Raw genomic sequence first — 57671 nt, 5'->3', positions numbered from 1 at the left:
TGATACTTTTTTACATGATGTAATTCTGGGCACAAAAGATGAAATAAATGGGTATATTGATACTGTAGTTAAGTATATGATTGCTGACAGAGCAACAAATAGAGAGGTTGAGGAAGCCATTAACAAAACGCTGACATTAAGTAACAGTGTTGCAATGATACTGGATGCAGTTGAAGCAATTGATCTATATGCAAAAAATACCATGATAATTTCCATTAAAGCGGGAGAAGAGGGCTCCACACTGACAACTATTGCAGTGGAGATGTCACATTTAGCTGATATGGTAAATGATGTTTCATCTGAATTTCAGGAAATAATAGATTATTTACACCAGTTGAGAATAAAATTTAACAATACGTGTCAGACAGTTGATGCTATTGTTGAGAACTATCTCACGCATTTACAGATCAAACTTAATAATTCAATACAGGACATTATAAGCCATCAGAAATCGTTGTCACACAATGTTGAATCTATTGTGAGCTTTGCTGATCAGTTAAATAGTGGAATAAGTGGATTGTTGCAGGAGTTTCAGGTTGAAGATATTGTACGACAGGATATTGAAAAAATATTATTTGCACTTGAGGCTCTTGAGGAATTTGGCATCAGCGAAGATCACGCTGATATTATTTTGTGGGGAATGTATCAAAAGGTACTGTCGCTTCAAAATGATTTTGTCCATTTGTATACAAGTGCACATGATGGAATTTCCACAATGAAGAACAGTGTTGAGGCGATAGCTCATGAATATACAAAAACATATGAATCAGTATTTGATGGAACCGAGTTTAACATTGATAAAGTGTATAATTCATTGGATGTGTTGCAGCAAGAAACGGTAAGGTATCTTGAAGAAATATTGGAAAAGAAAGCTTTTTTGCTTGGTGTGTCTGGTGATGTGCTGGCTCAACTTCGTAAATTTCAGGATTTTTTTAATAAAATACAAGATGTTGTGAGAAAGTTTGATGTGGTAAACATGTTAACGCGTATTGAGCTTGCTCGCCATAGAGAGTTGCAGAAGACTATTGCAAGTTCCCTTTCAGATATAAGCATCATGCCAAAGAAAATAAAGAAAATTGTTGAGGAATCAGAAAATCTATACAAAGATGTTATTGGCACTATGGAATCCACGTACAAGTTGTATGAACAGGCCATGTCAGTACAGGATACCATTTTACAGAATTGTGTTGCAAATTTGAAAAAGGTTTCATTAAAACTGTATGAATCAAAAAAATATTACATTGATATTTCACAGCAGATTGAACGGAATGTGAATGCATTACAACAATTTTTGAGTGAAAAGTTAGAGCAGGTGGATGCCTTCAGGAATATTGAAGATAATCTTAAAACATTATGTCAAGTGCTTGATGATGCAGGAGCTTCTAGGGAATTATTTGATGCAAAGCAGCTTGATAAAACTATAGAGACAATTGAAGCACTCTATGCCAATGAATACAAAGGACAGATGCTGGTTTCTCTTTTAAAAGAGTATTCAACAAGGAAAACTGAAGATCGCGTCATTGTATTTTAGGAGGTTGCCATGTATATAATTGAAATTGATGAATTTGTAAATGTAAAACACATAAAACAGTTTGCTGATGAAGTGGCTGCAATTTTAAGAGCTGAAAAGGACATAGTGCTGGATTTTACAAAATCCAAGCGACTGGATTTGTCAGTTGTGCAGGTGATTTTATCTCTTTTAAAAACAGCTAAGCAACAAAATAAAACAGTTAAATTTAAAGGGGTAAACGATACAATAAAGAAGCAGTTAAAATTGTGTGGTGTTATACGATGAATTATTTGTATATGCAGTCTTAATGTTATATATTTGTACAAGAGGGGACTAGAGTATGAAACATATAGTGATTATTGATGATTCACCAACTATACGTACAAGTGTGGAATTTACATTAAAGGATTTAGGGTATGGAATGGTTCATGCTGAAAATGGGCAGGATGCATTGAACAAGATTAAAGATTTAACAGATAAAGGTGAAGAAATAGCAATGTGTATTGTTGATATTAATATGCCACAGATGGATGGAATAACATTCATAAAAAAATTCAGGGAAAATGATAAATTTACACCTGTTATAGTGCTCACAACTGAAGCTGAGGAAGAAAAGATTCAAGAAGGCAAAAAATCCGGTGCGTCAGGCTGGATGATTAAGCCATTTAAGCCTGAACAGCTTAAATCAGTTGTTCATAAATTTTTACGATAGGGGGCAAAGTATGAATATTGAAAATACAACGATAGAAAAGGCAGATACCGCTATGGCTGAGCAATTTGTAACCTTTGTTATTGGAAATGAAACCTATGGTATTGAAGTATTGAAGGTGCAAGAAATTATTGGTATGACTCATATCACTCATGTTCCAAACACGCTTCCTTTTATGAAAGGGGTGATAAACTTGCGTGGTTCGGTGGTACCGGTTATTGACATGCGCAAAAAAATAGGGATGGAAGAAATGGAGTATAATGCATTTACGGTTATCATCATTACTGAAGTGAAAGGTAAGCTGATTGGGATGATAGTTGATTCAGTTCAGGATGTTGTCACTATACCGGTCAATAAAATTCAGGATACCATACACTTTACCGCACATATTTCCACTGATTATATTAAAGGGATAGGGCAGATAGACGATAACCTGGTAATTATTCTTGATGTTGATAAACTTTTAACTTCAGAGGAACTGGCTAATATTAAGACAGCTTAATATAATGCTACTGTGAGATAGCAATGCTATGATACATGTAATTGATGCTACGTTAAAAAAACCTGTGAACATATTAGTTCCGGGAGAGTATCATGCAGCAGCAGACTTGATACTTTCGACTATTGTAGGGAGTTGTTTTGTGGTGTGTTTGCATGACCCAATAAAGAAAATTGGTGGAATGGGGCATTGTTTGCTTCCAGTATTATCAGCATTACAGATGAAGAAAGATGAGATATATAGTTACAACATAAACTTTATGGAACATATCATTGGTGAAATGGTTAAATTAGGTGCTGATCGTAAAAATTTTGTTGTTAAAGTGTTTGGTGGTATTGGTACATCCTATAATCAAAAATATACAACTGATTTTATCACTGAATATTGCAATAATGAAAATATGTCGCTGGAAGCTATTGATATTGGAGGCAACTATCGCCGCAAAATATATTTCTTTTGCGATACAGGGAAAGTGCATCGCTATCTAGTTGAAGCAAATGACACCATATCAGAATTTATAAAAATGGAAAAAGAGTTTATTGATAAAGTATTGAATGACAAAGTTCAATACGGTAATGTAATCCTATTTGAATAATGTATGAATACTACTTTTTATCAACAGTTAAGTCAGCAGGATTTTGATTATATCAGAAATATTGTATATAAAGAATCAGGGATAAAGCTTTCTGAAATGAAACGTGCGCTGGTGCAATCGCGCCTACTTCGCAGAATGCGTGAGTTGGGCATGCACCGCTATGAAGAGTATTGCGATTACCTTAGAGACAATTATGATGATGAAATTGAAAACTTAATAAATTGTATCACCACTAACAAAACAGAATTCTTCAGGGAACGTGAACATTTTTCTATATTGCAGCGGATTGTTGAACAGGAGCTATCGCATAAAAATATTGTTATCTGGAGCGCAGGTTGCTCAACTGGCGAAGAAGCCTACAGCATTGCCATTGTGTTATATGAGAGCAATTTCAAAAAACAATTTACTATTATTGCCACTGACATTGACACTAAAGTGCTTCACACCGCACAAAACGGCATTTACCCACTTGAAGCTGTACAAACACTTGATGTTAGTCTTTTAAAAAAATATTTTTTAAAAGGAAAAGATCAGTATACTGGATATGCAAAAGTCAAAAACTTTCTTAAAGAAAAAATTTCTTTTCAGCACCTGAATTTGCTTGATGAGAGCTATCGCCTTAAAGGGCATTTTGATATAATTTTTTGCCGAAATGTCATGATTTATTTTGATAAAGATGTACAATCAAAAGTATTAAAAAAATTTTATGATTATTTACCAAAAGGTGGCTATCTTTTCTTAGGGTATGCTGAAGCGATAGTAAGCGCCAATCTTCCTTTCCATTATGTAGCCCATTCAGTATATCAAAAACGATAACATATAGACACATTGCTGATGTTTCAAGAGGTAGTCCATGTATATACGAAATTCGCATAAATTAAAGAAGCCCTTAAAAGTGCTGTATCCCGGTGACTGTTATGTTAGCAATAAAGATGAATATATAGGGACATTGCTTGGTTCGTGTGTGGCTGTATGCCTGTACGATCCTGTTAACAAGGTAGGAGGTATGAATCACTTTGTATTGCCAGGTAAAGTGGTGCAGAAACATACAAAGCATAAAATGACTGTTGATGACGATGAACAGAAAGAACTACTGAAATATGGCACAAGGGCAATTGAAAATCTTATTGCCCAGATGGAGCAGTATGGCCAGAGAAAAAATATAGTTGCTAAGATATTTGGTGGCGGGAAAGTTCTGGATTATCAAACTACGCAGTATGGGATCTGTAATATGAATGTAAGAATTGCAAAGATATTACTGGAAATGGCCGATATTCCTATTGTAAGTGAAGATGTGGGTGGAACAGTTGCCCGTAAAGTGGTCTTTGACGTTGAATCGGGAAGGGTTTATTGTAAACAATTAACCAAGGTTGACGAAAAAGATACAACTTTTACAACGGAGTTATCAATAGTTGGATAAAATAAAGGTATTAGTGGTTGATGATTCTGCGGTAATGCGCAAAACATTAACCGATATTCTTAACGCATCAAATAAAATTGAAGTTGTTGGAACCGCTTTAGACCCCTATATTGCTGTAAATAAAATTAAGCAGCTTGCTCCTGATGTATTGACGCTTGATATTGAAATGCCACGCATGGATGGTTTAACGTTTTTGCGAAAGCTCATGATAGCAAACCCCATGCCGGTAATAATGGTGAGCGCATTCACTGATAAAGGTGCAGTACAAACCATAAAAGCATTGGAATACGGTGCGGTTGATTTTATTTTAAAACCACGTTCTGATGATACGCAGGAATGGGAACGCTTTGCAACTGAGTTGCGGGATAAAGTCATAACTGCAGCGGAAATAAAATCGGATCGGTTTACTGCGCACAGCAGGGAAAAAGCAATTGAAATTGAAGAAAAGTTCAGTGCAGATATAATATTGCCAAAAACAGTTTCCAAGGTGCGAACTACTCATAGTGATGTCATCATAGCCCTAGGTGCTTCCACAGGTGGTACTGAAGTCATTGCAAAAATTTTAGGTAGCCTTCATGAAAATGTACCGGCAATCGCCATAGTGCAGCATATGCCAGAAAAATTTACCGAAGCATTTGCAAATAGAGTAAACAATAATTCAAAGCTATATGTAAAAGAAGCGCAGAATGGTGACAGGCTGTACAGAGGCACAGCACTCATTGCACCGGGGAATCGCCATATGCTGGTGCGTGCAGATTCCAACGGCTACTTTGTGGAAATAAATGATGGGCCTCCAGTCAACAGGCATAAACCCTCTGTGGACGTACTATTCCGCTCGGTAGCGCAGGTAGTAAGCAAAAGTGTAGGTATTTTATGCACAGGAATGGGCGCTGATGGCGCTGAAGGGTTGGGTGAAATACTACAAGCAGGTGGTGTGACAATTGCACAGGATGAGGCTTCATCAGTTGTGTTTGGTATGCCACGCGAAGCTATTAAGCGCGGTGCGGCACAAAAAGTAATGAATATTGAACAAATGATTGCATATATAAATAATTTATAAATAATACCTTTAGTAACAAAGTCAATTCTTAACATGGTAGTCTACAGATAGAATGCTTAGCTTTTGCCTGGCAAAATGCCTTTAAAAATAATACATGGTAATAATTAACGAAAAGTATTGATTTTCTTTTCGACAGTTACTATTAGAGTTACTATTTTAGTAATCAAATACTATAAAAGAAGCATAGCGATATTTATGGAAAGAAGTGTAATTTGATGGAAAAGAATGAAATTCGTATAAACAGATTAGAAACAGCTTTTGAAGAATTTACACGTACAGTTGGCCTTGAGTTTAGCAAGGTATACAATCTTTTTATGCTAAGCCATGTTGAGAATGATCATATTTCAAATGATGTGAATAAACTTAAAAGAACAATTGCAATAGTTACTGAACAGGTAAAGACATTTTTAGATGAATCAAAACAGTTAAGAAAAGACGATAGAGAAAATTCAATATGTTGGTTAATGAAATGAAAGATTTCAAAGATGAGATGAAAGAATTTAAAATGAAATGAAGCAGGAACGCCGCCAAATGAACAAACAATGGGATGAACTTGCAAATTAAATGGGCACTATTGTTAAAAATATAATCTACCCTGCAACGCGCCCGGTGATAGAAAATTATTTTAAATGCGAATTAATGACAACAATGATGAATATTACACGAAAAAAAGACGGGGTAAAGGATGAATTTGATGTAATAGCGGTAAGCAATCATGAAGTATTCCTTATTGAAGTGAAAACTACTATGCGCAAGCATAGTGTAGATGACTTCAAGCAAAACAATCTATCAAGGTTTAAATTTCTTTTTGAAGAATATAATGATAAAAATCTTATTCCAATTTTTGCAACGCTGCAGTATGAAGAAAGCATGCTTTACTATGTGACTAATCAAAATATATACGCAATGGCATACCGTAAGTGGGATTACATGGATATTTTTAAACTTGATGAATTTAAATTATAAATAAATTATTTTATTCCAAAAAAATCAAGTAGGCGCATATCCTCAAATACTTTTTTTAATGAAGCGCTCATGGATATTATCTGAATATCTTTGCCCTGTTTTTGGAGTTCCTGCTTTTTCCACATCAAATACCCCATAAGCGTAGATGGCAGGTAGATAGTTTTTGATAAATCAAAATAGATAACAGTAGCACCAGCGCGTAGTAACCGCTCCACAGCATATTCTACTTCCATCTTGTCATCAGGAGTGGCTTTTTCGCAGTGTATGATGATAGTGTTGTTTTCTACTGTTACCATAGAGTGTTATTGTACCAGGTATGCTTTTAGTGAGGTAAAGCTTAAAGTTTTCCCTACATCTACAGTAATGTCATCTATATCTATTGTGTAACAATTATTGCTATCTGGACCAGAAATGCTTGAGATATTGATAGTTGCTGAAGAGTTAGTGTACTTTACACCATTTTCAATTACTGTTACTGTTCCAGAATATGTTGTTGTTGGTGGTGGAAATGATGATGGAAAATAAATAAAAACCTTAAAGCTTCTATTTGATTTTGGATTTGTTCCAAATGCAATACCCACATTTCCTGTAGAGTTGACATTTGATATAATAATGGCATAATCATCAGAGGTTGAAGGGTTATAGGTATTAGCACCAAAAGTAACATTAAAACTTGTTCCTTTTCCCGTCAAAGTTGTAGTAAAGGTGTTTACATCGCCTGGTTGTATCTTGAAGGCACTGCTTGAAGAACTGGAAGACTGATCACCACAAGAGATAGCGGTTGCTATCGCCAATATGCATATAAATAGTGCAACAGTATTTTTCATAAGGAATACTCCGTGATTATAGTATCGGTTGTAATAGTTGTAACATTTACAAATAAAATGTAATAGTACATTTTGAGTTACACTTGCAAATACTAATAATGGCCACACTAGGTATAATCGTTAAAAATATGTTATTGAGACTAAAAATGCAACTTCATAATAGAACTACTCACCACCTATTATCACCATAACAGAATCCATGGTATAGCGTCAATATTTTTATGTCGCCTGTATTGTATTTGAAGTGTGATTAAATTTTTTGTTACAATCGGAATATGCTTGCAAAAATGATTAAATTGTTAATTTATATGTAAAAAAATACTTTGGGAGTATAGTATGACTATAGAAACCACTACGTGTATTTCGCGCAATCATCTGGATGTACTGAAAAAGCATGCACAACGCAATAAGCTATCGCTTCACACTTTTATTGTTAATTTTATAAACTATGTCATATCGTATAAAACCATGCCTGTAAAAGGGTATACGCGATTGAGGTATAGGCAAAGGCATCAGGATGTGTGGAAACGTGTCCATTTGTTCTTGTATGAGCATGAGTATGAATTTTTAATGGATGTGAGGAAGGTTACCAAGATGTCCCTGGCACGAGTTATTGCATATTGTGTTGATAATTATCTTTTTGATTTTTTAGATGCACTTAGTAAAGATGATAATACCGATAACTATCGTTGTAGTGGTTATACTTTTGGGTTTTTTCTAGAAGATGGGATACCCTGTTGCCATTTTTACTGGGGACCACCGCCCCAAATACTACAAAAAACACCCCAGTAGCCCCCAAACAACCTAAAAATAAAATTTTATTGACATACACAACTCAATACTGGTACAATAAGCGCGATGTACCAAAGGATGGTGTTTATCTAAAGAAAAGGAGGTCTTCCCCTTATGAATGGCGATGTGCTTATCCAGAACATAATTAATCTTTTTGTCATGGCAATTATCCTTGAAGCAGCTGTAATGGCTATTTTCTCCATGTCAGCCTTCCGTGATGTGAAAATGACACGTGCTGTTGAAGCCACCCGAGATGTCATAATATTACTTGCTGCATTTTTCCTATGCTACAAAGTTGATGTGTTACATGTATTCAGGGGCACTGGATTAAAAATACCGGTTCTTTTTGATATTATTATCAGTACGTTGGTGTTGACACGTATGACCAATTTTGTACGGCAGGTATTCAATCGCTTACGGCAGGATTAATAATATATAGAATTTCTGCATGATTAGATCCATGGCAATAGTGTAGTATATGAGCTATCGCTTATAAAAATTACAATGAGTAACTTTTTTAAACCCACCTAAACACAAAACACCGCACTCTGTATAGTGTGGTTGCAACTTCACGGTTTCCGAAGGGGGCTACTTACTATGCTTTCTTGATCTTGTTCTCAACTGAGTAGCTGGTATTCATCACTTCGTTATATTTGTCAATTATTGCGTGCGTGATCATGTCCCGCGCTTCCTGAGTAATAGGAAAAAACAGGTCAATGTACTCACCATTTTTGCGCTTGTTGGAAGGCATGCCAATAAAAATGCCTTTGTCGCCTTTCACTATACGCAAATTTTTAACAACAAATTTGTCTAACAAAGTGATGTTGGCAAACCCCAGAGTTTTCCCCAAATTGTCCTTGGGAAACACCCTAACTTCGGTAATAATGTCGTTCATGTGATCACCACCATACCGTATGTATAATTTTGTAAATTATACAATATGACAGTATTACACGTCAAGCAAATTATTTTTTAGGGAAAAACTGGAATACATGTATGCACTTTAAAGCTATGAATAAAATAGGCGATAGTTACTGGCAAAGGTTATGTTTTATATAAATAGAGCTTTTTTATAATCAGTCCACTTACACCTAAAACTGTAAAAATAGCTATAACTGGTAGTAGAATACACAACGCCGTGTTGAATGCAATTGCTCGTATGATGTAAGCTGAAATATGTGAAAGTGATTCCGAAGGGTTAATTGCGTATAATGGCAGCACTATGCCCAATAGTGCAATAATGACTAATATAATAGATGGGTAAACTAAGATTCGAGTTAGCCATATGCGTTTTGTAATCTTTTCTGCTGGTGAGAATGCCATATAGAATACATATACAATTAGGAGGGCGATAGTTATATACACTAAATATTTTGCATATGATAGAATCTTTATGATGGTAATTGCCGTTTCTGCAGTACTACCAGATAGCACAATATTGTGTTTATATATAACACCATTGTCAATCCATACTCCTACCTTTGTAAGATAGCCCTGGCCAAACAACTCCCCTATTGTAGTGTCTGCTAATGAAAGTGCAGTGGTAAGGAATATTCTGTTTTTTATACCCGGCGCTTTTTTAATTTCCTGTACTAGTATGTCGCTTAGTATGTGTTTTTTTATACCATTTTCCTGTGTCCATAGGCTAATAGTAATATCGGGCAATAAAATCTGAGTAACCTTTTTGGGATGTAATGGATCAGCGCTATCGATCAGTTCTAATATGTATCTGGATTTGATTGAATCATACGAAGTAAAGAATGTAATATATTTCTCAATAAGTGGTATAATGTTCTCATCAATGAGCTTTTCATTGATTATTTTTGTGAGTATAGGCTTAATTATATCAAGATCATCATTGAGTTGAGCAGCAAAGGTATTGCGATGTTTTTGGATAATATCGTTTGCTTCTTGCTGTTTATCATTATATTCTTCCTGAGCATCCTCAAATTTTTCTTCTAATTCTTCAAGTTTATTTTCTGCGGCTTCAATATCACTTTTATGTTCATCCCTGTATAGTTTAATTAATTCAATCTGATTTTTAATCTTTTGTAATTCTGCTTCTTTATTTTTCTTAAATGTGTCTTCATCCTTATAAATCCCTTTTACATCTTGATATGCAATTTTTTTCACCTCGTCATACTGTTTGGTAAGGCTTTCGTATTCAGAAGTTTTATTAATTATGTCATAAGCTTTTTTTGCTTCTTCATATTGATTTTTTATTGCTTGATATGTAAGCACATATGAGGCCAGTCCAACCTGATTATCAATTTCTTTTTGAATAGATTGAGTTATTTCAAAATTTTTAGCTTGAATGAACACAGTAACAATGTCTGTACGTTTAAGAATTGTTGAGTATAAAAATGGTGAGGTAATTAATACATAGATTACAGAAAATACTATCAACAAAGGAAGAATAATTATGGCAATACTGTTTATGAATGTGAATATAATATTTTTACTGCTTTTCATTAGTAATTCCTTTATAACTATGAAATTTCAATGAATACAAACACTGATTTTTATTTTGATAGTGCTTGGAATCTATCAATGTCAATTATTTTATTTTAACAATGTATTTTTTAACTAAATGAGTTTTAGTTACCATGCAGCGCACGTCCTAGTACATCTAGGTGTTTCGATATAAAAACAATATTGTTGATTTAAATGCTTGACCTAAAAAAGGTAAACTAATACATTCATGTATGTATCCCAGAACTAAATACAAGGTTATTCTATGAAACGAATATTCCTGTTATTTCTATTTTTTAGCTTTACCTCTGCTATTACATTTGGCCAATCTGCAAAAGAGATAATTGAGAAGTCAGAAAAAGCAATTCGTGGCAATACTTCTACATCCACAGTAGCTATCACCATAAAAACTCGACGTTTTGAGCGTACGTTAAAGCTTGTATCATACGATAATAGGTTACAACGAATGTCATTTGCGGAAATTCTGGCACCAAAAAAAGATGCTGGCAACCGCTTTCTGTTACAACATAACAACATGTGGCATTATGTGCCCAAGCTACAGCAGACTATAAAAATTGCACCATCCATGATGTTGCAGTCATGGATGGGTTCAGATTTTACCAATGATGATATTGTGAAACAGTCAAGTCTTATTGATGATTATACCCATACACTTGATGGCAAAGAGGTAGTTGATGGTGTTGAATGCTATAAAGTAGTACTTATCCCAAAACCTAATGCTGCAGTAGTGTGGGGTAAGATTGTATATTATGTGAGTGTTTACAAATTGCTTCCTGTGAGGCAGGAATTTTATGATGAACATAATCAAATTACAAAAGTGTTAACTTGCAGTGATATAAAAACTATAGGTGGAAGAGAAATCCCAACAGTGTATATAATGAAAACGATAGCTCAGCCAGATCGATTTACAAAAATGGAAATACTGGATATTCAGTTTGACAATGAAATTCCACAATCAATATTTTCGTTTCAAAATTTACAGCGAAAGTGAAGGTTGTATTCTTTACATATATGCACCAACATAAGTCATCCTGAACTTGATTCAGTATCTATATTTCTGAAATGATGTGTAAAAACTTATTCTTGAATAATAAAGATTTATTATATAATTTCTAAACGAATAAATGTGAAAAGAGATGTAGCAATTATAAGCACGTTAGCATGGCGTAATGTGTGGCGCAACAAACGTCGTACCATACTCACGCTTTTAACTGTTATTGTGGGTTGTGCCATGATTATTTTGCTCAACGCATTTGCAAAGGGTGGGCATGACCGGATGATAGAAGATGCTACCGGAATGGTAATGGGACACATACATATACATGAAAATGGCTACTGGGAAAATAAAACTATAGACTACGCTTTTTTCAGTGATACAAAGATTAAAACAGTGCTTAATACTATTCCTATTATTCAGGCATATTGTACACGCATCATGTGCGATGCGCTCATTGCAAAAGGTGCAACTACCAAAGGTGTTATGATTCAGGGTGTTGAGCCTTCATCTGAAATAAAGGTATCACAACTTCATACAACGATTGTACATGGCCGCTATTTGAACGATAGTGATACTACACACGCAGTGATTGGTGCAACACTTGCAGAAAATCTTAAAGTCAATATTGGCGATACTGTTGCAATTATTTCGCAGGGTTTTGATGGCTCAATTGCAGCCGAACACCTTGTAGTTGTTGGTATATTCAAAAGTGGCAATCCTGAATATGATAAATTTTTACTTCAAATGCCCATGAAGCAGGCTGATGAAACATTTAGTATGATGGGATACGTGCACGCGATTGTTATCCGTGCCACAACAATTGATGCTGTTGATGATATTGTTGAGGCCCTTTCCAATAAACTTGGAATTCAGTTTGAAGTTCTTGGGTGGGAAAAACTCATGCCAGAGCTAGTGCAATTTATTGTCATGGACGATGTCAGCGGTTTCCTTTTTGACCTGATGCTCTTTTTAGTTGTGGCATTTGGAATATTGAATACTATCCAGATGTCAGTTTATGAGCGAACACGTGAGCTTGGCATAATGAAAGCAGTGGGTACTACTCCGCAGCAAATTATTGCGCTAATACTTACCGAGACTTTTTACATTACAGTGATTGGTGTTGTACTGGGTGTTGCACTGGGTGTTTCCATTTCGTATTACTTCACTGTGCATCCAATTGATTACTCACAGTTTGCAGATGAGATTGCAGTGTGGGGTATTTCCACAACCATATTTCCTGCCACAGTAACTATCGCCAATATTATAACTACTTCGATCATTACGCTTGGGGTGTCATTGTTTTTTTGTATTTTTCCTGCACGGCGTGCGGCAAAGCTTCATCCTGTGGAAGCAATACGTCATATATAAGTGAGTTATAGGATTATGAATACTATGCAGAATATAAAAACGATTATTCTTATTAGCTGGCGTAATGTATTCAGAAATAAGCGCCGATCTGCGATAGTTGCCTCTTCCATTGTTGTGGGTCTTGTAGTGATGATGTTTTCGATGGCAATCATGAACGGATTTAACCGGCAGATGCTAGAAAATACAATTAACACTTCGCTTGGTCATGTGGCAGTGCATAAAAAAGGATTTTTTAATGATATGAATCTATTGCTTTCGTTTGTTCCCGATGGGACTATTGGCAAAATTAATACCATACCAGGCGTGCGCTGCACTGCACTTAGAGTGAAATTTGAGGCAATGGTACAATCAAGCCGAAGCAGTCAGGGTGTACTGGTGCTGGGAATTGAACCTGAAAAAGAAAAATGTGTTTCCAATATTTATGAATACGCGGGAAAAAATCTAAGTAACTATATTGGCGATAGCTCAACAAATGAAATACTCATATCGCGCTCACTTGCGCAAAAGTTGGGGCTAAACGTTGGCGATAAGTGTGTGCTGATGCTACAGGATAAGAGTGGTGTTCTTGCAGGTCATGCCTTTATTGTGAAGGGTTTGTTTCAGTCGCCAATTGAAAGTTTTGACAAATATGTAGTGTACATTGGTATACGTACTGCACAGATCATAACAGGCCTGGGCAATGCAGTATCAGAAATAACAGTGCGCTGCACTGATAAAGAGTATGCACAAAGTGTAGCTTATGCATTACATGCACCCAGGAATGACAGCCTTGAAGTGCTTACTTGGAAACAGATGGCACCAAACATTGTACGAGCTATTAAGCTTTTTGACACTATGATGTATGTGTTTCTTGCAATCATATTCATATCAATAATTTTCACTATTGCCAACACAATGATTATGGCAATTATGGAACGCTATCGGGAAATCGGAATAATGAAATCAATTGGTACTTCTCCATTATGGGTGGCAAGTTTTGTGATATTTGAGGCATGCTGCATTGGTGCTATTGGTATATGTGCAGGCTTGCTTATCACTCTACTTCTGGTAGGATTAACCGGGACAACAGGTTTAAACTTTGCATTCTATAGCCAGTCAATGCGGGTGTGGGGTACGGGCACTGTGATCTATCCGTTTATCACTATGACAAATGTTGTAGTAGCTACAATCATTGTATTTGGCAATACAATTCTTGCATCAGTATATCCGGCATATAAGGCAGCAAACATTAAACCTATTGATGCATTGCATTTTATGTAATACAAGGATAGCACCATGAATGATAAGGAAATAATTAAGGTTGAACATTGTATAAAAGATTATCACCTAGATGGGCAGGTGGTGCATGCTCTGCGTGGAGTTAATCTTACTTTGCACAAAGGTGAATTTGCTGCAATTGCCGGGCCTTCGGGTTCGGGTAAAACCACTTTGCTCAACTGCATTGGTGGATTGGATTATCCAACCAAGGGGAGTGTGCATATTGAAGGGACTGATATTTCAAAGCTTTCGTCTAAGGAGCTATCGCGCTTGCGCCTATTTAAGATTGGCTTTATATTTCAGGCGTATAATCTTATACCGGTGCTGACTGTGCGTGAAAATGTTGAGTACATTCTTTTGCTACAGGGTATGGGCGATAGTTACCAGAAAGAAAAAGCGGCTGAAGTGCTAACACTTGTAGGCTTGCAAAATGAAATGCACCGTTTTCCACACGAGCTTTCTGGTGGGCAGCAACAGCGAGTGGCAATTGCTCGCGCAATTGTGGCAAACCCGGCGATAGTTCTGGCAGATGAACCCACTGCCAATGTAGATCAGAAAACAGCTGCTTCGCTGCTTGACGTAATGGAACATTTGAATAAAGAAAAGCAAATTACTTTTCTTTTTTCTACTCATGATCCAATGGTGATGAAGCGTGCCAGAAGGCTAATACAAATAGCTGATGGTGTAATAGTGAAGGATAGAATGATAAAGAAAAAAAATAAAATTTGAAATATAATCATGCCAATTGTATTGCATCTTTGAGCATATCACTATACATAAACTTTTCTTCAGGGCGGATAACAAGTACATCGCAGGCAAGGTGGAGACAATTAGCAAAAAAAACGTAATACGGCTTTATGCGATCAATAGGATTTGTAATGGCGGTGTCAGCTATTACCAGAATATCAATATCGCTTAAACCTGTAGCTTGTCCTTTGGCAAAGGAACCAAAAAGCCAGATCTCTTCAATTTCGGGGAAATTGAGCTTTGCTTTTTTGCTTACCTGAGCCACAGTGTTAATCACCTCATTACTGTTTATTGAAAATACTTTGACAGAATCTGATGATACTATCTGCCGCATTTAATGCCTCCTGTGCATGCTTTTTTGTAAAGTAATCTGATGGTTTACCAGCTGCAAATCCATTAGGATAGCGAGTGGGTATATAATAAATATCTAATAGCTTGGCGTTTTCTTTTATTTCTTCAGGTATTTCTATTTTTTTTGATAGTACATTAATTATTTCATTGAGAGCATGTCCCCAAACAGTAAGGCCGTGGTGTAATGCTAGTGCTTTTAAAACTTTTTCTGAAGCTTGTTGGCAGCTAAAACATGCCCATTCATAATAATCATAGTCAAAGTCAAGCTTTGCTTTCTTTAAATCTCTTAGACCCTGTTGGTACCAATCATTCCATCTATTCATAGGATATCCTTGGAGCAGATTGATTTTTTTTATATTTGTATTGTTACTTGATAAACAAATGGTAATATACTAAATTTTTCCATTGTAATCAAGCAATAATTTCTTTATATATTGACAACTACATAAAACACAGATGTTATAGATTGCAAAATCCAATAGAGGAATAATAGTGGCCAGGCAAGGATATAGTATTTTTTTCACAATTATCATTTTTTGTTCTGCAATTCTTTTACTTGGATTTCATTCATCATTGTGTGCAAAGACCAACGATCAAAATGATGATAAAGCGTTTACACTCAATGGCTATTACAAAAATCTTTTCATTGGGTATAAAACAAGTGAGTATTATACAAAGGATTATTTAAGGAAAGAAAAGCTGTTATTGACGGATGTTAATAGGTTTCGCCTGTCTCCAGATATTGATATCACTAACAATATTCTGTTACATGCTGATATCGATAATGAATGTATTATTTCTAACTATACACATAGCCCAAACTTTACCACAATGTGGATTGGATACTCATATAATCAATTATACACAGAACATTATGATTACAGCAATGACAGCTTGTACTATCGCCTCAAACTTCATCGGGCGTTTGTAAAAATAATTTCAGGTAAATCTACTGTAACTATTGGCAGACAACTTGTACGATTTGGCAGTGGTAAAATCTGGAATCCACTTGATATTGTTAATCCTATTTCGCCGCTGGCATTTGAGGGAGCCGAAGAAGCAAAAGGAGTGGATGCAATGCGTTTTGAACTATATCCAGCTCCTTTTTTTGAAGTTAGTTTTGTATATGTGCCTCAGCGAAAAAATGATGATTTATCCAGTGAAAGTTTTTCAAATTCTGTATATCTTTTGCGCAATAAGATAGTTATCGGTGGTACAGACGTTGCGGTTTTGTGTGGAAAAATTATGCAAAGAATTGTTAGTGGTGTGGATGTGTCAACTGTCCTTTATGATGGATTGCTTAAAGGAAGTATTCTTGGTACAAAGGATGGCAATACCATGTACTTTATTGCAGGAGCAGGGTATGAGTATTCATTTGAATGTGGAATAAATTTTTTGGCTGAGTATTTTTATAATGGCAATTGTCTTTCAAAAAATCCTGAATTACAAAATGCGTATTATGAAAGTTTGTTATTTGGTATGAATGAAGAGCGTTATAAAAACCTTGCATATAATTTTTTAACGTATAATGCTCATTATGCTGGTGTTTCAACAGGTTTTTCAGGTGCATCACTTTTTAGCGGGAGTGTAACAACTATTATTGATGTCCAGGGGCATGGAATTATGATTATTCCTAATATAGTATATAATATCATAGAAAATTGTGATATTACATTGTATGTATTGTATGCGATAGTTACTGGAAAGGGCTCCACTGATTTCAATTCATTTGATAATAAATCTCTAATTGCAGGTGAACTGAAATATTACTTTTAGTGATTGAAGTGATATACAGATGTAGACTATTGCAATCTTGCTATGTTGCAAGTACATGCTGCGTAAGTAGTAGGTATTCAGTTTATGTTTCCTACAATAAGGAATAGAAAAGAATATTTTGTAAAATTATGAAAATAATAAATATAAATTAATATTGAAAATTTCCAGGATGTATTGTACATCCACTATTGTATGGCATATAAATTGAAATGCTTTGCAGCAAGTGTATCTACATGTTGGTATGGTGTGGTGTGCATACTAACGGTATTATTTATCACAACTTGTTCTTGGGAAAATAATAATTCTTTATACCTTACTCCTGAAGAAAAACAATACATATCTTTATTACAAAAACCAATTATTGCAGCTCCTTGCCCCGACTACCCGCCAATTGATTTTACCGATCATGATGGCAATTTTATTGGGTTGAGTCATGATTATTTAAAAGAGATAGCTACAAAAACAGCACTAAAGTTTACAATTGCCAATATTGGGTCATGGGCTGAAGTTTTGCAAGCAGCCAAAGAACGAAATGTTGATATGGTATTGTCAATACAGGATGTCCCGGAGCGCCACTTGTACTTGCGCTTCACAAAACCGTATGTGCGTATTCCTAATGTGATAGTTACACGAAAATCCGATACAAGAGTACTTGCCTTAAAAGATTTGACCGGACTTCATGTAACCGCAGTGAAAGGGTATGCTGTTGTAGATTACATTTTGAAGAAGAATCCCCAGATAAAATTTGATCTTGTAAAAAATGAAACTGAAGGATTAATGAAACTGGCTTTTGGTGAATTTGATGCAATGGTAATATCTCTGTCAACGGTTTCATATTTGATTGATACATACAGCATTACTAATTTACGTGTTGCTGGCTATGTGGGGTATGACTGGAATTTGTGCATTGGAGTTCGTAATGATAACCCCATGCTTTTCTCTATAATTTCCAAAGCTCTTGATTCTATTCCTGAGTCTAAAAGAAGTATTATTTACAGAAAATGGATTTCACTTGCTCCAAAGCCCGTGTATTATGAAAAAGAATTTTGGTATGTTATAGCAGCCTTGCTAGCTGGTGGTTTATTTATTATTATAGGCATCGTTGCTTGGAATGCGTTATTACGCAGGCAGGTTAAGATTAAAACTGAGCAGTTGAACAATGAGTTGTACTGGCATAAAAAAACTCAGGAACAATTGGTACTTGAAAAAGAAAGGTTACTTATAACAATTCAATCAATTGGTGATGCATTTATAAGCACAGATACAGAAGGTAATATTATACTTTCAAATAAGCAGGCAGATATTTTGTTTGAAAATACAATATCATTGGGTAAAGATATTAGTTCTTTGATTACTTTTTCTGAAATATCAACTCATAAACAGGTGCATCCTTGCAGTGAAGCTGTACAGTTAAAAAGGGTTGTTACTTATTATCATCTTAAATGCAAATGTAAAAATAAGGAATTCGACGTTTCCGTTGTTTCATCTCCCATCATGATAGAAAATACTGTTATTGGTGTTGTTACTGTCATAAGGGACATAACCGAAATGCTTTCAATGCAAAATGAGCTTATTAAGTTGCAGCAATTTGAATCATTAGGAATACTTGCTGCTGGTATTGCCCATGATTTTAATAATATCCTTACAGCTATTATGGGGAATGCTGAAATAGCACAACAAATACTTACAAAAAATAATACATTTAATAATGTTGTAGATATACTTGAAGGCATTAAAAAATCTGTTAAATCTGCACAATCATTGACATCACAATTATTGACGTATGCAAAAGGTGGAAAACCAATTAAAAAAACAGGCAATATTGTACAGCTGATTCATGAAACGGTAGATTTTGTAACTCATGGCAGTAGTGTTAGGGTTGATTATGATATTGATAATTCAATAGAAAATTTTGAATTTGATGAACATCAGCTTTCACATGTATTCAGGAATTTAGCTTTAAATGCTGTGCAGGCAATGAATAATACAGGTGTATTAACGGTTACCGTTAAAAGTATAAATAATAAACCAAATGTATTACGACTACCAGAAGGCAAATATATCATGATTCAGTTTTCAGATACCGGGGAGGGAATAGCCAGTGAACATATAAATAAAATTTTTGATCCGTATTTTACTACAAAAGAAAAAGGAACAGGCTTAGGGCTGACTACCTCGCTATCGATTATACGGCAGCATGGTGGAACTATTATGGTTTCATCATCGGATAAAGGTGCCTCTTTTACAGTGTATCTGCCAATGACAGGATCAAAATCTGCTATTGATGAAACAAATTATACTGCAATTGATTCAATCAAGGCGCATGTTCTTATACTTGATGATAGGCAGGAAATACTTGAGGTTACATCAGGGATGCTGGATATATTAGGGTGTACCTATGATACTGCAACAAGGAGTGATGACGCTATTGGTAAAATACTCAAATCAAAAGAAGCTCATCCTTTTGATTGTGTTTTGGTTGATGTAACAATACCAGGTAGCATGAGTGGTGTGGATGCTTATGCGCAGATGAAAAAAATTCACGAAAATTTAAAAGGTATTGTTATGAGCGGTTATGCTGATAACAGTGCAATAGCCGATTATGCTCAGTATGGGTTTTCATGGTATCTAATAAAACCTTTTACACTTGATGATTTGCGACTGGCTTTAATTAAAGCATTATATGGATAATTTTAGGATTTTTTACAGTATTTCTTCATCAATGGTGTGAATAATTAGAGCACTGATGTGCAAAAGGATGTATAAATTTTTGATATTCCAATTGACTCATATTAATATACATATCTTCACCTAACATTATAGCTATTAGTAGCCTCTTTGCTTTCATAGCATTAGTAAATTTATGGTAAACAGCGTATGGAATCATACTGGGAAAGAATAGAAGCAATTGACAATATTAAAGAAGGAACAATACTTTTAAGAATTAATTCTTTATCTGATAAGCAACAGCAGGGTATTTTTTCGTCATATTGTGATGGTGGGATTATTCTTAAAAATGTTATTGATTATAAAAATCACAGTTTTATTGCTATCGAAGGAATTATATATCCTACAAAAGATGATATATTCTATCAGTCGCGTTCTTCCTTTGCAAATAGTCCTGTATCAAATAAAGCTTTGAAAATTGTGTATGACTGGCCACTATATAAAAACCATCCCGAATTATCAATACAAATAGAGCAATTTGTAAAAAACACTTTTGTACCAGAACAGATTATTGACTACTACAAGAATGATAATCTAAAGGCAATTTTTGTACCTATTCAGCAGTTTTTCAGGATAGGGCGATATAAAGAGCGGCGTAATATTGAGCGTGTATGCCATGATAAGTTCAAGTTCTGGCTTGATTCATTACGGCCTGGTGAGCACATCACGTATTTGGCCTCGGTAGCAGGGATTGCATCACACAGGCCAAAATTTTATTCAGCTGGCACCAAACCACACGAAGTGACACATCACTACCTTGAACAGGAGGAGTATGCATTCAATCCCACACATGGTGGCCACATTAAATGCAATGCAATCGTAGATGGTAAAAAGCAATTCCTTGTTGATGCTGGATCAAACTATATTGGGCGCGGTGTGAAAGCAACACTTTTTACTGCAAAACAAGTTGCCACTGCATTGAAGCATTTGTACCCTGAATATGAATTTATTCCACTACCAGGCAGGGGAGCGTTTGGTGTGGAACAAAGTTACTGATAGTCGTCTTAGTACTTTTTATAAAGTAACTATCGCATAATAAAAAAATGCTTTTGACATATATAATGCTGTGATGTAGTATAAAAATATGGAGGAGCCAGTGAATAAAGAAAAAATAATGGATTTGTATGCACGGTTTGTTTCGCCAGGAAAGGTTTTGATGTACAAAAAGTATGATATTGCGCTGGTACCACATAAACGCCAAGGAGTGTTTATATATGATATTACGGGTAAGCGCTATATAAACTGCCATTGCAATGGTGGTGTGTTTAACGTAGGGCATCGCAATAAAAAAATAATGGATGCCGTAAAAAAAGCTATGCAGCGGTATGATATTGGCAACCACCATTTAATAAGTCAGCCTAAGGCAATGCTTGCACAAAAATTGGCTGCTACCATGCCTGCTGGGTTGAATCAAGTGGTGTATGGTGTATCGGGTGGCGAGGCAATAGATACTGCAATTAAGATTGCACGTGCAGTAACAGGTCGTCCAAAGATAATTTCTGCAGTTGGAGGCTATCATGGGCATACGGGATTTGCTCTTGCCGCGGGTGATGAAAAATTTAAAAAGCCGTTTGAACCACTTGCTCCAGGTTTTTTACAAGTACCGTTCAATGATATTGAAGCAATGAAAGCAGTTATAGATGAACAAACCGCTGCTGTAATTTTAGAAACAATTCCAGCTACATTGGGTATTGTTGTTCCTGATAAAGATTACTTTAAAAAAGTGTCTGAGTTTTGTCATTCAAAAGGTGCGCTTTTAATCATTGATGAAGTTCAAACAGGTTTTGGGCGCACAGGCAAGCTATGGGGTTTTGAGCACTTTGATGTGGTACCTGACATTGTGGTATTGGGCAAGGGAATGAGCGGTGGCATTTATCCAATAACCGCAACTATATATAAAGAAGACTATGCGTTCTTTTTCAAGGAAAATCCTTTCATCCATATTTCTACATTTGGTGGCAGTGAAATTGGCTGCTTTGCAGCCATGGCGGTTTTGGATATGTGCGATAGCTCCTTACTTAGTCATGTTAACAAAATGGCACAGTATTTTATAAAAAAACTCACTGCACTTTCTTCACAGTATTCAAAATCATCATTTTCGGTACGAGGCTTAGGATTGATGATGGGGCTTGCATTTGCTGATGAAACGACAGCTCTTTTTATGGTTAAACTGTTATTTGATAATGGAGTGTATGTGGTGTATTCAGGCAATGATCCCAGAGTGATTCAGTTCTTGCCACCATTGATAATAACACAGAGAGAAGCTGATTTAGTTATTGCTGCTGTAGAGAAGTCATTAAAAGCTTTGTCATAGTAAGGGGATTATCATGGAAGATGACCATAAAGATATTGTTGAACATCTTACATTTTTACATACTGTTTACGAACTTAAACGCAAGCGTATCAGATTTATGCAATTGGCATCTGTTGACAGCCAGCTAAAAGAATTATCAGAAAACTTTTACAAAATTTGGGATAAGACATCAAAAGGATTTGTACTAAAATATGAACACCATCAAGCAAAAAGTATTGATGTCATAAAAGGGCTTTTTGGTTTGCATGATGAAATCATTACTATAATGCGTGGTAACAAAGCCATTCTTACTGTTGATAAAATCAGGTTTTATCAGTATTTAATCCGTCATGTTGCAAATTCGCGTGCACTTCACTACCTGTATAACCTGTTTTATGGTGATGAGGGCGTTTCAATAGAAAAACTTGTTAGAGAACAGTTACCATATTTAGAACGATATCTGCCGACATTTAAAAAAATTGATAAGATTAACAATCTAAAAGAATTAATCTTATCGCAGTTTGATGTGCAGAATATATGGTCTATCATTGAGATCTATGATCGTATTCGTGATAATCTTATTCAAGATACCGATTTGTATAAAAAGTTTGTAAAAGATTTTGCCCGCTTGTATCGAGAGGAGATTAAGCTTAAAATACTTGGGTATGGCGAGATATCGACGGTGATGCAAACAATGCATGGAGCAATAATCACTGAATCGTTTGTAAAAATAAATATAACTGAATCAGATTGGGTTTGGAAGCGGATGCCCCCTATCGACACATATGATGATGTTGAAGCACTAAAAAAGGTATATTATGAATACAGGGAAATATTAACCAAAAAGATTGGGATACAAGTACCAGAGCAACAATTCCGGTATTTTAAAAACAATGGCTGGTATACAGTATACGCTGGTCAGAAGAAAGTTAATCCACTCATGGTTGGTAATACGCTTGTAAAACGATTAGATGAAAGTAATGCGATTGCTCTGTTCAATAAAGTGTTGTCTGAATTAAGAAAATGGTATTTGTTTAATAAAAGCGGTAGCACCATTACAGTAGGTATTGACGGCCAGATATCGAATTGGGTGCTTTTGTCAATTGATGGGGCCCTCAATTATGTTGGCACAAATGATACACTGCTTTATATAGATACCAGTACACCGTTATATCGTGTAAATGGAGTGGAACAACTTAATGCAGAATTATTTTTAAAAAACACACCATGGTTTTTGAGAGCAATTATACGAGCTTTCTTTTTGAAGGAGGTGTTAGACCGTTACTATGATATTCGGTCGGTTGTTATTGATTGTATAGCCAATCTATATAAAGAAAAAAGAGAAGACCTGATACCAGGATTTGTTAAAGCTGCAAATTATTTTTTTGCTACGCTGGATGAATCCTTACAACCTATAACGCTTGAAGAAGTAGCAAAGTATTATAAAAGTGATGCATTTATATGGCGTCTGTTTCAGTTTGCACGCAGAGTTGATAAATTTGTGACCGAGTCAATTTTGCGAAAAAAATATATGTACCGATTGCCTGAAAAAATAGAACGGTGAATTACGTGAGTACACTTTTCCATCCAAGCGCAAGTACTTTTTGTGCTTCTTCAACATGTTTTTTACGTGGCAATGATGGATGAGCATGTGCCATCAGTGCAATGAGAATTGCCAGTTCCATTAACCGCACGGTATAATCTCTGTTATTTATTTCAATAGTGACAAATGTATTGTACCGTAATTTCAAAGGTATAATGAATGAAATTCCCAAATCCCATTCAAGTGCTACTTTAGAAACTGCATTATGCACAATTCTATTGTTAATACGAACAATCCCTCGTGAAAATATGAGTTTTGTATCCTGAATGCCTAATTTTTTGACACTGCGGTAGATAAAATTAATTAATGCATGAGGCATATTACAGGTAAAGTAGCAATTGCCTTTTACCTTCTTCAATGGCTTAATCACTTTTTGTATTTTACCTTTAATTCTGCGGGGGATTACTATATATTGTTCTGCGTTGTCGATTTTATTGAGCGGAATTATGTTACTGTTCACTGTTTACCCGCTAACAGTATAATTATTAATAATATAATTATACATTGTTTCTAACGCTCTGTCATAAGGTCCATCAATAGAGGTATCAATTATAACATCTTTTCTGTTTTTTTCAAACCAATGGTATAGCATACGCATTCCATCTTTTACTGTTGATGCACTGTGGCATAATTTTACAATCTTTCGCATTTCATCACGGCTAAAAAAATTACGTGCGCCATTAATCACAAAAATAAAATGACGCAGGTCATCAGCTTCTACCACTTCAAGCTTATCTTTGCTGTAATCCTGTCGTTTTGCAGTGATGGTTTTAACATCAAGGTCCTGAAATTCCTGTTGTAATTTTTTAACTTCTATATTATGCAAAAGTACTTTGGCCTGCTCATATAAAAAGTTGAGGCTTTCTTCATCCAGTTTTTTAAGTAATATATTTATAGCTTTGATATATTGTTGAATGGTATTGTGAGAAGATGTTTTTGTTTGTTTTTTGGATTTGCTTGTAGAATTTTTTTTGGGTTCTTTTTGCTTGGCTTTTGTCATAATGAGATGCCTCCTGCAACACTAAAACATTTTGATGCCATTTTAAAATATATAGTGCTATAGAATCTTTTGTTTCAATGGGATTCATTGTTTACCCTAAAATGGCATGTTATCATGTTCCAATTACGTTTGGTTGTTGCATACAATGATGATTGCAACTTATTATAAAATAAAACATTGCTGAGATTTTAAATTTTATTATGAAATTCAAGTTAAGATAGAAAATATTAAAAAATCAATTATAATTTTATATAAATATTCAACAATACTGGCAAATTCAACAATTAAAGTTTAAACCTGAAATAGCGTTTAATGAATGATACTTTGCCTTTGTTATATGGTGGATAGCGAAGGAATATATCAATAAAAAAAGGTTTTTTTAATACGCTTTTATAGTGAGTAAATGTATCAAAACTTGCTTTTCCATGATAATGTCCAATCCCACTATCGCCAACACCACCAAACGGCAAATACGGTGAAACGTAATGGGAGATAGTATCATTTATACAACCCCCACCAAATGATAGCTCACTGATTACTTTTTGCCACACACTCTTCTTTTTAGTGAAGATATATGTAGCTAAAGGCTTTGGAAATAATTTGACTGTTGTAATTACTTCATCAATGGAATTGAATTCAAGTACTGGTAGTATTGGCCCAAATATTTCTTGCTGCATAGATGGATGTTCCAATGTTACATTAGTTATAACAGTGGGAGCAATGTAGCGATTTTCTCTATCAGTGTGGCCACCGATAACTATCGTACAATCATTCAACATTGGTGCTAATCGATCAAACTGCTGATGATCAATTATACGTGCAAAATCAGGGCTTGTTTCAGGGTTTGCGCCATAAAATTCGATTATATATTTTTGGGCTGCATCAATAAACTCACTTATATTTGATTTGTGCACCAGTGCATAATCCGGTGCAATACACGTCTGCCCAGCATTAATAAATTTACCCCATACAATACGCCGGGCTGATGCATCAATATCGGCATCTTCGAATACTATTGCAGGGCTTTTGCCCCCAAGTTCAAGTGTAACTGGAGTCAAATGTTGTGAGGCTGCCTGCATTATGGTTTTTCCCACATCAGTACTACCTGTAAAGAAGATATAGTCAAATTTTTGATTGAGGATCTCTTCATACACCCCAGGGTATTTCTGCACTACTGCAATGTATTCTTGAGGGAAAAATTCATTTATCATATCATACAGAATCTTTGAGCTTTCCTGTGCTGTATAGGCAGGTTTTATCACAGCGCAGTTGCCGGCAGCTATCGCACCAATTAGAGGATTGAGTACTAAATTTATTGGATAGTTCCATGCACCAATAATGAGTGAAACCCCGTAAGGCTCAGGAAAGATATAACTTTTTGCAAAAAGATGCACAGCAGGAGTTTTTACCTTTTGTGGCTTTACCCATTGATTCAGATGCTTTATGATGTAGTCAATTTCATATATTGTTACAGCAATTTCAGTGGCTATAGTTTCATATCTTGGTTTCTTAAAGTCTTTATCCAATGCTTCAATTATACGGTTCCCATACGCTTTAATTGCTTTACGCAATGTAGCAAGCTGCTTTAATCTGAAATCTATATTTTTTGTTACACCAGTTTCAAAGAACTTTTTTTGAGCAGCAAGAATTTGGCTTACTTTAGTCATGGGTACCTCCGTTTAGAAAATTAATATAAAATAATATATTTACAATAAAATATCAATAGAGAAGGTAAAATTATTTTAAGCGATAGTTATTATAAAAATCCACATATTTAAATGAGTTTACCTATTCAATTGATTAAATCCACACGATGGTGAATACAACCATATGTGCTCAGTAGCAAAGAAAATATACTTGCGTATTTTATTATATATGTAATATTAAGATTATAGAAATAGAATAAAGTAGAAACTTTGGGAGGAAAATGGATATGAGCATTGAAACAACTACATGTATATCATACCATCATTTGGATATTCTCACACTACTTGCTGCACAGCACAATATGTCGCTGAGAACCTTTGTATCATCGCTTATCAATTTTGCCGCACACACCAAAAAGGGTGATATAAAATATTTTAAACAGCTGAAATACCGGGCTAAAGGTGCTGGTGAGTGGAAGAGATTGCATCTTGTGCTGTATGATGAAGAGTATGAGTTTTTTATGGATTTAAAGAAGTTGTGGAAGATGTCGTTGGCCTTAATAATTGCGTTTTGTCTTGATAATGTTTTGGATGAATTTTTGAAATTTTTATCAAAAGCAGAGGAGGAACAAGACTATTATACCGATAACTATCGATATAGTGGTTACACATTTGAAGTTGGTTTTGAAGAAAATATATTTTTTTATAAGTTATATTGGGGTCCGCATCCAAAAATAATACAAAAAGCCTTATAAATATAAAATAGAAAGATATACCAGCAATCTTTTATGTAATCAACAAAAGTTCTATTGAATAATATTTTCAAAATTGCAAAAATGGTTGAAATGTAATTAACTTTTTTAATTGTTATTTGAAGTTATTAATTTATTATTCATATATATCGAACTATTATGAATAAGTGGACACGTTATTGCGCACTTAAGGAGCTATCTAAAATCATAATGTTTTAATGGTATAATTTTAAATTTTTTATCATGGATATTATGAAAATACAAAAAATATATTGACAGTTTTTAATACTACATGTAGTGCATCTCTTTAAATTATTAAATGGTTTAGCTATGACATTTTCGCGTGACCATATTGGATATTTTATTGGATTTGTTATTCTTGGTGGTATACTTGGAATAGCATTTGGTTCTTTTCTAGTAAAGCTGGCGCCATCGTTAGCCCTGATTAATGCGCCACTCACAAAACCAATAGGTTTTGATCTTGAAATACTAAGTGTTTACTTTAGGTTTAATATATCTGCAATTATTGGAATGATTGCAGGTGTTCTTTTGTTTAAATGGATTTAAGCTGTACGGTTGCACCCGCAACTATCACGCATTCTGGATAATACGGAATGTAAAAATGTAAACTGGCGTTTAAAGGCCGGTTGCCACATGCCATAAGTTTATTAGTATGAGCTATCGCATATAGTGAATAAAGTTCAAATGGACATGTACAATGTTTATTTGATATGTATTAGTTATGCTTTGTAAGTATTGAATTTTATATTTACAGGAGGTATTTCATTGTCAGTAATATCAATGAAAGCTTTGTTGGAATCCGGGGTTCATTTTGGGCATCAGACTCGAAGGTGGAACCCTCGAATGGCACAGTTTATATTTACTGCGCGTAATGGTATTCACATTATCGATTTGCAGAAAACGATGCAGCGACTTAAAATTGCCTATGCAGCTATGAAGGATATCGCTGCAAAGGGTGGCAGGGTGCTTTTTGTTGGTACAAAGAAGCAAGCACAGGCCGCAGTAAAAGAATATGCGCAGAAGTGTGGCCAGTTTTATGTGTCAGAGCGCTGGTTGGGTGGATTGCTTACAAATTATAAAACCGTTTCGCGTTCAATTCAGCGTTTGAAAGAACTTGAACAAATGGAAGCAACTGGCAAATGGGAAGCAGAAACCAAAAAGGAAATTTTAGAGCTTACCCGTGAGCTAGAACGCAAAAGAAAGGTTCTTGAAGGTATCAAAGATATGGATAGGCTTCCAGATGCCCTGTTTATCATTGATCCAAAGCGGGAAGCTATTGCAGTACAGGAAGCCAGAAAGCTTGGAATACCAATCTTTGCAGTGGTTGATACAAACTGCAATCCGGATGAAATTGATTATCCTATTCCGGGCAACGATGATGCTATAAGAGCTATCGCCCTGTTTTTAGAAGTTATGGCCAATGCTATTATCGAAGGCCAATCAGCAGGCCAGGTGAGCGGTGAAGCTGTTGAAGCAAAAATTGACTTTGTGGAAGAAGAGGCTGAGGCAAAACCTGAAAAGGATTACGCTGAAGAATATGCCGATGAAATTGAAGAATATGAGGATGATGGTCGTTAATTGTAATTTACACTTTTATATATTTTTACAAAATAAGGAGTAGTACCGTGGCAGAAATTACGAGCGAAATGATAAAAGAATTACGTGAAAAAACTCAGGCAGGGATGCTTGATTGTAAAAAGGCATTAATTGAATGTGGCGGCGATATGGAAAAAGCAGTTGACTATTTGCGTAAAAAAGGATTGGCCGCTGCCAATAAGCGTGAGGGGAGGGTAGCAAAGGAAGGTATCATTGCTTCCTATATCCATAGCAACAATAAGATTGGCGTTCTTCTAGAGCTTAACTGCGAAACTGACTTTGTTGCACGCAATCAGGATTTCCATGACCTTGCTAAGGATTTATGTATGCAGGTAGCAGCGGCAAATCCATTATATGTGTCTCCTGAAGATGTTCCTGCTGAAGTGTTAGAGCGCGAAAAAGAAATTTACCGTGAACAGCTTAAAGATAGCGGCAAGCCCGCTAACGTAATTGAAAAAATAGTTGAAGGAAAACTCACAAAGTTTTATTCTGAAGTGTGTCTGCTTGAACAGGAGTTTATCAAAGACAACAAAGTAATTATCAAAGACCTCATTAAAAACAGGATAGCCACCTATGGCGAAAACATCACTGTAGGTCGTTTTGTACGGTTTCAGGTTGGTCAGCGATAGTTATTAAATAAGGTTTGACTGGATGGAATCAGAGTCACAGACAAAATACAAACGGGTTTTACTTAAATTAAGTGGAGAAGCGCTTGCCGGGCAACAGAAGGTGGGAATCAATCCTGAGATTGTTTCCCACATTGCCCGTGAAGTGAAGAGTGCCTATGACCTGGGAGTTGATGTTGCACTTGTCATTGGTGGAGGCAATATCTTCAGGGGATCAATAGGTACATCTATTGGCATTGAGCGAGCAACTGGCGATTACATGGGGATGCTTGGTACTATTATTAATGCTCTTGCTGTGCAAAGTGTGCTTGAAAATATGGCAATACCTACCCGTGTAATGACAGCCATTGAAATGCGTCAGGTTGCCGAACCATACATTCGCAGGAGAGCGTTACGCCACTTAGAAAAGCGAAGGATTATTATCTTTGCTGCGGGAACAGGCAATCCATTCTTTACTACTGATACTGCTGCTGCTTTGCGTGCTATTGAAATAGGAGCTGACCTTCTTCTTAAAGCCACCAAAGTTGACGGGGTGTATGACAAAGACCCAGCAAAATTTCCTGAAGCGCATAAAATTAATGCTACTTCGTACATGGATGTGTTGCGTCAACAGTTAGGGGTAATGGATTATACTGCTGTTTCATTATGTATGGAAAATAAATTACCACTGGTAGTTTTTAATCTGTTTGATGAAGGCTCATTGGTTAAAATTTTAAAGGGAGAGGAAGTAGGTACTCGTATTTCATAACAATGATGTTGTACTGATACCAGTATTTGTACATCTACAATCAATGTAGAAGCAAAGAACTAGTGAAAGGTGTTCATTCATTTTTTAAATATGATTCCTAAGATTTGCTTTTAAATATGCACAACAAATGAGGGTGGGGACAGAACCTTATAAAGGTGTTGTTCCAAAACCCACAGTGGAAGGACTAATAAATAACTATAAAATAATAAGAAAGTAATGTACATTGTTGTAAGAGACGTCTTTACATTGATGATAGAGGGCATGTAAGCGTGATAATTGCCCTTTACAAAAACTATAGAACCTATTTCTGGGGGAATATATGATAAAAGATATCCTTGATGATGTAAAAAGTAGGATGCAGAAAAGTGTTCAGACTTTGGCTAAGGATTTTGCAACAATTCGTACTGGCAGGGCTAACCCTGCTATCTTTGATAATGTTAAAGTGGAGGCATATGGAACTGAGATGCCTCTTAACCAGGTCGCAACAATATCCTGCCCTGAGCCACGGCTTGTAGTAATACAGCCCTGGGACAGGACCAACCTTGGTGCCATTGAAAAAGCTATATTAAAATCCAATCTTTCTTTGACTCCAAATAATGATGGCAATATCATTCGTATTCAGATACCTGAACTTACCGAAGAGCGCCGCAAAGAATATGTAAAGATGATAAAGCAAAAAGCTGAGGAATGTAAGGTTGCCATTCGTAATATTCGACGTGATGGCAATGATATGGTAAAGGACCTTGAAAAGTCTAAAGAAATATCTGAAGATGAAGCAAAGAATGCTCTGGACGAGATTCAAAAGATTACTGACAAGTTTGTTGCTGAAGTCCAGTCAATGACCGACAGCAAAGAAAAAGAGATTATGAGCTTGTAACTTTACAAGCTCTTTATTATACTAATTAATATGCTAATTAATTATAAGAAAAAAATAGACTATACCAATATTCCTCATCACGTTGCCATCATCATGGATGGCAACGGAAGATGGGCAAAAAGAAGGGGGCTACCACGTATTGAAGGGCACAGGCGAGGAGCTGAAGTTATTGAACGTTGCATGGATACAGCACTCCAGCTGGGTATAAAGGTTGTTTCGCTCTTTGCATTTTCAACCGAGAACTGGTCACGACCAAAAGAAGAGATAAATGGCCTATGGAACCTTCTTGAATCATTCTTTGAAAAGAAATTAAATACTATAATTGAAAAAGGTGTACAGGTCAGACATTCCGGCAGCCTTAAAGAGTTGCCTCCAAATGTGCAACGTATCATCACCCAAGCAGTAGAGAAATCTAAAGACAATTCCAAAATTATTTTAAACTTTTGCCTTAACTATGGCGGACGACATGAGATTATTCATGCGGTGAATGAATGGTTGCAAAAAAGGCATTCAGAGGAGCTATCGCTTACACCCGAAACGTTTGAGCAATATCTATATACACACGATTTACCGGATGTTGACCTTTTAATACGAACAAGTGGTGAATATCGTATAAGCAATTTTTTGTTGTGGCAGATAGCATATGCGGAATTAGTATTTATGAAGGTATTGTGGCCAGATTTTAATGAGAAACATCTCTACCAGGCAATATATGAATACCAACACAGGGAGAGGAGGTTTGGTGGCGTATGAAAGAGCGCACCCGAAATACATTAATACGGATTCTCACTGCAATTGTAGCATTGCCGGTGTATGTGTTTTTGATTGTTACTGATGCATTATATTCATTGCCAATACTTTTGGTAAGCATAATTGTTACCGGTGTGTGTTTGTGGGAATTTTATCAAATTGCCCAAGGTGAAACCGGCTACAAACCATTTATTAAAGCTGGAATTATTTCAGCAATTATCATTAACATTGTTATGTATTCGTATGCGTATGGCAACATAACTGGTATTGGTAGTATTACACTGAATTTTGATGTACGCTATTTGCTTGCTGTTGTGATGATAGCAATAAGTGTGATAGCTACAATACATATTTTAAAACGACCGTTAAAAGGTGGCATCTATTCATTAGGTGCTACTATACTGGGATGGTTTATTATTGTTATACCGTATGCTCATATAATGTTCTTAAAACCATTACGTGATGGGATTATCTTCATAATCTTTGTCCATCTCATTGTTATGATTAACGATACCGGTGCTTACTTTGGCGGAGTATATTTTGGAAAACATAAGGCAGGTTTCAAAGCATCGCCAAACAAATCATGGGAAGGGTATTTTACTGGACTTTTATTTGGCATTGTGTTTGCAGTGTTGTATAGTCAATTTGTTGAAACATTTTATGGCAGATATTTCTTCAGTATTGTTGAGTCAGCTATCATAGGGATTATCTTCAGTATTGTAGGCAATATTGGTGACTTGCTTGAATCAGCAATGAAACGCGATGGTGCCATAAAAGACTCTGGTTCAATTATTCCGGGACATGGTGGGATGTGGGATGTATTTGATTCAACAATATTTGCGATGCCATTGTTTTACTATTATCTAATGATAAGAGGAATTGCATAAGGTTGTATATTATTTATGCTTTCACGCGTGATAATATTAGGTTCAACCGGTTCTATTGGAATTTCTACTCTTAAAGTGATACGTCAATTTAGCAGCAAATTTGTTGTCACTGGGCTATCGTGCCATAAAAATATAGCACTCTTAAAAGAGCAGATACGTGAATTTAATCCACAGTATGTTGCAGTGAGCGATGAACAAACATGCAACAGTGATGATTTTAAAACCTTGAAAAAAGAATTTGGTTCTATAGTTTTTTATGAAGGACTTGACGGATTATGCCAGCTGGTGACACACGATGCTGATATTCTGGTTGTTGGAATAGTAGGGGCTGCTGCGCTTAAACCAACGCTTGAGGCTTTGCCACATGTAAAACGCATTGCCATTGCAAATAAAGAGACACTGGTAATGGCGGGTGACCTTTTTTTACGTCTTCTTAACCAATATAAGGTAGAACTTTTACCTGTTGATAGTGAACATTGTGCTATATTTACATTGCTGGATGGTAAACAAAGCAATTCCATAAAACGGATAATTTTAACAGCAAGTGGTGGAAGTGTACGCCATAAGCCCATTGATGCTCTTGATACTGTGACGGTAGAAGAAGCACTAATGCACCCTACCTGGGACATGGGCAAAAAGATAACAATAGATTCTGCTACATTAATGAATAAAGGGCTAGAGGTTATTGAAGCTCACTATCTGTTTTCACTTCCGTATGAAGCAATTGATGTTATTATTCATCCTGAAAGTATTGTGCATGGCATGGTTGAGCTTGTTGACGGCACATTGCTGGCACATATGAGTATTACTGATATGGTGTATCCTATTCAGAAAGCATTGAATTATCCTGAGGTTGTTAGTAATAATTTTGGATCAGTTGATTTACTGCAGTTATCCACATTGCATTTTGCTCATCCTGATAGCACTCGCTATCCTGCACTTGGATTGTGCTATGAGGCGGGCAAAAAAGGCGGAACAGCACCAGCTGTTCTCAATGCTGCAAATGAAATTGCAGTACAGGCATTTTTGCATAAGAAAATTGCATTTACTAAAATTGTATCTGTTGTAGAAAAGGTGTTGTACAGGCACAAGTGTATTGACAACCCTGACCTTGCAGCAATTTTTGCAGCAGATGCAGAAGCACGGCAATTAGCATTAACATTTATATGAGGTAGATAATGGTAACACTTACGTATATTGTGGCAGCAGTTGTTTTATTGGGATTGTGTATTTTTGTTCATGAGTTGGGTCACCTTTTAGGTGGAAAAATGGTAGGCATTAAGGCTGAAGTGTTTTCCATAGGGTATGGCAAGGGCTTTATCAAGAAAAAGTGGGGCGATACAACCTATCAAATAACTCTTATTCCATTTGGTGGCTATTGCAAGTTTTATGGCGAAGACCCAAATGATCAGCGTGAAGGCAAACCATATGAGTTTTTAAGCGCACATCCTCTCAAGCGTGTAGTTACAGTACTTATGGGACCACTTTTTAATTTGTTTTTTGGCATTATACTTTTCTTCATTATGAATATGCATGGCTATCCGGTTGAAACAAACAAAATTTATATTCCCGAATATCTCACTAAAGGGGAGTATGTTTCCCCAGCGTATGAAGCGGGACTTAAAACAGGAGATATTATTGTTGCAATAAATAACGAGCAGGTAACAGGTTTTACGGATATTCAAAGCAAGGTAGCTTTTTCCAAAGGCAGGCCTATCATTGTCAGAGTGGTGAGAGGCAATGATTCATTTACAGTTACTATCGCCCCAAAAAAATACACTAAGAAAGGATACTATACCATTGGTGTGATGCCGTATGGCGACAGGGTTCTTGTTATGGGTATACTTGATAATTCACCAGCTAAGAAAGCAGGCTTAAAAGAAATGGATGAAATCATTGAAGCTAACGGTACACAATTTCACTCGCCCGAAGAATTTACGCAATTTGTACGAAAACATCCACAAAAGGAATTATCCCTGACCATTAACAGGGGTGGCCGTCTTATAACCGTGCCCATTACACCAATAACCAAAGAAGTGCTGCGCATTGACCAGTTTACTGATATGCGATTCCCAAAAGAAACATATTCAATTACCGTTGATTCGTTAGCATTAATACAAGCAGCAGCTGACAAGGGAAAGGTCAGGATTAATGACAAAGTAGTACAATCGTATGAACAAATGAAGGATATCATTAATGCTTCACGGGGTGCAATTACCCTGCACACTCCTGGTGGCACCTATAAGGGTATTATGAAATTTGAACGTTACGGATTTGTGGGAATAGAAACAGCTATTTCCCCTGAAAATAAATTTATTCGGTATGGAGTGTATGATGCGTTTGTGAAATCTCTGGTTGACCCGTTTGATTTTATTGCGCTCAACTTCAAGGGCATTGGAATGATGTTTTCAGGTGAGCTTGATGTGCGGCAGAATTTGTCAGGGCCAATACGTATAGCCAAGATTGCCGGTGATACCGCATACTATCGTGGTGTGTCAGCCTTTATTATTCTAATGGCAAAGATATCAATCATTCTTATGGTAATGAACCTACTTCCCATACCAATGGTTGATGGCAGCTTTATTCTCATCTTTTTATATGAGGCAATTACCCGCCGCGCGTTTAGCCAAAAACTTTTGGAAAAAATTCAGATGATTGGCTTTGCCATACTGGTGCTTTTAGGAATATTTGTTATATTTAATGATTTATCATTTTTGCCTTTCTTTAAGGATTTATTTTAAAGTGGCCGATAGTAACTAATTAATGAATTACACACGCAGAAAAACTCTTACTGTCTATGCAGGCAGTTTGGCTATTGGTGGCGATGCACCTGTGTCGGTACAGTCAATGACCAATATCCCAATACGCCAGGTAAAAGAGACAATTCAGCAAATTCAGAAGTTGCAGGAAGAAGGTGCACAGCTGGTACGACTGGCATTGCGCACTGAGGACGATGCACAGTACATAACGCAGATTAAAAAAGAAGTTGCAGTACCACTGTGTGCGGATATTCACTTTAACTATAAAATTGCTCTCAAAGCTATTGATAACGGAATTGATAAACTGCGAATTAATCCCGGCAATATTGGAAGCAAGGACAATGTCATCACACTTGTGAATGCAGCGCGTGAAAGAAATATTCCCATACGTATAGGTGTCAACTCTGGTTCCGTTGATATAAAAAAATATGGCCAGGTAAATCCGCACACGCTGGTTTCTTCTGCTATGGAGCATGTGCACATTCTTGAGGATTGTGGTTATACTAATATTGTCGTGTCAATTAAATCATCAGATTTGCTGCAGACAATAGAAGCAAACAGGCTCTTTGCATCAAAGCGAAATTATCCCATCCATATAGGCTTAACCGAAGCAGGATACGGCACCGACTGTATCATAGCAAGCAGTATGGTAATTGGCACATTGCTGTATGAAGGCATAGGCGATACCATTCGCGTTTCAATGACTGGGGATCCGGTGAATGAAGTAAAGGTTGCAAAACGCATACTGGAGATAGGCGGTTTTAGATTCAGTCCTTTTACTATAATTGCGTGCCCAACCTGTGGCAGAACCGACACAAAGCTTGACATTCTGGATTTGACCCAACGGGTAGAAGAAATGCTTATATCACGCTTCCAGAAAGAATTAATACAACAGCAAAAGCACATAACTGTTGCAATAATGGGTTGTGAAGTCAATGGTCCAGGTGAGGCACGCCATGCGGATGTGGGTATTGCAGGGGCACGTGATGGCAGGGTAGTGCTGTTTGCAAAGGGTCAAAAGAAAAAAATAGTGACTGCAGATAAAGCTGTAAAGGCAATAGAAGATGAAGTTGCCAAACTGCTATACCCATGAGATCATAGTTTTGATCCCACTACATTATATAGCAACGATTTTTATATTCTTTATTGTTTTGATGCTTTAAGACTGATAGCTGCTTCGTATGCTAAGAATATTGCTAATATAAATAATAATGCTGCAATTCCTGACACTATATAATGTGCGCTAATAAAATTGTGATACACCATTATTGCAAGAGCACTCAATGTTATTACAAACATAAATATCATAGGTATTTTTACAAACCAGGTTGAGCGTTTGAGCCTTGTGAGCCATACAGTTACAGCAAGCAGAGCTAATGCAGCAAGCAGTTGGTTAGCAGAGCCAAATAGTGGCCATATTTTCAATCCCTGCCCGCTTATGACAAGAATGCCAGCTACTATAACAGCTACAATGGTTGCTGCGTAGCGGTTTTTATAAAATAATGATTGTTGATGATCAGACATATCTTTATCATAATATAATTCCTGCCAGGCAAATCGTGCAAGGCGGGTTGCAGTGTCAAGTGATGTGAGTGCAAATGCTGATACTGCAAGCGATGCAAACGTTTTACCAGCATCATACGGTATTCCTAGTAACGTCATCATGTTTCCAAGACTGTGGGAAAATATTGCAACAGGGTTTGTTTTCATTTGAATATAATTTTCTTTTGCCAGCATAGCAGCAGTGATGAGTGCAACTACAGCAAGAGTTGCTTCAATGAGCATGCCGCCATATCCAACAATGCGTGCATCCATTTCGTTGTTGAGTTGCTTGGCGCTTGTTCCAGATGCCACCAGCGAATGAAACCCAGAAATAGCGCCACATGCAACGGTTACAAACAAAATAGGGAAAAGATATCCTAACTGCGGAGCATGAAGGCCTGAAAATGCAGGTAAACTGATTTCTGGTTTTGCTATAATAATACTTAAGATGCCTAAAATTATAAGTGCATACAATATGAAAGAATTAAGATAATCTCGTGGTTGCAGCAATATCCACACTGGAGTCACCGATGCAATAAAAATATATATCATCAAGAAGTACGACCACTGCATTGCAGTAAGTTGAACTGGATATATGTAGCCTATATATAAAGAAGCCGCCAGCAGTATGACGCCAATAATTGTGGCTAAAGATAATGATAGTTTTAATTTATATAAAAGGTATCCAAATAGTATAGCAACAAAAATGAACAGGCATGAAGAACTGGCTGCGGCAGGTATTTCTTCAAATGTTTTTGAAACCACAATAATAAAAACTGCAATCACAAGTACAAGCGTTGACCATGAAAATATAAGAAAGAAAAACTTCCCTCGTGAGCCTATCTGCTCCTCTATTACTTCGCCAATTGACCTGCCACCATGGCGCACTGATGCAATTAATGCACTAAAGTCATGAACCGCACCCATAAATATACCACCAATGAATATCCATATCGCAACAGGTATCCAGCCAAATGTAGCAGCAACTATCGGCCCAATGATAGGAGCAGCACCAGCAATAGAGGCAAAATGGTGTCCCAATAGCACTGGCGCTTTTGCTGGAACATAATCAATACCATCATACATGGTATGGGCAGGAGTTTGACGTGCAGGGTCAATACCTAAAAGCTTTGCAATCAGCCTCCCATAGAAAGTATATGCCAGTATAAATAATGCTATGGCAATAACCATTAACGTAATGGCATTCATAAAGAACCCCCATTCCTATCTATGATAATTACAACTGCTCGTAGTAATGGATAAGTACTGTAATAAATTATAGTATTATATCAAGTAAAATATGCTTTTTAAGTTGACATGCACGGTAGTACTTAACATTGAAAAAATATAGTCAAAGGGTCAGAGCATGGTTGATGCCAATACATTATTTAATATACTGTCAGGAAACTATGAAATGGGTATTGTGGCATGCACTGTTGAAAAGTTATTACCTCTTTTGCCACCTGATATAAAACCTGAGTATCTGTATCATTCATATCCGCAGCATATAGTGGAAGTAGATCAATTTGCTATTGCAAAGCGCTATGTTACCGTAAAAGAATTTGCACAATTTGTTGCTGATACAGGGTTTGTGACACAGGCGCAAAAAGATGGATGGTCGTGGACGTGGGAGGATAGGTGGACAAAAAAGAATGGTCTTACCTGGCAAAGGCCTTTTGGCATTGACGCACTTGATGCACTGTATATGTCACATTCAGATACAATGTGTGTGCTACAAGTAAGCTGCAATGACGCACGTGCATACTGTGAATATCTCACAGCAAAGACAGGTAATAAAGTTATACTTCCCACGGAGTACATGTGGGAGGCGTTTGCTAGTGTGTATGGTGTACCGGCGATGGAACAATGTGTTGAGCTATCGCCCAATAAAATTATAAATCTTAATGATTACTGTAATGTATTAGTTACAGCAACAAAGAAAGATGAAATACCACCCGGGATCGTGTGGGAGTGGACCGATAGTTACTTTATAGGCTATCCTGGTTGCCGGCCACATAAGGAATATGGAACCACTTATGTGGTGCTTCGTGGTGGCTCGTATTTTAGTCATCCATTGCAGAGGACGCGAGAATACCGCTTCAGGCGATGTCCTACTGCACGAAGCCCCTTTTACACCTTTAGAATTTGTGTTGTGCCACAGTAATGAATTTTTTTCTTCACAGGTTGTGATAATAAAAAAAATAGTACAATTATTCAATTATTGCAACTACACGTGCTGGTGCCGCACTTGCACGTTTAATTTTCAGCGGAAAACATGCAACCTTAAATCCAGTTGAGGGCAGTTTGTCTAAGTTGACAAGCCGTTCCATATGTGAATAAGCAAGGTCAGCCTGATGTGCAGCCCAGAACACTCCTGGTTTGTTGGCTTCCAATGCCTTTTGTGCCTGCAGGTTAAGTGGCATATCCCATCCCCATGCATCTATCCCCATCACCCGCACACCAAAGTTGTAAAGCATTACTGTTGCTTCATAGGTAACTCCACAGCCGCGGAATATGTAATCAGGCTGTCCATAATACTTGTCCATTCCTGTTTGTATGAGAACAATGTCATTAGGTTGTATGCTATAGTGTATGCGTTGTAACTCCTTTTCGATATCTTCTGGAGTGACGGGATTGCCTTCGGGTTTGTGTGTCATATCCAGTTTAACGCCATTGCCATAAAACCACTCCAGTGGAAGCTCATCAATGGTGGGGGCAGGTTTGCCCTGTATTGTGGTATTATAGTGCCAAGGCGCATCAACATGAGTGCTGTCATGAGTGCCAAGTCGTGTGATGGTTTCCGTTGCCCAGCCTTCACCATTTCGCATAAGATGAGAGGGTACTTTCAGGAGCGCTTCAACCTGTTTTGCACCATCAGCGTGCGAGTGGTATTGTATATCAATTTTTAGAAAATCAGGTGTCTGCGGTGGTGATGGCTCAATGGTTGATGAAAGGTCAATTATTTTCATGGCGTTCTCCATTTACCAGAGTATTTTTTTGATTTATTATACTAAATGGGCTGTTACATTATTGCAAATATTTTTTTATATCAATAAATATATGGTGTAGTATATAGACAATTGTTGTATAAGTACCTTACAAATCAATAAGAGATAAATAAATTGACATCGTTTTAAATATATGTGTAGAGTAATTTCTGAAGCTAAAGGTAGGGCCATTGTAAAATATAAATATCATCACAGGGGGTTGCCATGAAGATACCATTTACATTTGATGCAATGATTGCTTTTGGCTGGATGTCAATAATGCTTCTTATTGGGATCATTTTACGTGCCAAGATTAAAGCGTTTCAGACATTTTTAATACCCAGTTGTTTGCTTGGCGGAGCTATAGGACTTATATTGCGAAGTTATGGTATTATACCGCTTTCTGCAGACATTTTAGAAACAATGGCATTTCATTTGTTCAATATTTCATTTATATCAATTGGTCTCACCTATAATAAAGAAAAAGCAGATTTAAAGCGAGCCGGTGAGGTGGTACAGGGTTCTATATGGATGGCAAATATTGAAGGGATTGCGTTTTCAATACAGGCTATAATTGGTGGATTATGTGTACTTTTGTTGAATGCAATAGGTTTCAATCTTTTTCCTGCGTTTGGATTTTTTACTCCATTAGGGTTTACTGAAGGGCCTGGTCAGGCACTATCTGTTGGCAAGGTATGGGAAAATTTGGGTTATGCGCATTCGGCAACGTTGGGGCTTACCTTTGCTGTTGCCGGTTTTTTGTTTGCATTTTTTGTTGGTGTTCCACTTGCAAACTGGGGTATACGTAAAGGAATGGCAGTGCACACTCCAAAAGAACTGTCACCAGAAATACGGAAGGGTATAATTACGCCTACCACCCAAAAAGAAAGTGCTGGTGAACTTACTACACATTCATCAAATGTTGATGCAATGGCATTTCAGGCAAGCATTATGGGGCTAGTATATATGATTACTTATGCTGTTGTGTATGCAATTGGCAGATTACTGAGTCCTGAAATGGGACAGATGCTGTGGGGGTTCTTTTTCTTTATTGGCCTGGTGATTGCGTTTATTACACGTCTTATCATTTCAAAGCTTGGGGGTTTATATCTTATTGACCCGGGCATTCAGCGCCGTATTACCGGATTTGCTGTGGATTATTTGCTTGTTGCTACCATAATGGCAATCCAGGTTGTGGTTGTATGGCAGTACATAATTCCAATACTGGTTATATGTATAACGGGTGGAGTTGTCACAACGCTTGTATGTGTGTATTATGGTAAAAAGCTATGGCAATACAATCTTGAGCGAATGCTTGTTATATATGGTACGGTAACTGGTACTGTATCAAGTGGCTTATTGCTTTTGCGTATAGTTGATCCTGAGTTTAAAACCACTGTTGCGCTTGAAACAGGTGTTATGCTCATGTTTGCTTCACCGTATATTATCCTTGGAATGCTGTGGGTAAGTGCACCAGTGCTGTGGCAATGGAGTTTGATGAAAACCATTTTAGTTTTTGTAGGTATGTTTGTGGTGGCTTTAGCCCTTACAGAAATACAGCGCTTTCTTATATTGAGGAAGACAAAATCGTAAAGAAGCAACAATAGTTTTTATTTCAATATGGTGTGCGATAGCTCATAGTAAAACCACAAAGGTTAGCCATGAAGAACTTAGATGGTAAAGTCACACTTATTACAGGTGGTGCAAGTGGCATTGGTGCTGCAATTGCACATGAGTTTGGCTTTCACGGTGCATCGATAGCAATAGTCGATATTGATAAAAAAGCTCTGCAGAAACAGGTTGCTCTATTGCAGAGTAAAAATATACCTGTGATTGGTATACAGTGTGATATTGCTTCAGAAAAACAATGCTCAGTAGCTATCGCCAAAATAATAAAAAAATGTGGTGGAATTGATATTTTGGTTAACAATGCCGGCATAACGCAACGAAGCCTTTTTGTTGATACTCACACTAAAGTATTCCGTAAAGTAATGGATGTAAATTTTTTTGGTGCTCTCTACTGTACAAAAGCAGCAGTTCATAGTATTATTGAAAGAAAAGGAGTCATTGTAGTGATTACAAGCATTGCCGGCATTGCACCACTTTACGGCAGGACAGGGTACAGTGCAAGCAAACATGCACTTCATGGATTATTTGAAAGCCTGCGGTCTGAGCTTACGCACTACGGTGTGCATGTGATGATGGTATGCCCAAGCTTTACGCAGACAAACCTTCAGTTGAGAGCTCTTTCGGGAAATGGGTCGGTTAATATCAGTAAAAGGGCAGTGGTTGGTAAAGAAGCTACGCCTGATACTGTGGCCAAAGCTGTGTACAAAGGCATTATAAAACGAAAACGAACGCTTGTACTTACGCCTGTGGGCAAACTGAGTTATATTGTGGCAAGGGTATTTCCTTGCCTGTATGAAAAATTAATGATTGATAGTGTTAAAAAAGAATTTCAGTAATGTAAATGTTTATCTTTGTATTCCCTGACCAACGATAATTTTCATGAATTCCCTGAAATTTTTATCGCTAATTCCTGCAGCATCCATCACGCCTAATTTTTTAAACTGTAGCATGCCTTCTGCAACTGCAGACAGAAAGAAGGCAACCATCTTGGGGTCTAAATCCTTGAAGTCGCCTTTTTTTACTCCATCCATGAACGCTCCTGCCATCATTTCAAGCAGTGCTAAATTCTTCTTCTGGATTTCATCTTTATGTGGGTCAGGTTCATCATCGTATTCTGCTTTATATTCTGTTAAGATGTTATAATAATCCCTGTATTCATAATAAAACTTAAGATATGAGTCATAAGTAGATATCAGCTTTTGGGCAGGTGTTCTTCGTGCTTGCATACCTTCAATGAATAGCCGGTGTAATGTATTAATGGCTTCAAGGCAAATAGTGCTGTAAATTTCTTTTTTGTTTTTAAAGTGGAAATAGATAGCTCCGGTTGTCAGCTTTGCACGCTTTGCAATATTGCGTATGGATATCCCATTGTATCCAAATTCAAGAAAAAGTTTACGTGCAATATCAAGTATTTGTTGTCGGTTATTCTTTCGCATGAATACACTCAAAGGGTTTATACTGCATGGGTCAAGAAATTTTCTTTTATACTTACAAAATATGCAATAAAATTAATACCCATGCAATAACACTGCAGAAAAGGTACATACTCATGATATGCGTGATGTAACAAGTGCCAAACAATGATATTTAAAAATAATTTTACAATATGTATAAATATACTATATTATATTAAAGGATTAATGAAAAAAGCAATGAATAATGTTGAAAAGGTGGAATAGCTTTATACTATGAAAAATATCTTGTCATCAATAGAACAATCCGTTTTACTTAGAGCTATCGAACAAAGCCCTGCCTCAATTGTCATAACCGACACAAACGGCATAATACAGTATGTTAACCCAAAATTTGAATCAATTACTGGATATAGTTTTAAAGAAGCTATAGGTAAAAATCCACGGATACTGAAATCAGGCTTTCAGCCACTTGAATTTTATCAGCACATGTGGGACACTATTCTTAAAGGTGAGGTATGGGACGGCATATTCCATAATAAACGCAAAGATGGTACATATTTCTGGGAGCACTGTGTTATCGCACCGGTAGTTGATGAAAAGGGTACCGTTACGCATTTTGTTGCCATAAAAGAAGATATAACCGAAAAAAAACAACAGGAAGAAGCATTACGCAAAAGCGAAGAGGAGCTTAGGAAGAGAAATGAAATTATTAATAAAGATCTGGAATATGCACGCAGAGTACAGCATTCTATAATCAATACGCATGTTCCCCAATTTCCGGGTTTGAATATCTACACGCAGTATATTCCGTATGATTACGTGGGTGGCGATTTCTTCACTCTCAAAGCTATAAATGAAAAATTATGCGTATTCATAGCTGATATTACAGGTCATGGTGTTCCGGCAGCGTTATTTTCTACAGTATTAAAATATGCAACTGAAAGATTATGGAATGATGGAATAATTGAACCTGATGAATTTTTGCTTAATTTAAATAATGAGCTTATAGATGTACTTTCGGGGTATTATTTTACCGCTGTGTATGGAGTGATTATTCCAAATTTAAAGGGTGAGTTTAGTTTTCATTACGCCCGTTGTGGCCATCCATATCCTATGCTGTTATCTAAAGATACTATTACTATGCTCGATAGCTCCGGTACAATTTTAGGAATTCATAGAGATATCAGCATTACACGCAGAAATATTCCTCTTGCAAAAGGCGATAGATTGTTTTTATACACAGATGGGCTTATAGAAATTGAGATAAAAGGCAAAAAAGATTTACGGTTTGAATTGTTGCATGATGCAATTAAAAACTCATGTCATCTTCCGCTTGCTGATGCAACCAAGGAAATCATCAATACAGTTTTAAAGAAAAATCCAGCAATTGATGATGATATTGCTTTTATTGCACTTGAAGTGTCTTAGGGTATTTTCTTGTCTTTTTTAAGAATTGCGTATTCAAAACCATCCAGCAATACCCTAAATGATGCAGCGTTGATATTTTCAGATATGGCATAAACCTTCCACACCTGTTCGCCATCAGTAAATATTATTGTTACTTCAACATCGGTGCTAGTTCCTCGCTTTGCATCCATTATATTTGCACGATAGTCAACTAGCTTAACATTTTCAATTTCGGGAAAAAGCGGGATGAGGGCTTTTTTTAATACTTTTGCCAGTGCATCAACAGGGCCATTGCCGGTTGAAGCTTCATGAATAAACGTGCCGTTGGCTTCAATCTGTACAGTTGCTTCAGGGTTAAACCCATCATCTATTAAGCGATAGTTATCGATAACTTTGAATGGAGGTTCATATTTCTTTAAAGCTCGAGCTATGGAAAGCTCACGTGTTGCATCGTGTATCTCAAAATTTAACATAATCCTACCTTTTTAGTAAAAAGTATTATAGTTTTTATTCAGATGTTTCTTCTTAGCCCATTTCATATTCAAAATTCAATGTGTAGCTATTATATGGATCTTCAATTGTTTTCTGAGAGCTTTTTACTTTTTTATTGTCTTTGTATATCTTGATTTCTATTGAAGTTGCACCATCTTCAGTTGTTGCACTAACTTCTAAATATTCAACATCTTCAATTTCTTTTTCATATAATGCTATGCCATACGCATCTTCAGTAGCAGAAAATGGGGTAAGTGTGCCACCATTGACAATATAATATCCATGAAATCCTTTGGCAGTTGATACTACCATAAGTTTAATTTTTATAGGTTCATCTTCACATGCTACAATGTGTATAAGAGTAAGTAATATAAAAATTGCTAAAATTAATTTTTTAAATATTGATTGTTTCATTATTATTGTATTACCGTAAAAATTAAGTAAAAATTTAAACTTTCTAAAATAACAGATGTTAATATAAATAATAACGTATTGTTCAGAAGTAAATATATCAATGAGTCTGATGTCAATAATTTTTATGTGTAGTTAATAAAAAAGAATTGTGCATAGATATAATACTGGATACTTTTAGTGATATAGGATAGCTTAAAACGGCTGATGAGTGATATTTAATGCTGGATAAACTCATAAAAGTAGAAGTTGCAGTGGGGTTAGGTAAAATCCTCTTTTATTAAGGAGATCTGGAATGCATACCTTGCTTGAGGTAATTAAAGAATCTTTATTTATTACAATGTTTGTCATCGTAATTATGCTGCTGGTAGAGTATATTAATGTTGTTACACAGGGTAAAATAGCAAATCTCAAAACCACACGATTTAAACAGTATGTAATTTCAGTTGTATTGGGTATAATACCAGGTTGTTTAGGAGGGTTTGCCGCCGCAGCAATGTATTCTCATGGTGCCATTACATTGGGTGCAATAGTGGCTACCATGATTGCAACAAGCGGTGATGAAGCATTTGTTATGTTTGCCATGTTCCCTGTTGTTGCAATATATTTAAATATTGCTCTTGCAACAATTGGGATTGCAGCAGGATATTGCACTGATATTATATTTAAAAAACATGTGCATGCTGAGCATTGCTGTGATGGACTGGTAGTTCATGATGAAATTCCATTTATGCATTATACTCTGGAAAATATACTTTCATTGTGGAAAAATCTTTCTTTATCAAGGGCATCTTTGATGTCTTTGTTGGCAGTTGCATTGTTATTAATTGTTTCAGGTTTTTTTCATCAAGAAGAAGGCTTTATAAAAATTGCATTGCCGGTAATTATCACAATAGCTATAATAATAGTGGCGATAGTTCCTGAGCATTTTTTACAGGAGCATTTATGGGAACATGTTATTAAACGGCATCTTTTAAGAATCTTTTTGTGGACGCTATCGGCTTTAATTGTAATTCACCTACTGGTAGATATTATGCATCTTGATTCATTAATACATAGTGCACGATGGGTCATTTTAATTATTGCAGCTCTTATTGGAGTAATACCAGAATCTGGACCGCATCTTTTATTTGTGGTGATGTTTGCAAAAGGCCTGGTTCCTTTATCAGTGCTGGTAACAAGTTCAATTGTTCAGGATGGGCATACTATGCTGCCACTTTTAGCGCAATCAAGAAAAGATTTTTTATTGATAAAAGGCATCAATCTTATAGTGGGTTTGATAGTTGGATCAATCATCATGGCAGCAGGGTATTAAAAATAAGTATTTTTGGATAAAAAGAATGTGAATATTTAAGGAGAATTATGATGAAAAATATTCTAGTAACTGGTGGAGCAGGATACATAGGAAGCCATGTAACTCGCCTACTGGCAAAAAAAGGATTTAACCCTATCGTCTATGATAATTTAAGCGGTGGATTTGTGGATTTTGTGAAAGGATTTGAATTTATTGAAGGTGATATTGGCGACTTTGATAAACTTTTGCATGTACTATCGCATTATAAAATTGAGTGTGTTATGAATTTTGCTTCATATATTGCAGTTGGTGAGTCAGTACAGTATCCACTCAAATATTATGAAAATAATGTAGCAAAAACACTTACGCTCTTTGAAGCAATGATAAAAACCAATGTAAAGCGATTTATTTTTTCATCGTCTGCTGCAGTATATGGCAATCCAGAAATTGTTCCAATTCCAGAAGAAAGCAAAATGAAACCTGAAAGCCCTTATGGCAAAACAAAATATTTTATTGAAGAAGTATTAAAAGATCTGTCAAGCTCGGATAATTTTAGTGCTATTAGCCTGCGTTATTTTAATGCAGCAGGTGCTGATGAATCTGGTGAAATTGGTGAAAGCCATGTGCCAGAAACTCACTTAATACCGCTTGTGATACGCGCAGTGCTTGATCCAGGGTATACAATAACTATTTTTGGCACCGATTATAATACGCCTGATGGCACCTGTATTCGTGATTACATTCATGTAAATGACCTTGGTGATGCACATATTCTTGCCCTTGAGAAATTGCTGGAATCGGGCAAAAGCGATGTGTTTAATTTAGGAAATGGCAGGGGATTCAGTGTCAAAGAAGTCATTGATTCGGTACGACGCATTACAGGAAAAGAATTTAAAGTACAAGAAGGAGCGCGTAGGCCTGGAGATCCTGCGGTACTTGTTGCTTCATCACAGAAAGCTAAAAATTCTTTGAACTGGCAACCTAGGTATACTGATATTGATTCTATTGTCGCATCTGCATGGAAATGGGAATCACAGAAAAAGCGTAAGGGATATTAAATGATAATAATAATCAATACGCTTTTTTCTAGGTTATTTACAATTGGTGGTGGAAAAGTTATAAAAATTTGGTGCAAAATCGTTGACATACATATATATGTCTTACTAATTAACCTTGAGTATATTAATAATTATCCAAGAGGTCGGTGATGCTTGATAACTTATTTGCTCCAAAGTCAGTTGCTGTTGTTGGCGCTTCAGAAATACCTTTTAAATGGGGTACGTACATTTCAAGTAACATACTGGATGGCAAATTTCAAGGTAGATACTATCCAGTGAACCCCAATATATCTCAGGTATTTGGGTATACAACTTATCCTTCAATAGTGGATCTTCCAGAAACGGTTGATCTGGTTTTTATCACTACACCTGCAAAGACAGTTATGCAGATTTTGCAGGATTGCATAACAAAAGGAATTAAAAATGTAGTTATGATAACATCGGGCTTCAGCGAAACAGGCGCTGAAGGTCTTCAAATGGAAAAAGAAATTATTGCACTTGCAAAGACTCATGGGCTGAATATTGTTGGGCCAAATACAATGGGTATAGTCAATACTCATTGTTCGCTTTATGCAACAGGAGCTATCACCCGCCCAAAACCCGGTGGTATTTCAATAATTGCCCAAAGTGGAAATCTGGGTTACCAGATTATGGAATGGGCAGAAAGTGAAGATATTGGAATAGCAAAATTTGTTGGTTCAGGTAATGAAGCAGTTCTCAAAATTGAAGATTACCTTAAATATTTTCACAGCGATAGTCAGACAAAAGTAATTCTCATGTATGTAGAGGGAGTTGATGATGGCAGAGTATTTGTTGAAATAGCCAGAGAGACATCGCTCCATAAGCCAATAATTGCTCTTAAGGCTGGAAGAACTGAAATAGGGAGTAAAGCAGCAGCATCACATACAGGTGCAATGGCAGGCTCTTTTTCTATATTTAAAGGTGTTATGCAGCAAACAGGGATTGTATTTGCGGAGTCCCCTCGCGAACTATTAACACTTTCAGCTGCGTTTGATTCATTTCCACTTCCAAAGGGTAATAGGATTGGGATTATTACACTTGGTGGAGGGTGGGGTGTTGTTACTGCTGATGAATGTGCTGAGCGGGGCCTTGCAATACCACAACTGCCACAGTCCATTAAAGATGAGCTTGATAAAAGGCTTCCACCATTCTGGAGCAGGGGAAATCCTGTGGATCTTGTTGGGCAGCCAGATTTTCAATTATTTAAAGATGCAGTTGAGTTCATGGTTGCTCATGAAGATTTTGATGCTGTTATAGTGTTGGGCATAGTTGGTTCCAAGGTATTTGCATACCGTGCTGCGGAAGCGGTATATAATCTTGGAAAGATGGATAAAAGTGTATTTGATGATTTCAAAAATTTATTGTATATACATCAAAAGGAATTTCTTGACAGATTAGTAGAGCTTATGAATCGTTATAATAAACCAATTTTACCGGTTTCATTGTCAAAGATGCCCGGCGATGAAACAGTTCATTCAAATGGGGATAAGTATAAAGTGGTCATTTATGATTCCCCGGAAGAGGCAGTGTTGTGCCTATCAAAAATGTATCAATATTATAATTTCGTAGCAAAAAGGAGCAAGGTGTATGCGTGAGATTTTAGAAAGGGCGATAGCTAACAAGCAAAAGGCATTATCCGAGTATGATTCAAAGAATGTAATAAAGATGGCAGGTATTCCTGTTTCAAGAAACTATCTAGCAAAAACAAGAGAAGAAGCAATTGCGTATGCACAGCAATTGGGATTCCCCGTTGTGTTAAAAGGGTGCGCAGACACGCTGACTCATAAAACCGAGTTAGGAATGGTAAAATTAAAATTGAAAACCGAAGAAGAAGTAGCACGGGCTTTTGATGAAATAACCGGTAAAGGAGTGCCACTGGATGGAGTTTTAGTACAAGAATGGCTTGATGGAGATAACAGAGAATTTGTACTTGGGACTATTCGTGATCCGCAGTTTGGTCCCTGTGTCATGTTTGGGTTAGGAGGCATTTTCACTGAAGCCCTGCAGGATGTGTCATTCAGAGTTGCTCCAATAACCGAAATTGATGCCCATGAAATGATGGATGAGCTTAGAACAAAAAAATTATTAGGACCTTTTAGAGGTTCTCCAGCTGTTGACAGAGAAGCAATGGCAAAAGCTCTTGTAGGGTTAAGTGAGCTTGTAAGCAAATATGATGAAATAGCAGAAATTGACATAAATCCAGTTATTATTGATGGGAATAAACCAGTTGCAGTTGATGCTTTGGTTATTTTGAAGCAATAAAAAAATAATTGCTATTAAGAAAATATATACGTATTATTTAACTGGGATTGTTTGTATTGAATTTATCATAAGAGGATTGTATTATGAAACTGCGTCCTGCGTATAAAAAGATAGGAATGCTTTTTTCTGGAGGCCCTGCGCCAAGTGCAAATACAGTTATTTCATCAGTAGCACTCAATTTTTTAGATAATGGTATTCCTGTTATAGGTTTTTACAGGGGGTATGAGTTTTTACAAGACTTCAACATCAATTATCCTAAAATTAAAAAGGGAGTTCACTACGAAGAAATAGATTACAATATTACTCATGTCCGTAATGAAAGGGGAATATACCTTAAAACTTCACGTGCTAATCCCGGAAAGGATATTAAAACGCTTAATGATTTACAGGATCCTGAAAAAAGTAAAAAGCTAAAAAACATTATTGATGCATTTGAATATTTAAAAATTGGTGCACTAATTTCAATTGGTGGCGACGATACATTAAAGACAGCAAATTTCCTTAACCTTATGGGTTTCCCTGTCATCCACATACCAAAAACTATAGATAACGACTATTATGGAATACCCTGGACATTTGGGTATTGGACTGCAGTTGATACTGCACAAAAGATGATGTTGAACCTTAAAGCTGATGCGCAGGCAACAGATAGCTTTTTCATTGTTGAACTTATGGGTCGCAAAGCAGGGTGGATTACCTATGCGGCGGGTATTGCTGCTGAAGCAATTATGATGGTAGCTGCTGAAGATATAGAAGAAGATGTACTCGATATCGATGTGCTTGTGGATAAAATTACTAATGTTATCCTTGCTCGTGAAAATAACAGGCGCCCTTATGGAGTTATTGCAGTATCCGAAGGCATTGTTGATAAATTGCCCGATGAATATAAGCCAAAACATACTGATAAACATGGAAACATCCTTTACCGAGAAGCAAAAATTGGTGAGATACTGGCTGAGCGCGTTAAAAAACGCTATCAGGAAAAAACAGGTATGGAAGTAAAGATAGTGGCAAAGCAGATTGGTTATGAAACACGATCGGCTCCACCAATAAGTTTTGATGTGGTACTAGGTGCAATGCTTGGTTATGGTGCATATAAATTTTACAGTGAAAATATGTTTGGGGTTATGGTTTCGGTAACTGATAATTTTGACCTAAAAGCCGTTCCGTTCAGCGAGCTTATTGATCCCGATACTCTGAAAACACGTCTGCGCGATGTACCCAAAGGCAGCGATTTCTATACTTTAAAAGAGCGACTCTCATATCGCAAATCATGGGAATAAAATAGTATTGGCGATAGCTCAACGTAACAATTCACCCAGATGAAAAAGTCATACACATCGCAAGGTTTTAAGTAAGATAATCAACTCTATTATAAAAAGAGTAAGGTGCTAAACCAAATGCTAAAATATACTAAAAACATAAGCTTTTTAACAATACTGCTTATATTAATACTTGTTCTTAAGTTTATTTCGTGTAAGCATGAGCCCCTTGACGAAGCAGCATCTGTTGTTATGAGCTATCTTACAACAACTGATGAAAAGCAGTTGCTTGAATTTCTAGACAGCACATCACGAAATCAGGTTGAAAATATGAAGAAAAAACATGGTGCTGTGTACCCGTTTGTATGGGTTCATCATGATGCAGATTCAAAATGGGATGTCGTAAAGATAGAAAAGACAAAAGACAATGCTACGGTGACATTACAATGTGTGAAGCATAACAAGCAAAATGCTATTGGCATGGAAGTTGTTCATAAGCTGGTTAAAGAAAACGGTAAGTGGAAAATTGATCTACGTGAGCAATTGACACAACCGTAATACTACACTAGCGATAATCCCATATTAAGTATTATATCATTACACAATTCCTGGACTTCGGGATTATGTGGATCTTTCTTGAGTAGGTCAAGGCATGAAATGTATGCCATGAAAATATCTCCCCGTTCAAAGTATACATTAATAAGATTTATATGTGCCTCAATGAAGTTAGGATCAACTTCAAGTGCACGTGTATAATAATAAATTGACCTGTCATAATCATATTCTTCAAAATACACAGTTGCAAGATTTGATAAAATCAAAACATTATCAGGAAATTTTTTTAACGCAAATAAAAGAAAGTTTTTTGAAAATTTTAATTTCCCCATTTCACACAATGTCAGTCCAAGACCATTGAGTATTTCAGGGTGATTGCCAATTAAACGGTATGCAAGGGCAAAGAGTCTGAATGCTTTTCTAAAATTACCTTTTTCAATTGCATCGTAACCATATTCAATTAATGTTTCACAATCAAAGGAATTATCCTGATGGATAAGCGAATTCAATTTATTTCTGTAGAAAGCTTTATCTCTCATAAGCAAATAACAATATAATTAAATTATCCTGGTAATGTGAATCCTATGCACTATAGTAATTTCTGTCAATAGTATTTGAATAAAAATTTATAGAATACATTGAAAATAAAAAAATTTATATCTAATGGTTATATGAATTAATTCATAAAATTATAGAAGAATGGTACTATTTATAGAAAACTCATTGTAAATATCGTGTAACCAAAAATATACATTTTTTTCTAAAAAGATAATTGCAAAAATTATTATGCTTTGCACTATAGCAAACAATTAATAAAAAGATTATTTAATACTATTGAATAAAATGTTGTAGTACTAAAAAAATAGTATATTTCCATATAATTATTAATCACGTTGTATCTACAATTGATTAGTGTGGTTTGAATAAGGGTTGGGATATTATCTATAGGTGGAGGATTTATATGAAGAGGCTCTTGTTTGTAACAGTAGTAATGCTAGTTGTTGCTGCTCTAATAGGGTGTAAATGCAGTTCTGATGTTTTGGCTACATATAGCGGTGCAACTATTACAAGAGGACAATTTAAGCAGTGGCTTCAGGATAAACAATTTTCTGTTGAAGCAATAATGAAAAGCAAAAAGCAGCAAAAAGATAAACTAGAAATGATGGCTATTGAAAATATAGCTTTAGAAGAAGCTAAAAAAGAGAATCTCTTAAATACAGAGAAATATAGATTCCTTGAGGACATGGCATTAGAATCGGTTTTGTTAAAGCATCTGTATGACAGGGAAATTAAAGATAAAGCCGAATTCAAAGAACCAGCATATCATTTAAAACAGATTCTCCTGCGTGTAAGGGATTTTAAGATTATTAATAATAAACGTGTAAACCTATCAGGTGCGGAGCTGGAAAAAGCTTATGCTGAAGTACAAAGCAAGGCAAATGAAATAATTGGTAAATTAAAGAATGGTGAAAAATTTGAAGAACTTGCAAAAATGTACTCTGACGATTTCTCAAAGAAAAATGGTGGTGATATTGGTTATGTAGTAAAGGATATGCTGTCACCAGAAATCGTAGCAGCTATCGAACAAAAAAAACCAGGTATTGTTGAAACTCCTATTAAAACTCAACAGGGGATATATATTGTGCAATTGGTAGACAAAAAAGAATTAACCAAAAAAAACCTTAATAAAATAATTGATGATGAAATGCAGGCAAAAAGGCTTGAACAATTATTGTTGAGGAAAGCTGCTAATAATTATATTGAAAAATTAATGAATGCGTCAGATGTGCAATTTAATGAGAAAAATTGCAAAAGTAAAAATCCCAATGATATTATTTTTAAGGTTGGAGATAGCTCCTTTACCGTTGCAGACCTAGATAAGCGAATTTCATATTTTCAGCACAAGGGGAGCCCGTTGTCAAAGGCTACGGTAGATGACACCAAAAGAATAGATATTGCAAAGAATGCCTTTAAAGTAGCTCTTCTTAAAAGAGAAGCAATAAAAGATAACTTACAAGCAAATGAGGAGTTAAAGAAAGAAGTTGAAAAAAGAAAAAACATGCTCTTTGCAAAAGAATATATGGATTATATTGCAGACCGTGGAATTGTTATTACTCCAAAGGAAATCCGCGATGAATACGAAAAATATAAAGATACCAGATTCACTACATTTATTAATCAAAAAGGAAAACAGATTAAGCAGGTTATGTCTTTTGAAAAAGTTAAGGATCAGATTGAAAATATGATATACCGAAAAAAAAGAGCTGAAAATTTAGCAAAGTGGAAAAGAGATATGTTGCATATCAATAAGTTTACAATACATGAGGACCAACTTGAAGGAAAATAACTAAGTTAATAAAGTGATAAATGTAATAGTAGAGCTGGCTTTTAAAGCCAGCTCTGTTATTAGTGCATAGTGGAATTTAATGGTGGATAAATGTCATGGTTAAACTGATAATGCGTGCCATCAACGTCAATAGTCTCAAAATTTTCTACAGAGTAACCTAATTCCTGAGCTGATTGAATGTAAAATGAAAGAATGCTTTGAATTCTTTTAATTGCTTCAATTTTATTTGAAGCGTAGCAACTTATATCAAGTTCGGGACATGTAGCAATAAATTCATTATTTTTTTCGATAAGCTTAATTGATAATTTCATTGCAAACCCTCAGTGGTAGCATTATTGTTTCACATTTTCATTTATCGACTTTGAGCCTAAAAAAAATAATATTGTTGAAGAGTAATATATATCTTATAAGGGTTTATTATTTCATAGAGCGGTTCTTTATAATAATATGTATATAAAATATTTTATATAATATTACTTAAGTTAGTAACTAATTTTACTAATTTCAAAGAGATGTATAATAAATATTAAATATTGTATATAATAACAATAATAATTTTTTTAAAAAAAATCAGACTTATTTTGTTGACAAAAAAAGGTATGGTGCTTGTATGGAATTCAGTGTTAGTTTTTGAGGTTTATGTGAAAAGGGATATCACAAGAATCATACTTGCATATTCAACAATTGGCATTCAACTTGCAATTACGATTCTTGTGTTCTTATATGGTGGGTATTTACTTGATAAACATTTCAATAGCAGTCCAGTTTTTGTTGTTATAGGGACAATTATTGGAATGGGAGCAGGTTTTTATAATTTAATGAAAAGCTTATCCGAGCTTGAGCGTCTTTTAAAGCGGTCGCAGCAAGGTGATAACAACAATAGTAGCGGTTCTAAAAAGCGTAAATGGATGTAACGTTTATGTTACATCAGTCAGATAATAAAAAAATTTGATGAGGTGTTTAAGGCTATGATTCAACTGCTACAAGGTTTACAGGCTATTATCCAATCATCTGAAAGTGGTGAAAAAGAGTCGATGTATGATATCGTAATGCATCACCTAACTGATCACCCCATCCATGATGGCTTTATCGGTAAAATTAACCAGAAATTTTTTCATGAAAAACTATTTGGTATTTTTGATATGACAATTACCAAATGGGTTTTAATGCTATGGTTGTCAGCATTTTTATGTTTAATTGTTTTTATACCGGTTGCTCGTAAAATAAAAAATGCGTCTTATGGTTCGCGTTCACGATGGGTTAATTTATGGGAAGTGTTAATAGCATTTGTACATGATGAAATTGTAGAGCCTAATTTTGACCATCATTATGTGAAAAAGGCGATGCCCTATTTTCTTACTGTATTTTTCTTTATACTTTTCTGCAATCTTATTGGGTTAATCCCTGGCATGGCAACGGCTACAGGTAACCTAGCTGTAACGGGTGGTCTTGCTCTCTGTACACTTGTTGGTATGCTTGGAATAGGAATGATCAAACAAGGAGTATTTGGTTACTGGGCGGGTTTAGTACCACACGGGGTTCCTGCCTTTGTATTGCCTTTAATGTTCCCCATTGAAATAATTGGACTTTTAATTAAACCTTTTGCCTTAACAGTCCGACTTTTTGCAAATATGACAGCTGGCCATGTGGTGATAATAATATTCATTTATCTTGTCATGATGTTCCAGAGTTATTGGGTTGGCATAGGGTCTGTTGCCGGTTCATTAATGATTTATTTGCTTGAGTTATTGGTAGCCTTTATCCAGGCGTATATTTTTGCTGTGCTTTCAGCTATGTTTATTGGTGCCTCTATGCATGCTCATTAATTTGAGTGGAAAGAGGTATTCAATATATTATGTTCGCAATAACATATTGGTGTTAAATTTTAATACTCAAAAATTTACGAGGAGGAGTCAATGGAATATCTAGGCTATTCTTACTTGGGAGCTGGTTTTGGAGCCGGTTTGATAGTTTTTGGTGCAGCACTTGGAATTGGTAAGTTAGCTACTGGTGCTTTAGAGGGTATGGCTCGTCAACCTGAGTTGAGCGGTGACTTAAGAACAGCAATGATTATTGCTGCTGCTCTTATTGAAGGTTTCACATTCTTTGCTCTCGTTGTAACATTTATGCTAGCAACTAAGTCACCAGTTGTTACACCACCAGTTGAAAAACCAGCAGCAGCGCAGACTGAAGTTAAGTAAATCTTTTAACAGGTAGTTCACTATGGAAGTTTTAAAAGAAGGCTTGCTAAAGGTTGATCCCGGCCTCCTGTTATGGACAATAATAACCTTTATAGTGTTGTTATTGATATTATGGAAAGCCGCATGGAAGCCTATTGTTGAGGCGCTTGATGCAAGGGCTGAGAAGATTCGTGGTGATATTGAATCTGCAGAGAAGTCCCGTCTTGAAGCCGAAAGGCTATTTGCTGAGCATAAAGCAATGATGGATAAGGCAAAAGAGGAGGCAGCAAGCATCATCGCTGAAGGCAAGGCTGATGCGGAAAGGTTGAGAAATTCCATAGTTGAAAAAGCAAATCAGGAAGCCAAGGACCTCATTGAGAGAGCGCGACGTGAGATTAATCTTGCTAAGGATAAAGCGCTGGCAGAGATTCATGCTGAAGTTGTAACAATATCAACAGATATTGCTGCAAAAATTATCGCAAAGAATCTCAAAGTAGAAGATCAGAAAGCCCTTGTTGAAGAGGCATTACAAAAAATAAGGACAGTTCAGTAATACTGAACTGTCCTTAAATTTTAATGAGTAGGGTTATCGCTGTGGCAACAAGTGAAGTAGCGAAAGTTTATGCAGGTGCTTTGTTAGAAATTGCGCATGAGAAAAACGCAATATCAAAAATTGAGGAGGAACTATCCTTCCTTGCTGAATTATTAAAAAATGATCAGGATTTGATGCGTTATTTTAGTGCGCCAGGAATTACAAAGGAATCAAAAAAGCAATTTGTGGATAAAGTTTTTGGCAGTGAACTATCTGAACTTATGGTTAACTTTCTTAAAGTATTAATTGACAATGGGCGTCAACAGGACATACCGGATATTAATATCGCTTTTAGCGAATTACTTGATATAGTTAATAACCGCCAGAAAATCACTTTAATTAGCAGTATAAAGCTTGATAAAGATATTATAAACAGGATTAAAAAGAGTCTTGAGGATAGATTTAATAAGAATATTATTGTTGAAGAGGTCATAGACCCAACTATTTTAGGTGGAATTATAGTGCAAGTAGATGATTTAATTATAGATGCTTCTTTGAAAAATGATTTATTAAATTTGCGCGAAAAATTATTACAAAGTAAGATCAGAGGTGAAGTGGCTTATGA

The 57671-nt window shown here is 36.0% G+C and carries 64 protein-coding genes (1 of these 64 running past the window's edge); 48 read left to right on the top strand and 16 right to left on the bottom strand.

Annotation, left to right across the window (positions count from 1 at the left end):
- The 10 genes from N3F66_03755 to N3F66_03710 form a co-directional block, all read left to right on the top strand.
- On the top strand, nucleotides 1-1531 hold the 3' portion of the coding sequence (locus N3F66_03755) for a hypothetical protein (GenBank protein ID MCX8123263.1). The gene continues 191 nt to the left of window position 1, outside the view; only the last 1531 of its 1722 coding nucleotides appear in the window; its start codon lies off the left edge, out of view; the stop codon is at nucleotides 1529-1531.
- Between the two features lie 9 nt (nucleotides 1532-1540).
- Nucleotides 1541-1795, top strand: a complete 255-nt coding sequence (locus N3F66_03750) for an STAS domain-containing protein (protein ID MCX8123262.1) — start codon at nucleotides 1541-1543, stop codon at nucleotides 1793-1795.
- A gap of 55 nt (nucleotides 1796-1850) precedes the next feature.
- The gene (locus tag N3F66_03745; protein MCX8123261.1) at nucleotides 1851-2222 is read left to right on the top strand and encodes a response regulator; all 372 of its coding nucleotides are present in this window, start codon (nucleotides 1851-1853) and stop codon (nucleotides 2220-2222) included.
- A gap of 10 nt (nucleotides 2223-2232) precedes the next feature.
- A complete protein-coding gene (locus tag N3F66_03740) occupies nucleotides 2233-2721 on the top strand; it encodes a chemotaxis protein CheW (GenBank protein MCX8123260.1) in 489 nt (162 codons plus the stop codon).
- A gap of 28 nt (nucleotides 2722-2749) precedes the next feature.
- Complete coding sequence (locus N3F66_03735) at nucleotides 2750-3313, top strand: hypothetical protein (GenBank protein MCX8123259.1); 564 nt, start codon at nucleotides 2750-2752, stop codon at nucleotides 3311-3313.
- A 3-nt stretch (nucleotides 3314-3316) separates the two neighbouring features.
- Complete coding sequence (locus tag N3F66_03730; protein MCX8123258.1) at nucleotides 3317-4129, top strand: protein-glutamate O-methyltransferase CheR; 813 nt, start codon at nucleotides 3317-3319, stop codon at nucleotides 4127-4129.
- 37 nt (nucleotides 4130-4166) lie between these two features.
- On the top strand, nucleotides 4167-4733 hold the full coding sequence (locus N3F66_03725) for a chemotaxis protein CheD (protein MCX8123257.1): 567 nt from the start codon (nucleotides 4167-4169) through the stop codon (nucleotides 4731-4733).
- The gene (locus N3F66_03720; protein ID MCX8123256.1) at nucleotides 4726-5793 is read left to right on the top strand and encodes a chemotaxis response regulator protein-glutamate methylesterase; all 1068 of its coding nucleotides are present in this window, start codon (nucleotides 4726-4728) and stop codon (nucleotides 5791-5793) included. The genes N3F66_03725 and N3F66_03720 overlap by 8 nt, the downstream gene beginning before the upstream one ends.
- A 212-nt stretch (nucleotides 5794-6005) precedes the next feature.
- Entirely contained in the window at nucleotides 6006-6266 is a 261-nt protein-coding gene (locus N3F66_03715) for a hypothetical protein (GenBank protein MCX8123255.1), read from the top strand.
- Between the two features lie 91 nt (nucleotides 6267-6357).
- On the top strand, nucleotides 6358-6759 hold the full coding sequence (locus N3F66_03710) for a hypothetical protein (GenBank protein ID MCX8123254.1): 402 nt from the start codon (nucleotides 6358-6360) through the stop codon (nucleotides 6757-6759).
- Between the two features lie 5 nt (nucleotides 6760-6764).
- Here N3F66_03710 and N3F66_03705 read toward each other — a convergent pair whose 3' ends face one another.
- Together N3F66_03705 and N3F66_03700 are read right to left on the bottom strand one after the other, a co-directional pair.
- Nucleotides 6765-7055 (bottom strand): hypothetical protein, encoded by a 291-nt coding sequence (locus tag N3F66_03705; GenBank protein MCX8123253.1) that lies wholly within the window; start codon nucleotides 7053-7055, stop codon nucleotides 6765-6767.
- 6 nt (nucleotides 7056-7061) lie between these two features.
- Entirely contained in the window at nucleotides 7062-7586 is a 525-nt protein-coding gene (locus N3F66_03700; GenBank protein ID MCX8123252.1) for a hypothetical protein, read from the bottom strand.
- Between the two features lie 336 nt (nucleotides 7587-7922).
- Between N3F66_03700 and N3F66_03695 the strand changes: the two genes are divergently transcribed.
- Nucleotides 7923-8378, top strand: coding sequence for a hypothetical protein (locus N3F66_03695; GenBank protein ID MCX8123251.1), 456 nt, complete (start codon nucleotides 7923-7925; stop codon nucleotides 8376-8378).
- A gap of 114 nt (nucleotides 8379-8492) precedes the next feature.
- The gene (locus N3F66_03690; GenBank protein MCX8123250.1) at nucleotides 8493-8807 is read left to right on the top strand and encodes a hypothetical protein; all 315 of its coding nucleotides are present in this window, start codon (nucleotides 8493-8495) and stop codon (nucleotides 8805-8807) included.
- A gap of 166 nt (nucleotides 8808-8973) precedes the next feature.
- On the opposite strand, the gene N3F66_03685 is transcribed toward N3F66_03690, so the two are convergent.
- Nucleotides 8974-9273, bottom strand: a complete 300-nt coding sequence (locus N3F66_03685) for a SpoVG family protein (protein MCX8123249.1) — start codon at nucleotides 9271-9273, stop codon at nucleotides 8974-8976.
- A 149-nt stretch (nucleotides 9274-9422) separates the two neighbouring features.
- Nucleotides 9423-10850, bottom strand: coding sequence for a hypothetical protein (locus tag N3F66_03680; protein ID MCX8123248.1), 1428 nt, complete (start codon nucleotides 10848-10850; stop codon nucleotides 9423-9425).
- Between the two features lie 265 nt (nucleotides 10851-11115).
- Here N3F66_03680 and N3F66_03675 point away from each other — a divergent pair, with 265 nt between their 5' ends.
- The 4 genes from N3F66_03675 (at nucleotide 11116) to N3F66_03660 (ending at nucleotide 15222) form a co-directional block, all read left to right on the top strand.
- Nucleotides 11116-11862, top strand: a complete 747-nt coding sequence (locus N3F66_03675; GenBank protein MCX8123247.1) for an outer membrane lipoprotein-sorting protein — start codon at nucleotides 11116-11118, stop codon at nucleotides 11860-11862.
- A gap of 135 nt (nucleotides 11863-11997) precedes the next feature.
- Nucleotides 11998-13236 carry an ABC transporter permease gene (locus N3F66_03670; GenBank protein MCX8123246.1) on the top strand — a complete coding sequence of 413 codons (1239 nt, stop codon included), beginning with the start codon at nucleotides 11998-12000 and terminating at the stop codon, nucleotides 13234-13236.
- Between the two features lie 15 nt (nucleotides 13237-13251).
- Nucleotides 13252-14496 carry an ABC transporter permease gene (locus tag N3F66_03665; GenBank protein ID MCX8123245.1) on the top strand — a complete coding sequence of 415 codons (1245 nt, stop codon included), beginning with the start codon at nucleotides 13252-13254 and terminating at the stop codon, nucleotides 14494-14496.
- Between the two features lie 15 nt (nucleotides 14497-14511).
- On the top strand, nucleotides 14512-15222 hold the full coding sequence (locus N3F66_03660; protein ID MCX8123244.1) for an ABC transporter ATP-binding protein: 711 nt from the start codon (nucleotides 14512-14514) through the stop codon (nucleotides 15220-15222).
- Nucleotides 15223-15229: 7 nt separating this feature from the next.
- Here N3F66_03660 and N3F66_03655 read toward each other — a convergent pair whose 3' ends face one another.
- Both N3F66_03655 and N3F66_03650 read right to left on the bottom strand, forming a co-directional pair.
- The gene (locus tag N3F66_03655) at nucleotides 15230-15574 is read right to left on the bottom strand and encodes a nucleotidyltransferase domain-containing protein (protein ID MCX8123243.1); all 345 of its coding nucleotides are present in this window, start codon (nucleotides 15572-15574) and stop codon (nucleotides 15230-15232) included.
- Entirely contained in the window at nucleotides 15522-15914 is a 393-nt protein-coding gene (locus N3F66_03650; protein MCX8123242.1) for a HEPN domain-containing protein, read from the bottom strand. The genes N3F66_03655 and N3F66_03650 overlap by 53 nt, the downstream gene beginning before the upstream one ends.
- Before the next feature lie 169 nt (nucleotides 15915-16083).
- On the opposite strand from N3F66_03650, the gene N3F66_03645 reads away from it, so the two are divergent.
- The 5 genes from N3F66_03645 (at nucleotide 16084) to N3F66_03625 (ending at nucleotide 23951) form a co-directional block, all read left to right on the top strand.
- Nucleotides 16084-17367, top strand: coding sequence for a hypothetical protein (locus tag N3F66_03645; GenBank protein ID MCX8123241.1), 1284 nt, complete (start codon nucleotides 16084-16086; stop codon nucleotides 17365-17367).
- A gap of 192 nt (nucleotides 17368-17559) precedes the next feature.
- Entirely contained in the window at nucleotides 17560-20058 is a 2499-nt protein-coding gene (locus tag N3F66_03640) for a transporter substrate-binding domain-containing protein (protein ID MCX8123240.1), read from the top strand.
- A 186-nt stretch (nucleotides 20059-20244) separates the two neighbouring features.
- The gene (locus N3F66_03635) at nucleotides 20245-21090 is read left to right on the top strand and encodes a hypothetical protein (protein ID MCX8123239.1); all 846 of its coding nucleotides are present in this window, start codon (nucleotides 20245-20247) and stop codon (nucleotides 21088-21090) included.
- A 100-nt stretch (nucleotides 21091-21190) separates the two neighbouring features.
- Nucleotides 21191-22408 (top strand): aspartate aminotransferase family protein, encoded by a 1218-nt coding sequence (locus tag N3F66_03630; protein MCX8123238.1) that lies wholly within the window; start codon nucleotides 21191-21193, stop codon nucleotides 22406-22408.
- 13 nt (nucleotides 22409-22421) lie between these two features.
- Nucleotides 22422-23951: a DUF6206 family protein gene (locus N3F66_03625; GenBank protein ID MCX8123237.1), complete on the top strand. Its 1530-nt coding sequence runs from the start codon at nucleotides 22422-22424 to the stop codon at nucleotides 23949-23951.
- Nucleotide 23952: 1 nt separating this feature from the next.
- Here the strand turns inward: N3F66_03625 and N3F66_03620 are convergent, their stop codons facing one another.
- The 3 genes from N3F66_03620 to N3F66_03610 all read right to left on the bottom strand — a co-directional run bounded on the left by N3F66_03620 (nucleotide 23953) and on the right by N3F66_03610 (nucleotide 26657).
- Nucleotides 23953-24450 (bottom strand): hypothetical protein, encoded by a 498-nt coding sequence (locus N3F66_03620; protein MCX8123236.1) that lies wholly within the window; start codon nucleotides 24448-24450, stop codon nucleotides 23953-23955.
- Between the two features lie 3 nt (nucleotides 24451-24453).
- Nucleotides 24454-24990 (bottom strand): hypothetical protein, encoded by a 537-nt coding sequence (locus tag N3F66_03615; protein ID MCX8123235.1) that lies wholly within the window; start codon nucleotides 24988-24990, stop codon nucleotides 24454-24456.
- A 284-nt stretch (nucleotides 24991-25274) separates the two neighbouring features.
- A complete protein-coding gene (locus tag N3F66_03610; GenBank protein MCX8123234.1) occupies nucleotides 25275-26657 on the bottom strand; it encodes an aldehyde dehydrogenase in 1383 nt (460 codons plus the stop codon).
- Between the two features lie 266 nt (nucleotides 26658-26923).
- Here N3F66_03610 and N3F66_03605 point away from each other — a divergent pair, with 266 nt between their 5' ends.
- The 11 genes from N3F66_03605 (at nucleotide 26924) to ispG (ending at nucleotide 36745) form a co-directional block, all read left to right on the top strand.
- Nucleotides 26924-27391, top strand: a complete 468-nt coding sequence (locus N3F66_03605; protein MCX8123233.1) for a hypothetical protein — start codon at nucleotides 26924-26926, stop codon at nucleotides 27389-27391.
- Between the two features lie 327 nt (nucleotides 27392-27718).
- Nucleotides 27719-27955: a hypothetical protein gene (locus N3F66_03600; protein MCX8123232.1), complete on the top strand. Its 237-nt coding sequence runs from the start codon at nucleotides 27719-27721 to the stop codon at nucleotides 27953-27955.
- Nucleotides 27956-28174: 219 nt separating this feature from the next.
- Nucleotides 28175-28987, top strand: a complete 813-nt coding sequence (gene rpsB, locus N3F66_03595; protein MCX8123231.1) for a 30S ribosomal protein S2 — start codon at nucleotides 28175-28177, stop codon at nucleotides 28985-28987.
- A gap of 47 nt (nucleotides 28988-29034) precedes the next feature.
- Nucleotides 29035-29634 carry a translation elongation factor Ts gene (gene tsf, locus N3F66_03590; GenBank protein MCX8123230.1) on the top strand — a complete coding sequence of 200 codons (600 nt, stop codon included), beginning with the start codon at nucleotides 29035-29037 and terminating at the stop codon, nucleotides 29632-29634.
- Nucleotides 29635-29656: 22 nt separating this feature from the next.
- Nucleotides 29657-30379, top strand: a complete 723-nt coding sequence (gene pyrH, locus N3F66_03585) for a UMP kinase (GenBank protein MCX8123229.1) — start codon at nucleotides 29657-29659, stop codon at nucleotides 30377-30379.
- A gap of 319 nt (nucleotides 30380-30698) precedes the next feature.
- The gene (frr, locus tag N3F66_03580) at nucleotides 30699-31256 is read left to right on the top strand and encodes a ribosome recycling factor (GenBank protein MCX8123228.1); all 558 of its coding nucleotides are present in this window, start codon (nucleotides 30699-30701) and stop codon (nucleotides 31254-31256) included.
- 30 nt (nucleotides 31257-31286) lie between these two features.
- Nucleotides 31287-32009: an isoprenyl transferase gene (locus N3F66_03575; protein MCX8123227.1), complete on the top strand. Its 723-nt coding sequence runs from the start codon at nucleotides 31287-31289 to the stop codon at nucleotides 32007-32009.
- Complete coding sequence (locus tag N3F66_03570; GenBank protein ID MCX8123226.1) at nucleotides 32006-32893, top strand: phosphatidate cytidylyltransferase; 888 nt, start codon at nucleotides 32006-32008, stop codon at nucleotides 32891-32893. The genes N3F66_03575 and N3F66_03570 overlap by 4 nt, the downstream gene beginning before the upstream one ends.
- A gap of 15 nt (nucleotides 32894-32908) precedes the next feature.
- Complete coding sequence (gene dxr / locus N3F66_03565) at nucleotides 32909-34063, top strand: 1-deoxy-D-xylulose-5-phosphate reductoisomerase (protein ID MCX8123225.1); 1155 nt, start codon at nucleotides 32909-32911, stop codon at nucleotides 34061-34063.
- An 8-nt stretch (nucleotides 34064-34071) separates the two neighbouring features.
- Nucleotides 34072-35634 (top strand): RIP metalloprotease RseP, encoded by a 1563-nt coding sequence (gene rseP / locus N3F66_03560; protein ID MCX8123224.1) that lies wholly within the window; start codon nucleotides 34072-34074, stop codon nucleotides 35632-35634.
- 22 nt (nucleotides 35635-35656) lie between these two features.
- Nucleotides 35657-36745, top strand: coding sequence for a flavodoxin-dependent (E)-4-hydroxy-3-methylbut-2-enyl-diphosphate synthase (ispG, locus tag N3F66_03555; GenBank protein ID MCX8123223.1), 1089 nt, complete (start codon nucleotides 35657-35659; stop codon nucleotides 36743-36745).
- A gap of 50 nt (nucleotides 36746-36795) precedes the next feature.
- Here ispG and N3F66_03550 read toward each other — a convergent pair whose 3' ends face one another.
- Nucleotides 36796-38403 carry a carbon starvation protein A gene (locus N3F66_03550; GenBank protein ID MCX8123222.1) on the bottom strand — a complete coding sequence of 536 codons (1608 nt, stop codon included), beginning with the start codon at nucleotides 38401-38403 and terminating at the stop codon, nucleotides 36796-36798.
- Between the two features lie 157 nt (nucleotides 38404-38560).
- On the opposite strand from N3F66_03550, the gene N3F66_03545 reads away from it, so the two are divergent.
- Nucleotides 38561-39358, top strand: a complete 798-nt coding sequence (locus N3F66_03545; protein MCX8123221.1) for a formylglycine-generating enzyme family protein — start codon at nucleotides 38561-38563, stop codon at nucleotides 39356-39358.
- A gap of 46 nt (nucleotides 39359-39404) precedes the next feature.
- Here the strand turns inward: N3F66_03545 and N3F66_03540 are convergent, their stop codons facing one another.
- The gene (locus N3F66_03540) at nucleotides 39405-40163 is read right to left on the bottom strand and encodes a cyclase family protein (GenBank protein ID MCX8123220.1); all 759 of its coding nucleotides are present in this window, start codon (nucleotides 40161-40163) and stop codon (nucleotides 39405-39407) included.
- Between the two features lie 243 nt (nucleotides 40164-40406).
- Here N3F66_03540 and N3F66_03535 point away from each other — a divergent pair, with 243 nt between their 5' ends.
- The gene (locus N3F66_03535) at nucleotides 40407-41774 is read left to right on the top strand and encodes a hypothetical protein (protein ID MCX8123219.1); all 1368 of its coding nucleotides are present in this window, start codon (nucleotides 40407-40409) and stop codon (nucleotides 41772-41774) included.
- A 68-nt stretch (nucleotides 41775-41842) separates the two neighbouring features.
- Nucleotides 41843-42646 carry an SDR family oxidoreductase gene (locus N3F66_03530; GenBank protein MCX8123218.1) on the top strand — a complete coding sequence of 268 codons (804 nt, stop codon included), beginning with the start codon at nucleotides 41843-41845 and terminating at the stop codon, nucleotides 42644-42646.
- A gap of 9 nt (nucleotides 42647-42655) precedes the next feature.
- Here N3F66_03530 and N3F66_03525 read toward each other — a convergent pair whose 3' ends face one another.
- Nucleotides 42656-43246, bottom strand: a complete 591-nt coding sequence (locus N3F66_03525) for a TetR/AcrR family transcriptional regulator (protein ID MCX8123217.1) — start codon at nucleotides 43244-43246, stop codon at nucleotides 42656-42658.
- Nucleotides 43247-43498: 252 nt separating this feature from the next.
- On the opposite strand from N3F66_03525, the gene N3F66_03520 reads away from it, so the two are divergent.
- Nucleotides 43499-44653, top strand: coding sequence for a SpoIIE family protein phosphatase (locus N3F66_03520; GenBank protein MCX8123216.1), 1155 nt, complete (start codon nucleotides 43499-43501; stop codon nucleotides 44651-44653).
- On the opposite strand, the gene N3F66_03515 is transcribed toward N3F66_03520, so the two are convergent.
- Both N3F66_03515 and N3F66_03510 read right to left on the bottom strand, forming a co-directional pair.
- Nucleotides 44650-45105 carry a hypothetical protein gene (locus N3F66_03515; GenBank protein ID MCX8123215.1) on the bottom strand — a complete coding sequence of 152 codons (456 nt, stop codon included), beginning with the start codon at nucleotides 45103-45105 and terminating at the stop codon, nucleotides 44650-44652. The genes N3F66_03520 and N3F66_03515 overlap by 4 nt on opposite strands.
- Before the next feature lie 52 nt (nucleotides 45106-45157).
- Nucleotides 45158-45538: a hypothetical protein gene (locus N3F66_03510; protein MCX8123214.1), complete on the bottom strand. Its 381-nt coding sequence runs from the start codon at nucleotides 45536-45538 to the stop codon at nucleotides 45158-45160.
- Nucleotides 45539-45830: 292 nt separating this feature from the next.
- On the opposite strand from N3F66_03510, the gene N3F66_03505 reads away from it, so the two are divergent.
- The 6 genes from N3F66_03505 to N3F66_03480 all read left to right on the top strand — a co-directional run bounded on the left by N3F66_03505 (nucleotide 45831) and on the right by N3F66_03480 (nucleotide 51990).
- Entirely contained in the window at nucleotides 45831-46850 is a 1020-nt protein-coding gene (locus N3F66_03505; protein ID MCX8123213.1) for an arsenic efflux protein, read from the top strand.
- A gap of 50 nt (nucleotides 46851-46900) precedes the next feature.
- Nucleotides 46901-47887 carry a UDP-glucose 4-epimerase GalE gene (galE, locus tag N3F66_03500; protein ID MCX8123212.1) on the top strand — a complete coding sequence of 329 codons (987 nt, stop codon included), beginning with the start codon at nucleotides 46901-46903 and terminating at the stop codon, nucleotides 47885-47887.
- A 149-nt stretch (nucleotides 47888-48036) separates the two neighbouring features.
- Nucleotides 48037-49503, top strand: a complete 1467-nt coding sequence (locus N3F66_03495; GenBank protein MCX8123211.1) for a CoA-binding protein — start codon at nucleotides 48037-48039, stop codon at nucleotides 49501-49503.
- Nucleotides 49496-50170, top strand: a complete 675-nt coding sequence (locus tag N3F66_03490; protein MCX8123210.1) for an acetate--CoA ligase family protein — start codon at nucleotides 49496-49498, stop codon at nucleotides 50168-50170. Before N3F66_03495 ends, N3F66_03490 begins: the two co-directional genes overlap by 8 nt.
- An 83-nt stretch (nucleotides 50171-50253) precedes the next feature.
- Nucleotides 50254-51453, top strand: a complete 1200-nt coding sequence (locus N3F66_03485; protein MCX8123209.1) for a 6-phosphofructokinase — start codon at nucleotides 50254-50256, stop codon at nucleotides 51451-51453.
- 117 nt (nucleotides 51454-51570) lie between these two features.
- Nucleotides 51571-51990 carry a hypothetical protein gene (locus N3F66_03480; GenBank protein ID MCX8123208.1) on the top strand — a complete coding sequence of 140 codons (420 nt, stop codon included), beginning with the start codon at nucleotides 51571-51573 and terminating at the stop codon, nucleotides 51988-51990.
- A 2-nt stretch (nucleotides 51991-51992) separates the two neighbouring features.
- Here N3F66_03480 and N3F66_03475 read toward each other — a convergent pair whose 3' ends face one another.
- Nucleotides 51993-52496 (bottom strand): tetratricopeptide repeat protein, encoded by a 504-nt coding sequence (locus tag N3F66_03475; GenBank protein MCX8123207.1) that lies wholly within the window; start codon nucleotides 52494-52496, stop codon nucleotides 51993-51995.
- A 452-nt stretch (nucleotides 52497-52948) separates the two neighbouring features.
- Here N3F66_03475 and N3F66_03470 point away from each other — a divergent pair, with 452 nt between their 5' ends.
- Nucleotides 52949-54334, top strand: a complete 1386-nt coding sequence (locus tag N3F66_03470; protein ID MCX8123206.1) for a peptidylprolyl isomerase — start codon at nucleotides 52949-52951, stop codon at nucleotides 54332-54334.
- A gap of 59 nt (nucleotides 54335-54393) precedes the next feature.
- Here N3F66_03470 and N3F66_03465 read toward each other — a convergent pair whose 3' ends face one another.
- The gene (locus N3F66_03465) at nucleotides 54394-54645 is read right to left on the bottom strand and encodes a hypothetical protein (GenBank protein ID MCX8123205.1); all 252 of its coding nucleotides are present in this window, start codon (nucleotides 54643-54645) and stop codon (nucleotides 54394-54396) included.
- Between the two features lie 330 nt (nucleotides 54646-54975).
- Between N3F66_03465 and N3F66_03460 the strand changes: the two genes are divergently transcribed.
- The 5 genes from N3F66_03460 to atpH form a co-directional block, all read left to right on the top strand.
- The gene (locus N3F66_03460) at nucleotides 54976-55248 is read left to right on the top strand and encodes an AtpZ/AtpI family protein (GenBank protein ID MCX8123204.1); all 273 of its coding nucleotides are present in this window, start codon (nucleotides 54976-54978) and stop codon (nucleotides 55246-55248) included.
- A 54-nt stretch (nucleotides 55249-55302) separates the two neighbouring features.
- A complete protein-coding gene (atpB, locus tag N3F66_03455; protein ID MCX8123203.1) occupies nucleotides 55303-56160 on the top strand; it encodes a F0F1 ATP synthase subunit A in 858 nt (285 codons plus the stop codon).
- A 90-nt stretch (nucleotides 56161-56250) separates the two neighbouring features.
- Entirely contained in the window at nucleotides 56251-56535 is a 285-nt protein-coding gene (gene atpE / locus N3F66_03450) for an ATP synthase F0 subunit C (GenBank protein MCX8123202.1), read from the top strand.
- 43 nt (nucleotides 56536-56578) lie between these two features.
- Nucleotides 56579-57067, top strand: coding sequence for a F0F1 ATP synthase subunit B (gene atpF, locus N3F66_03445; protein ID MCX8123201.1), 489 nt, complete (start codon nucleotides 56579-56581; stop codon nucleotides 57065-57067).
- A gap of 41 nt (nucleotides 57068-57108) precedes the next feature.
- The coding region (atpH, locus tag N3F66_03440) for an ATP synthase F1 subunit delta (protein MCX8123200.1) at nucleotides 57109-57671 on the top strand (563 nt) is incomplete at its 3' end.

The organism is Spirochaetota bacterium (genome assembly GCA_026414805.1).
In the GTDB taxonomy this organism is placed as follows: domain Bacteria; phylum Spirochaetota; class UBA4802; order UBA4802; family UB4802; genus UBA4802.
The sequence above is the reverse complement of the archived record's forward strand: the minus strand, read 5'-3'. Positions and strand labels throughout refer to the sequence as shown.

Bases quoted from the DNA above. Each gene is read 5' to 3' on its own strand.
- N3F66_03750 (MCX8123262.1), top strand. From the start codon at position 1,541: ATGTATATAATTGAAATTGATGAATTTGTAAATGTAAAACACATAAAA.
- N3F66_03745 (MCX8123261.1), top strand. From the start codon at position 1,851: ATGAAACATATAGTGATTATTGATGATTCACCAACTATACGTACAAGT.
- N3F66_03740 (MCX8123260.1), top strand. From the start codon at position 2,233: ATGAATATTGAAAATACAACGATAGAAAAGGCAGATACCGCTATGGCT.
- N3F66_03735 (MCX8123259.1), top strand. From the start codon at position 2,750: ATGATACATGTAATTGATGCTACGTTAAAAAAACCTGTGAACATATTA.
- N3F66_03730 (MCX8123258.1), top strand. From the start codon at position 3,317: ATGAATACTACTTTTTATCAACAGTTAAGTCAGCAGGATTTTGATTAT.
- N3F66_03725 (MCX8123257.1), top strand. From the start codon at position 4,167: ATGTATATACGAAATTCGCATAAATTAAAGAAGCCCTTAAAAGTGCTG.
- N3F66_03710 (MCX8123254.1), top strand. From the start codon at position 6,358: ATGGGCACTATTGTTAAAAATATAATCTACCCTGCAACGCGCCCGGTG.
- N3F66_03705 (MCX8123253.1), bottom strand. From the start codon at position 7,055: ATGGTAACAGTAGAAAACAACACTATCATCATACACTGCGAAAAAGCC.
- N3F66_03700 (MCX8123252.1), bottom strand. From the start codon at position 7,586: ATGAAAAATACTGTTGCACTATTTATATGCATATTGGCGATAGCAACC.
- N3F66_03695 (MCX8123251.1), top strand. From the start codon at position 7,923: ATGACTATAGAAACCACTACGTGTATTTCGCGCAATCATCTGGATGTA.
- N3F66_03690 (MCX8123250.1), top strand. From the start codon at position 8,493: ATGAATGGCGATGTGCTTATCCAGAACATAATTAATCTTTTTGTCATG.
- N3F66_03685 (MCX8123249.1), bottom strand. From the start codon at position 9,273: ATGAACGACATTATTACCGAAGTTAGGGTGTTTCCCAAGGACAATTTG.
- N3F66_03680 (MCX8123248.1), bottom strand. From the start codon at position 10,850: ATGAAAAGCAGTAAAAATATTATATTCACATTCATAAACAGTATTGCC.
- N3F66_03675 (MCX8123247.1), top strand. From the start codon at position 11,116: ATGAAACGAATATTCCTGTTATTTCTATTTTTTAGCTTTACCTCTGCT.
- N3F66_03665 (MCX8123245.1), top strand. From the start codon at position 13,252: ATGAATACTATGCAGAATATAAAAACGATTATTCTTATTAGCTGGCGT.
- N3F66_03660 (MCX8123244.1), top strand. From the start codon at position 14,512: ATGAATGATAAGGAAATAATTAAGGTTGAACATTGTATAAAAGATTAT.
- N3F66_03655 (MCX8123243.1), bottom strand. From the start codon at position 15,574: ATGCGGCAGATAGTATCATCAGATTCTGTCAAAGTATTTTCAATAAAC.
- N3F66_03650 (MCX8123242.1), bottom strand. From the start codon at position 15,914: ATGAATAGATGGAATGATTGGTACCAACAGGGTCTAAGAGATTTAAAG.
- N3F66_03640 (MCX8123240.1), top strand. From the start codon at position 17,560: ATGGCATATAAATTGAAATGCTTTGCAGCAAGTGTATCTACATGTTGG.
- N3F66_03635 (MCX8123239.1), top strand. From the start codon at position 20,245: ATGGAATCATACTGGGAAAGAATAGAAGCAATTGACAATATTAAAGAA.
- N3F66_03625 (MCX8123237.1), top strand. From the start codon at position 22,422: ATGGAAGATGACCATAAAGATATTGTTGAACATCTTACATTTTTACAT.
- N3F66_03615 (MCX8123235.1), bottom strand. From the start codon at position 24,990: ATGACAAAAGCCAAGCAAAAAGAACCCAAAAAAAATTCTACAAGCAAA.
- N3F66_03610 (MCX8123234.1), bottom strand. From the start codon at position 26,657: ATGACTAAAGTAAGCCAAATTCTTGCTGCTCAAAAAAAGTTCTTTGAA.
- N3F66_03605 (MCX8123233.1), top strand. From the start codon at position 26,924: ATGAGCATTGAAACAACTACATGTATATCATACCATCATTTGGATATT.
- N3F66_03600 (MCX8123232.1), top strand. From the start codon at position 27,719: ATGACATTTTCGCGTGACCATATTGGATATTTTATTGGATTTGTTATT.
- pyrH (MCX8123229.1), top strand. From the start codon at position 29,657: ATGGAATCAGAGTCACAGACAAAATACAAACGGGTTTTACTTAAATTA.
- frr (MCX8123228.1), top strand. From the start codon at position 30,699: ATGATAAAAGATATCCTTGATGATGTAAAAAGTAGGATGCAGAAAAGT.
- N3F66_03575 (MCX8123227.1), top strand. From the start codon at position 31,287: ATGCTAATTAATTATAAGAAAAAAATAGACTATACCAATATTCCTCAT.
- N3F66_03570 (MCX8123226.1), top strand. From the start codon at position 32,006: ATGAAAGAGCGCACCCGAAATACATTAATACGGATTCTCACTGCAATT.
- dxr (MCX8123225.1), top strand. From the start codon at position 32,909: ATGCTTTCACGCGTGATAATATTAGGTTCAACCGGTTCTATTGGAATT.
- rseP (MCX8123224.1), top strand. From the start codon at position 34,072: ATGGTAACACTTACGTATATTGTGGCAGCAGTTGTTTTATTGGGATTG.
- ispG (MCX8123223.1), top strand. From the start codon at position 35,657: ATGAATTACACACGCAGAAAAACTCTTACTGTCTATGCAGGCAGTTTG.
- N3F66_03550 (MCX8123222.1), bottom strand. From the start codon at position 38,403: ATGAATGCCATTACGTTAATGGTTATTGCCATAGCATTATTTATACTG.
- N3F66_03545 (MCX8123221.1), top strand. From the start codon at position 38,561: ATGGTTGATGCCAATACATTATTTAATATACTGTCAGGAAACTATGAA.
- N3F66_03540 (MCX8123220.1), bottom strand. From the start codon at position 40,163: ATGAAAATAATTGACCTTTCATCAACCATTGAGCCATCACCACCGCAG.
- N3F66_03535 (MCX8123219.1), top strand. From the start codon at position 40,407: ATGAAGATACCATTTACATTTGATGCAATGATTGCTTTTGGCTGGATG.
- N3F66_03530 (MCX8123218.1), top strand. From the start codon at position 41,843: ATGAAGAACTTAGATGGTAAAGTCACACTTATTACAGGTGGTGCAAGT.
- N3F66_03525 (MCX8123217.1), bottom strand. From the start codon at position 43,246: ATGCGAAAGAATAACCGACAACAAATACTTGATATTGCACGTAAACTT.
- N3F66_03520 (MCX8123216.1), top strand. From the start codon at position 43,499: ATGAAAAATATCTTGTCATCAATAGAACAATCCGTTTTACTTAGAGCT.
- N3F66_03515 (MCX8123215.1), bottom strand. From the start codon at position 45,105: ATGTTAAATTTTGAGATACACGATGCAACACGTGAGCTTTCCATAGCT.
- N3F66_03510 (MCX8123214.1), bottom strand. From the start codon at position 45,538: ATGAAACAATCAATATTTAAAAAATTAATTTTAGCAATTTTTATATTA.
- N3F66_03505 (MCX8123213.1), top strand. From the start codon at position 45,831: ATGCATACCTTGCTTGAGGTAATTAAAGAATCTTTATTTATTACAATG.
- galE (MCX8123212.1), top strand. From the start codon at position 46,901: ATGAAAAATATTCTAGTAACTGGTGGAGCAGGATACATAGGAAGCCAT.
- N3F66_03495 (MCX8123211.1), top strand. From the start codon at position 48,037: ATGCTTGATAACTTATTTGCTCCAAAGTCAGTTGCTGTTGTTGGCGCT.
- N3F66_03490 (MCX8123210.1), top strand. From the start codon at position 49,496: ATGCGTGAGATTTTAGAAAGGGCGATAGCTAACAAGCAAAAGGCATTA.
- N3F66_03485 (MCX8123209.1), top strand. From the start codon at position 50,254: ATGAAACTGCGTCCTGCGTATAAAAAGATAGGAATGCTTTTTTCTGGA.
- N3F66_03480 (MCX8123208.1), top strand. From the start codon at position 51,571: ATGCTAAAATATACTAAAAACATAAGCTTTTTAACAATACTGCTTATA.
- N3F66_03470 (MCX8123206.1), top strand. From the start codon at position 52,949: ATGAAGAGGCTCTTGTTTGTAACAGTAGTAATGCTAGTTGTTGCTGCT.
- N3F66_03465 (MCX8123205.1), bottom strand. From the start codon at position 54,645: ATGAAATTATCAATTAAGCTTATCGAAAAAAATAATGAATTTATTGCT.
- atpB (MCX8123203.1), top strand. From the start codon at position 55,303: ATGATTCAACTGCTACAAGGTTTACAGGCTATTATCCAATCATCTGAA.
- atpE (MCX8123202.1), top strand. From the start codon at position 56,251: ATGGAATATCTAGGCTATTCTTACTTGGGAGCTGGTTTTGGAGCCGGT.